Raw genomic sequence first — 57671 nt, 5'->3', positions numbered from 1 at the left:
GAAGTTCTCGTCGAACTCATATACCAACGGCACGCCAGTCGGGATATTCAGTTCCAGAATCTCGTCTTCGCCCATGTTGTCCAGATATTTCACCAGTGCACGCAGTGAGTTACCGTGAGCTGCGACGATAACGCGCTCACCGCTCTTGATACGTGGCAGGATGGTTTCGGTCCAGTAAGGCACAACACGTTCGATGGTCAGCGCCAGGCTTTCGGTCAGTGGCAGCTCTTTGTCGCTCAGAGCAGCGTAACGTGGGTCATGGCCCGGGAAACGTTCGTCATCACGTGTCAACTCTGGAGGCGTGATTGCGAAACCACGACGCCATTGTTTAACTTGCTCGTCACCGTATTTCTCAGCGGTTTCGGCTTTGTTCAGACCCTGCAGTGCACCGTAGTGGCGCTCATTCAGTTTCCAGGATTTCTCAACTGGCAACCAGGCTTGATCCAGCTCGTCCAGTACGTTCCACAGTGTGTGAATGGCACGTTTCAGCACGGAGGTATACGCGAAATCAAAGGCAAAACCTTCGTCTTTCAGCAACTGACCTGCGGCTTTGGCTTCTGAACGGCCCTTTTCGGACAGATCAACATCGTACCAGCCTGTGAAGCGGTTTTCGTTGTTCCACTGGCTCTCACCGTGTCTTACCAGTACTAGCTTAGTTACAGCCATAGCTAAACTCCTTCCTATCCTAAGATTTCTGTGATAACTGATTTCATTATAGGGGTGGAGAACGGTTATCGGCAATCGATAGTCGATGGCAAGCGTGATTTATCCGCAGGTTATTTGCGTAAAATCACGCTCTGGCTTTACCGTTTCAGCAAACCGGAATCTCCCTTGTGCAATAACAGATAAACCGCTGGAATCACCAGCATCGACAGCAGTGGGGCACTAACCATCCCGCCTATCATCGGTGCGGCGATTCGCTGCATGATTTCGGAGCCGCTACCGCCTCCCCACATGATGGGAAGCAGCCCTGCCATAATCGTTGCCACGGTCATCATTTTCGGCCGCACGCGCAGAACCGCCCCTTCGTGGATCGCATCCATTAGCTGTTGGCGCGAAAGCGCCTGACCTGCCACACGGTGCTTTTCTACCGCATGGTTGAGGTACAGCAGCATGATGACGCCAAATTCCGCCGATACCCCCGCCAGTGCAATAAAGCCCACCGCACCGGCTACAGAAAGATTATAGCCGAGGATATAAAGCAGCCAGACGCCGCCAATCAGCGCGAAAGGTAAGGTTGTCATAATCAGCAGTGCATCTTTGATGCGGTTGAAGGTGATATAGAGCAGCACAAAAATGATCAGCAGCGTAAAGGGCACGACGATTTTCATTTTCTCCGTGGCGCGCTCCAGATACTCAAACTGACCGGACCAGCTCAACGACACGCCTTCTGGCAGCGTGACCTGTTGGGCAACGGCCTGCTGCATATCTTCAACGGCGGATTTCAGGTCGCGGCCGCGCAGGTCGACATAAATCCAGTCTGACAGCCGACTGTTTTCGCTTTTCAGCATGGGCGGCCCTTCGCTGACACGAACATCGGCCAGTTCTGCCAGCGTGACTCTGCTGCCATTGGCTGTCACGATGGGCAGGTCGCGCAATTTTTGCAGTGAATCGCGTAATTCACGCGGATAGCGGATGTTGATGGGATAACGCTGGCGACCTTCAATGGTTTCGCCGATGTTTTGCCCACCGATAAGCGTAGCGACCACCGACTGAAGTTCCTCGACGGACACGCCGTAGCGTGCGGCACGCTGGCGATCGATATCAATATCGATATAGCGTCCGCCCGCCAGTCGTTCTGCCAGCGCAGACGTCACGCCCGGAACCTGTTTTACTACCTGTTCGATTTGCGCGGCGGTACGTTCGATATCCTCGAGATTGTTGCCGTTAACCTTAATGCCCACCGGACTTTTGATACCGGTTGCCAGCATGTCCAGACGGTTGCGAATCGGCGGCACCCATACGTTGGCGATGCCCGGCAGGTTGACGGTACGATCCAATTCGGCAACCAGCTTGTCCATGGTCATGCCTTCACGCCACTGGTCGCGTGGCTTCAGCCTAATCGTGCTTTCCAGCATGGTCAGCGGCGCAGGGTCGGTTGCCGTGTCGGCTCGGCCTGCTTTGCCGAAGACCGACTCGACTTCGGGCAGCGTTTTAATCAATCGGTCTGTTTGTTGCAGCAATCGGCCTGCTTCCCGTGCGGAGATACCGGGTAGAGTCGAGGGCATATACAGCAGGTCGCCCTCATCCAGCGGCGGCATAAATTCGCTTCCCAAACGGCTGAGCGGAAATAGCGTCAGTAGCAGTAGCAGGCCGGAAACCAGCAGTGTGGTTTTCGGGTAACTCAGCACTTTTTGCAGCACGGGATGATAGAGCGCGATCAGCCAATGGTTAATCGGATTCGCCTGCTCGTCCGGTATCTTTCCGCGTACGAAATACCCCATTAACACCGGCACCAGCGTAATCCCTAATCCGGCGGCGACGGCCATGGCGTAGGTTTTGGTAAAGGCCAGTGGTGAAAACATACGGCCTTCCTGTGCCTCCAGTGAGAACACGGGGACAAACGACAGCGTAATGATCAGCAGACTGCAAAATAGCGCGGGGCCAACTTCCACCGCTGCCCGTTCAGCCAACTGCCACCACTCGTTATTCTGCGGCTGTTTCCCAGGGTTTTCATGCCGCCACTGTTCAATGACTTTATGCATGTTCTCTATCATCACGATGGCGGCATCCACCATCGCACCGATGGCAATCGCGATACCGCCCAGCGACATGATGTTAGCGTTCACCCCCTGATAACGCATGATGATAAACGCCCCCAGAATCCCCAGCGGCAGACTGATGATCGCCACCAGCGCCGAGCGGAAGTGAAACAGGAACAGGGCGCAGATAGCGGCGACGACGACAAACTCCTCCAGCAGTTTGAAGCTAAGCGTGTCGATGGCGTGTTCAATCAGCTGCGAGCGATCGTAGGTTGGGACGATTTCCACGCCTGCGGGCAGGCTTTTTTGTATTTCCTGTAACCGTGCTTTGACGGCATGCAGCGTATTCAGCGCATTTTTTCCATAGCGCATAACGATGATGCCGCCAGCCACTTCGCCTTCGCCATTCAGTTCGGCGATGCCGCGCCGCATCTCCGGGCCTTCTCTGAGCGTAGCCACATCCTGCAATAGCACAGGAATGCCGCTGCGGGTGGTAATCACCACGTTATTAAAGTCTTGTGCCGTTTTCAGGTAGCCGGTGGTGCGTACCATGTACTCGGCTTCCCCTAACTCCAGCACAGAGCCGCCATTTTCCTGATTAGCCGCCTGAACGGCACTGACGATCTGCTGGTGGGTGATGCCCTGCGTCCGCATACGTTCTGGATCGACGACGATCTGATACTGTTTGACCATACCGCCAACGCTGGCGACTTCCGCTACATCGGGAACGGTTTTTAGCTCATATTTCAACAGCCAGTCCTGAAAGCCGCGCAGATCGGCCAGACTGTATTTGCCGCTGCGATCAACCAGAGCGTATTCGTAGATCCAACCGACGCCAGTGGCATCCGGGCCGAGTGAGGTTTTCGCATCAGCAGGCAGACTAGACTGCACCTGACTGAGGTACTCCAGCACGCGGGATCGCGCCCAGTAGGGATCGGTGCCATCTTCAAACAGCACATAGACATAGGCGTCACCGAACATGGAAAAGCCCCGTACCGTTTTGGCACCTGGTACAGAAAGCATGGTGGTCGTCAGCGGGTAGGTCACCTGATTTTCTACGACCTGTGGCGCTTTACCCGGATAGCTGACGCGAATGATGACCTGTACGTCAGACAAATCGGGCAGGGCATCCAGCGGCGTTTTTTGCAGAGAAAGCAGGCCCCACGTCGCCATGAACAGCGCCGCCAGTAGAACCAGCAGACGGTTTTTGAGCGACCAGCGAATCACGTAGGCAATCATGGGTGACCTCCATGTCCGGCATGCGGATCGTCAGCGGGTAAAAAATGCAGAACGTGAATTCCGCTATCGTCCATGTTGAACTGGAAATTGACGGTGCTGCCGATCCCCACACCTTGTGGTAACCCTGACGATGGCAGCGTTAAGTCCATCGTCATCGGCGACCAGTTGAGTGCCGGAACGGCTTCATGCTCAATGGTGACCTGATTGCCGTTTATCGCTTTGATCACTCCCTGAGTTTGGTAGCCAACGGGGGCGGAGTGCGTTGTCGATGTTGTTGGGGGTATCGATGTCTCAGCATCAAGTTGTGGCAGTGCGCTGCGCAGACTGGCTTCGGAGTCAATCAGGAACTGACCAGAGGTGACTACGCTGTCGCCTTCTTTCAGCCCATCAATGATTTCCACCCAGTCGCCCAACGATGCGCCCGCGGTGACGCGGCGCGGGGTGAAATGGCCGCTACCGTCGCTCAGTAAAACCCTATTCTGGCTGCCGCTGACCAACAAGGCTTCCTGTGGGATCGCCAGACGCGGCTGTGCCTGAGTGTGAGAGCGTTGGACAGTCAGATACATACCGGGTTTGAGCTGCTGCTGCGGGTTGTCCAGAACAACGCGCGCTTTTAACGTGCGCGTCGTGCTATCCAACACGGGTAGTAGTTCGCTGATTTTGCCGTGGAAGGTTTTACCCGGCCAAGCGTTACTGGTAGCGCTGATATCGCTGCCGATCGTTAGCTGTGCTGCCTGTGCCTCTGGGTAATCGACATCTACCCAAATCGGGTTCAAGCTGGCAAGCTCGAATAACGGCTGGGCAGGACTTAACTGCATACCTTGCCGCACTTCCAGTTTGTTAACATAGCCACTTTCAGGCGCGATAATCGCGATCCTGTCTTGCGGTTTACCGCTACGTTCTACCTGCCGAATAATGGCTTCCGGCATGAATAGCAGTGACAGCCGCTGGCGAGCCGATTGTGTCAGCACTTCGTCGCCCAGTTGCCGTACCGCTAGATATTCGCGCTGCGCTGCCGCCCAGGTTGGGTTCCACAACGTGGCTAGCGTCTCGCCTTTCTTCACTTGTTGTTGCAGTGCATTGACCGTGAGTTTCTCGACAATACCGCCGCTAGGTGCGACCAGCGTGTGTAATCCGCGTTCGTTGAGTGTGACCGTGCCATAACCTGTGGTGCGGTCGTCAAGTTCGCGCATTTCTGCACGGGCTGTGCGAACGCCAAGGTTTTGCTGCTGACGGGCGCTGACGGTGACTCCGCCGTCTTCCTGCACGCCATCGGCATAGCGGGGAACCAGTTCCATATCCATAAAGGGCGATTTTCCCGGTTTGTCGAAGCGCTTATCCGGCACCATCGGATCGTACCAATAGAGAACGGATCGTTCTGGCTCGGCGGTAGAAGGCGAGTGCGGTGTTTGCTGTTTGCCAACCAGATAGCCCACGCCACCTGCACTGAGAATAGCCAGCGCTATCAGGCTAAGCATCAGTGATTTTTTCGTTACGGTTTTGGTCATCGCGTAGGGCTTCCCTGTGGCGTTAGATAGCGGATAGCGGCCCAGTATTGAGCCATCTCCCGAGCGGTATCCTGAACGGCAATTCGGCTTTCGAGCAGAGACCGGCGTGCATCCAGTACGGCGGAAAGATTACTACTGCCGGATTGATACTGAGCCTGAATCAGTTTGATGCGCTGCTGTTGCAGCGGGAGAATCTCGTTGCTCTGACGCTGCCAACGTGACTGTGCTGCTTGATATTGAGCAATCAGTGTATCGAGTTGCGCCTGATGTTCTCGCTCGGTGAGCAATACTTTGTCGCGCGCCTCCATACTGCGCGATACGTCTGCGGCATAGTCCTTATCCTGACGTTTGGATTTGAACAGCGGTAGATCGACTGTCACCATCATGCCGGCCATGTCATCGTAATCATCCCCACGTTTCGCGTAATAGACTTCAACATCGACATTAGGGATGGCGGCAACGGCTGACTGTGCGGAACGCGCCTGAGCCAACTCGGCTTCACGCTGTGCCTGTTGCATTTCTGGATGCTGATGAATGGTGCCGCTCAACACATCCGGTGAAGCTGGTAGCCGTTCAAAGCGAGGAAGATCGCCGTTTACATTGATATCTGCAATGCCAGTAAGCTGCACCAGTCGGGCATGTGCAATGCGGGTGTCCCGCTCGGCATCAGCCTGTTTGTCCTGCATGGTTGCCAACGTCAGGCGGGCATCCAGCACGCTACTCGCTTCACTACCGGCCGCCACGCTCGCTTTTTGCGAGGCGAACTGCCGCTGGCTTTCGTTGACCAGCGCCGTGACCTCGCTCAGTGCTTTGCGTGAGAGCGCGAGATCCAGCCATGCCTGAGCAGTTTCTCGTTGCAGGCGAGCACGGATACTTTCGCTATTACTTTGCAGCACATTGGCTTCTACCCGAATGGCCTGTGCCTTGCTATCACGTTTACTGCTGCTGACGTAGGTTTGCATGACGCCGATACGTTGCATCGTCATGCCTTCCCGTGTGAGTCGGCTACCATTGTTGCCGCCCAATGGCAGGTTTTCGACGCCAAATTTCAGTTTAGGGTCGGGAAGCTGTGTGGCGGAGTCGGCCATGTTCTGTAGCGCGTTAATCTGGTGTTGATTAGCTGACAGATCGGCGGAGTAACGTTCCGCTGCCTGTAAGGCCTGTTCAAGACTCAGATCTGCCGCAAAAACGGCGGCAGGTAGCCACAGCAACATCGCCAGACACGCGCGCGCGGCGTCGTGTTTGGATAAGTTCATGATGTGCTCCGATTAAGGCTGTTGTGGCGTAATCGCGGTCAGGATGTAGCCGCTGTCATTCTGGACAAAGCTGAATGTGACTGGCGTGTTGACAGGGAGTGGTGTTATTTCGCCACTTGATGGCAACGTGAATGCCATTGTCATAGCGGGCCATTTTAGGTCGGCAATCGGAGCATGGGAGAGCGTGACGCTGTTGGTATCCCATTTCTTTATGGTGCCACTGCTTTGATAAACGGCGGCAGTGGCCGCAGGGGGATTGGTATGCATCATCGCGTGATGCTGGTGGTCGTTTGCCCACACGGGGAAGATGAAGGAAGAGACGAAAAAAATCAGGCTGCTGATAATGGCTGAGTAAGTGATACGCATAAAAATAATCCCAATGAAAATAATTGATAAACAAGGTGTTGCGCTCGATGGCGCAGGTGTTATCAATCGCTTGGGTTATTCTCTGAATCGGCAGAAGCGGATCTCAGCGGGAGGGCCAACCGCAGGAGGAGATAACCAGAGATCACATGCCTGATTAAGCGTGATTGGGTTATCCGCTAAAACGAGTTCATTACTGACTGGCAGCGCCAACAATGCCAGCGATCCATTATCCTGCTTCACACTATCCGGCACGCAGTGCTTTTCACACAGCGGCGTTTGCTGGTCTGCTGCGTAAGACGCTTTCGCTGCATGGTTAGCATGAGAGGATAGCGGCTGAACGTCAGCCTGTTGCAGATGTGCTTGATGCTGGATAGTGGGGGATGCCTGACTGAGCGTCATGTCGCATTGATGACCTGCGATAGCCAGTTGTGCATTCAGGAAAAGCCAACACAGTGCCAATAGCCATCCCCACCTGCCTTTATGGCGCAGATGATGAATGAGTAATGGAGACCGTGATGATGCAGACATGGCATTTCCTTTTTGGACGTCATGGAAGTGTAAGCGCCTGAGCTGGAAGGGGGCAAGCGGGGAATGGCATAGTTTTGTAAAGTAGTTTTGTAAATTGGCAGATACTCATCTGCCAATGTTATCAATGAGTTAATTATATTTAATCGTGCGGTTACTGGATGAGAAACTGGTACGTGGTATCCGAGCGATAGACTTTCCCCGGTTTTAGCCAGCAGTCGGGCTGTGGCCAGTCTGGATGATTCGGGCTGTCCGGCAGGAATTCGCTTTCCAGCGCGACACCGGCATAGTTTTCATACTGACCACCGTCTCGCGAAGGTGTTCCGGCCAGAAAGTTGCCGCTGTATAGCTGTAAGGCAGGAGCACTGGTGAAAACGCTCATCAGCACGCGACCATCGGATGACCACAAATTAGCAGCCGGACTTTCGCTGGATCCGCAGGTGCGATGTAATAAATAGGCGTGATCGTAGCCGCCGACGGCCATTTGATCGCTATCGCGTAAGAAATCTTCCTCCAGCGTTTTTGGCTGGCGGAAATCCATTCCGGTAACGTTAACCGGTGTCAGATCGGCGTTAGGAATGCCCGCGCTATTGACCGGCAAATAATAGTCGGCAAATAGCTGCAACTGGTGCTTACGTACATCAGTCAAATCGCCATCAAGGTTGAAATACGCGTGGTTGGTCAGGCAAACGGGGCAGGCTTTCTCCACGGTAGCCTGATACGAGATTTCTAACGAATTATGTTCGGTCAGCGCGTAAGTGACCTGCACGTTAAGGTGTCCTGGATAGCCTTGATCGCCATCCGGCGAGTGCAGCTGATAAGTCACCTGTGTTGCATCCTGACTCGCAATTCGCCAGCGGCGGGCATGAAAGCCTTTTGGGCCGCCGTGCAACTGGTGCTCGTTTTGGTTTGGTACCAGATGAAAGGTTTCTGTTTCTCGGCTGAATGTGGCTTTGGCTATGCGGTTGGCATAGCGGCCAATCGATGCTCCGAGGTAAGCGCTTTGCTGAGGATACTGTTCAGGCGATGCACAACCCAATAGGACTTCTCGCACTTCACCCTCTGGCAGCGGGAGCTCACAGGAAAGCCAGGTTGCACCCCAGTCCATCAGACGCACGCGCATGCCTGCCTGATTCTGCAAGGTCGTTAATTGAAACGGCTGACCATCTGGTGCCAGCGTGCTAAGACTTTCATTCAACATGACTTGCTCCTGTAGAGGCCCGACAAGATAGAGGGGCGATGCGTGTAATGCTGGGGGAGGCAGCAGAAATGAGTTTGCTGACAAAGTACGACGAGCGGTGATAATGGGTAGATCGTAAAGACGCTGCAAGTACATCCCTGTAAGCTCGAGCCGCGCAGATATGAATCTCATCCCTGAGATTCACCCTTTCAGGGTCGTCGCAAGCGACGTTCAAAAACGTTCCTGACGTTTTTGTCCCTGGCGCGGACGCTTTACTCTTCTATCCCATTATCATCGTTCTCGTTCCGCAAATGGGTTTGTCGACGGTCTGAATCCGCTCTGCTTCTCTTCCCTTAATCCGTCACTCGACGTGAAAAAACGTCGTTATGCGTCTTCGTACCCATTAGGGTGGTTGGACTGCCAGCGCCAGGTATCCTGCGCCATCTCTTGTAATGAGCGTGTGACTCGCCAATTAAGATCTTTCGCTGCACGTTCTGCATCCGCCCAATAAGCTGGCAGATCGCCTTGACGGCGCGGGGCAAAATGGTGAGCCAGCGGCCTACCACAGGCCTGACTAAAGGCTTCAACGACCTGCAATACACTGTAGCCCACGCCTGCACCCAGGTTATAGATATGTACGCCAGCACGATTTTGTAGGGTATTCATGGCGGCGATATGACCGTCAGCCAGATCGACAACGTGGATGTAATCGCGTACGCCAGTGCCGTCAACGGTAGGGTAGTCATTACCGAAGATCGCCAGCGACTCTCTCCGGCCAACAGCAACCTGAGCGATATAAGGCATCAGGTTATTGGGAACACCTTGCGGATCTTCGCCCATCTCGCCTGATGGATGCGCACCGACTGGGTTGAAATAACGCAACAGCGTAATACTCCATTCCGGTTCCGCATGTTGCAAATCTTGTAGGATCTGCTCAACCATCAGCTTGCTGCGGCCATAAGGGCTGGCTGGGTGTCCGGTTGGGAAACTTTCCTGATAAGGCGTGTGTGGTTGATCGCCATAAACGGTGGCGGAGGAGCTGAAAATCAGGTTTTTCACACCGGCTTTCTTCATCGCTTCAACCAGCACGAGCGTACCGTTGACGTTATTGTCATAGTAACTCAGCGGCTCACGCACGGATTCACCCACGGCTTTTAAGCCTGCAAAGTGGATGACGGCGTCAATGGTGTGCTTAGCGAAAATGTCGTCCAGCAGTGCGCTGTCGCGGATATCTCCCTGATAAAAAATAGGCGTCTTATCCGTTAAACGCGTAATGGTTTTAACGACGCTAGCCTTGCTGTTACACAAGTTATCGAGAATGACGGGAGTGTGCCCAGCAGCCAGCAATTGTACGCAAGTATGACTTCCTATGTAACCGCTACCACCTGTGACGAGAACGTTCATAATGACCTCTATTATCGCAATGCTGCAAAATAACATGGCTAGGTGCTGAAAAAGGTGATCTACAGCGAGAATTCGCCTCTGTTATTGATGATTTTTTTACGAATAAATGTAGTGAAGCGTAAGCTACAGTGTAATTGAGCCTGGCTTTCTACCCTATGTTTTATTTTGTGGTAGCGTTATCATCCCTGTTTTTAGGCGTTATCTCCATAGCTCATCAATTTGATAGTCATAGATACCATTTTGCGGGACGAAAGTGAGCCGATGCGTGATGCACTCAGGCGCGTCTTCCGCGTGATGGGAAACAAAGAGTAGCTGCGTTTCGCCCTCGCCAATCAGAATATCCAGCCAGCGGCGTATCAGTTGGCGATTGAGCGGATCAAGCCCCTGTAGAGGTTCATCAAGAATGAGCAAGGCAGGGTGTTTGACTAACGCTCGGGCAATCAGCGTCAGACGCTGCTGACCCCAGGAGAGCGACTGAAACGGGGTATCAGCGATAGCGCCATTGAGACCAAGCAAGGTGAGCCACTGTTCGGTCAGGTGACGTTGACGATCGGAAACTGCTTGATAAATACCGATAGAGTCAAAGAAACCAGACAGGATGACGTTACGCACGCTGGTGCTGACACGGTAATCCAAATGGAAGCTGCTACTGACATAACCGATGTGGCGCTTGATATCCCAGATGGTTTCACCGCTGCCGCGCTTACGGCCAAATAGGGTGAGATCATTGCTATAGCCTTGCGGGTGATCGCCGGTAATCAGGCTGAGCAGCGTCGATTTCCCTGCGCCATTTGGTCCGACGATCTGCCAATGCTGGCCGGGCAATACTTCCCATGTCAGCTTGTGCAGAATAGGGCGATCGTTGTACTGCACTACACCGTTGCGTAGCAAAATACGCGCTTCATCGGCGGGTAGTGTCATATACCGTTGTGGATCTTCGGGTTCTGGCAGTGAATTTCCCGACAGCTTTTCGCTAAATGCGAGCTGAGCCACCAGTGCTTCAGAGAGGATCGCCTCACGCTCACCGACGCGGGTCAGCGTACAGTCTGCCAGCACACCAACATGGTTGATGAAATCAGGGATATCATCAAACCGGTTCAGAATGAGTACCAGTGTGTAGCCAGCGTTTGCCAGTTTCCGCATTTCGTCAGCAAGCTGCTGGCGAGAGGCAATATCCAGCCCATCAAAAGGTTCATCAAGGATCAGCAGATCGGGCTGAGGCATCAGTGCCTGACAAAGCATTGCCTTGCGAGTTTCCCCCGTCGAGAGGTACTTGAAGCGACGATCCAGCAAATGCGCAATACCAAATTGGCGTGCCAGCTGTTCACAACGTGCGGGATCGTTGAGGCTATCCTGGATCACTTCTGCCGTAGTGCGGCCAGTGTCATCCTCACCTTCACTTAATAGATCGGTGTTATTGCGCTGCCACTCGTCGGAAACCAGCTTTTGTAATTGTTCAAACGACAGACGAACAGGATGTTGAAATCCGGTTATTCGTTCACCGCTCAATAACGGTAGCTCGCCAGAGATCGACCGTGCCAGTGCCGATTTACCACTTCCGTTGGCCCCGACAAAGGCCCAGCACTGGTTTTGTTCAAGCGTCAGTTCGTCCAAACGCAGCATGCGGGTATCGCTGAGACGAAACAACCCTTGCGTAATTTTCAACAATGACATCTTCTATCCTTCGTCAGTGGCCTGTAGCGCTAAAGTGGTATTAACAAAGCGTGGCGATGATGACTCGGTCGGCATGGAAACAGGCCTTCACATCCATTCCCTGTTGCAGCTTTTGCTGCTCAAGCAAGGTATTCGGCACCATGGCACACAGCGTTTCTCCCCCAGTTAGCGTAATCAGAATTTCGCTGTTTTCCGCACCGTGCTGAATGGCCTGAATTTGTCCTGGCAAGACGTTATCTACTGCAGGCGCGGCGGAGGTAGCGGCATACACATCGATCCACGGTGCTTTAATCAGCGCCAGCACCTCTTTCCCTTTCTGTAATTGCAGACGCTCGGCGCTTTGTTGCGTAATAAGCGCGCTGATCGTTGTTTTACCATCGGCGAGTAAAATATCCAGATGTTGTTGCACCTGTTCTTCACCGCGTGCGAGCACAGTTCCAAAGAATTGATTACGTGCGCTGGTTTGCAGCGAGAAACGCGCGATGGCTGCCAGCAGGCTATCCAATGGCAGTCCATCTTCCTGCAAGACATCAAAGGCTTTTTGCTGAATTTGTGCGAGTAAATCGTACAGCTGAAGAAGGCGTTCGCCATAGCGGGTGAGTTGTGCGCCGCCGCCGCCTTTGCCGCCCGTCATGCGCTCGACGATAGTTTGCTCGGCCAGTTGGTTCATCTCATTGATGGCATCCCATGCGCTTTTGTAGCTAATTCCCGCCAGTTTGGCTCCCTGACTGATTGAACCGGTATGACGAATTTGCTTGAGCAATTCAATACGCCGCGGGTCGGCGAATAAACGCTGTTGGAGTTTCAGGGTGAGAAGAATTTCAGCCTGCATAGTGGGAGCACCGTCGGTGAGTTTAATTCTCTGTATTGTCGCTATTTTCTTCATCAGGGGCAAATCGCACAAATAGACGCACTATTTTCTCTTACTGCGGTAGACTAGATCACAATTACGACGATTTCGGTTTACGGTGAAATAGCGTACCAAAAGGGCTAAAGTAGCGTTACCGTTGCAATAAGTGAGGTAAGCATGTTGGAGTTGTTGAAGAGCCTGCTGTTTGCAGTTGCCATGGTTCCTGTGATGATGGTGATTATCATGGGTGCGATTTATTGCCTGGGCGAAGTATTTAACGTGTTGTCACGCATCGGCCATTCTGACGGCCAGCGCGCAAAGAATCAGCACTGATTCACGATCCTTTTCTATTTTGATGTCCGGCTTCTTGCCGGACATTTCTTTTCTACCTCCTAACCTCCTAATATACCCCTAGATAATTCGAGTTTCAGGCAGGCGGCAAGAGAAGGAATCCCGATGAGCTTACTCAAGTAAGTGATTCGGGTGACTGAACGCAGCCAACGCACATGCAACTTGAAGTATGACGGGTGTATCTACCTCTTTAAAGCACATGACACTGCTTCATAATTCGTTATATTATTATTTACACAACGATAATTGTCAGGAGACAAGAATGAAGCAGCAATGGTTAAAATGGTTCGCCGCATTGACACTCAGTGCAGGAATGGCGTTGCCCGCGGTGGCAGAAGATAAAGTCACGGTGTTCGCCGCGGCATCATTGACGAATGCGTTGCAGGAGATCGCTACGCAATATCAGAAAGAGAAAAACGTCGCTGTCGTGGCGTCTTATGCCTCATCTTCAACGCTGGCTCGCCAGATTGAGCAAGGTGCACCTGCCGATCTGTTCATCTCCGCTGACCAACAGTGGATGGACTATGCGCAAGATAAAAACCTGATGGATATCGCTACGCGTCATACGTTGCTGGGCAATGAGCTGGTAGTTATTGCGCCGAAGGCGAGTGCGCAGAAAGAGATTAACATTGACGATAAAACGGACTGGAAAAGCCTGCTGAAAGACGGACGTCTGGCCGTTGGCGACCCAGATCATGTGCCTGCCGGGATCTATGCCAAGGAAGCGTTACAGAATCTGAAAGCCTGGGATGAACTTTCCCCGCTGATGGCGCGAGCCAACAACGTGCGCGCAGCCATGGCGCTGGTGGAACGTGAAGAAGCCCCGCTGGGTATTGTTTATGGTTCTGATGCGGTTGCTAGCGATAAAGTTAAGGTCATCGGTACGTTCCCAGCGGCGAGCCACAAGCCTGTCGAATATCCGATGGCGATAGTGAAAGAGCATAAAAACGCTGCGGTTACCGGCTTTTATGACTATCTGAAAACACCTGAAGCGGCCGCAGTGTTTAAACGTTACGGCTTCGCGCCGCGTTAATGATGCTGAGCGATTACGAATGGCAGGCGGTTGAGCTGAGCCTCAAAGTTTCCGTTGTGGCTGTGGCGTGCAGCTTGCCGTTTGGGATACTGATGGCGTGGGTTTTGGTGCGCTGTCGGTTTCCCGGCAAATCACTGCTGGATAGCATTATCCATTTACCATTGGTGTTGCCACCCGTGGTCATTGGTTATTTGTTGCTGGTGGCGATGGGAAGACGCGGCGTAATCGGTTCCTGGCTTTATGACTGGTTCGGCTTCAGCTTTAGTTTTAGCTGGCGCGGTGCTGCGTTAGCGTCGGCGATTGTCGCGTTTCCGTTGATGGTTCGGGCGATCCGGCTGTCGCTTGATGCCGTCGATACGCATCTGGAACAAGCCGCTCGGACATTGGGTGCCTCGCCTTGGCGCGTGTTTTTCACCATCACATTACCGCTCTCTTTTCCTGGGATCGTGGTTGGAACCGTATTGGCGTTTGCCCGTTCGCTTGGCGAGTTTGGCGCGACCATTACGTTTGTCTCCAATATTCCCGGCGAAACCCGAACCATTCCACTGGCGATGTATACCCTGATTGAAACACCCGGAGCAGAAGCTGATGCAGCAAGGCTGTGCATCATTGCCATCGTCTTGTCGCTGGCTGCGCTGATGGCATCGGAGTGGCTAACAAACTGGAGCCGCAAGCGGTTGGGGGGATAATGCTGCAACTCGATTTTCATCAACAGCTGGGTAGCCTTGAACTCCACGTTCAGTCTGAACTGCCCGCCAACGGTATTACCGCTATTTTCGGTGTGTCTGGGGCAGGAAAAACCTCACTGATCAACGCTGTTGTTGGCCTGACCCGACCTGATGGCGGCCGGATTGTGCTCAATGACCATGTGCTGGTGGATACGCAGCAGCGTGTTTTCCTGCCGCCAGAAAAACGACACATCGGTTATGTGTTTCAGGATGCTCGCCTGTTTCCGCATTATCGTGTACGCGGTAATTTGCGCTACGGCATGGCTGAAAAAATGGCATCGCAGTTCGATGACATCGTCAATTTACTGGGTATTGAGCATTTACTTAATCGCTACCCGCTGACGCTATCTGGCGGAGAAAAACAGCGCGTTGCGATTGGTCGGGCGTTGCTGACTGCGCCAGAATTGCTGCTCATGGATGAGCCGCTGGCATCGCTGGATCTGCCCAGAAAGCGTGAGCTGTTGCCCTATTTGGAACGGTTGGCGAAAGAGGTCAATATTCCCATTCTGTATGTCAGCCATAGTCTGGAAGAAATTGTCCGGTTAGCCGATCATGTTGTGGTGCTTGATAAAGGCAAGGTGAAAGCGCAGGGGCTGCTGGAAGAGGTGTGGGCCAGTAGCGCGTTACGCCCTTGGTTACCGAAAGATGAGCAGAGCAGCATTCTGAGTGTGCGCGTGTTAGCACAGCATGAGCATTACGCAATGACGGCATTGGCATTAGATGACCAGCAGGTATGGGTCGGAAAAGTCGAGCTGGCGCAGGATGCCGTATTGCGCATTCGCGTGAATGCCGCCGATGTCTCTCTGGTGCTACAGCCGCCGGAAAAAAGCAGTATCCGTAATGTGCTGCGTGCCAGCGTGGAGGAATGCATTGATGTCGACGGACAGGTTGAAGTGAAGCTGGCCGTCGGCCAGCAGACGCTGTGGTCCCGTATTACACCGTGGGCACGGGACGATCTCGCGCTTCATCCGGGGCAAATGCTCTATGCGCAGATTAAGAGTGTGTCGATTACGGCGTAAACACAGGCTGAGCGCTAAGGCAGTGTCCTGCATCGCTCGGTCTATTGTGTGGAACAGCCGATATTCTGTGACTAAGATAACAAATTGAGGATTGAGAGTGATTTTCAATTCGTTTTTTCTACCGTGTGAACAAGGTAGTCAGATAAGTTATCCCGGCTTCATTATTTTTTCATCATAAAAAGTAATCGATTACTTTTTGTTTTCACCTGTGCTACGGGATAAAAATAGGAGAAGGATATGCCTTGTATGACATTGTTACGCCGTGCGTTCGCGATACCGCTGTTGTTGATGGTTTCATCTGGTCTGGCGCTTGCTGAGCGTCCAGCAGAAAATCAGAAAATAGCGTTGCAGATGTATACGCTGCGTAGCGTGAGTACGCTTGATGAGCAATTCTCTATGGCGCACAACGCTGGATTTAAGGCCGTTGAGCTTGTGGGGACGCACGGTATCAGTGCGCCAGAAATGAAGGGGTTGCTGGGGAAATATCAGTTGAAAGCCATTGCTGCGCATGTCCAGTTTGGCGAACTGAAAGGTAATATGGCTGAGGTTGTGGCCTTTAACAAAGCCATCGGCAACCGCATGATTATTGTGCCGTGGCTCAATGTTGAAGACCGACCCAATAGCGCAGAAGGGTGGCAGCGCTTTGGTGCGGAAATGAACGATCTTGGGCGTGAACTGAAGAAGCAGGGCATGCAACTGGCTTATCACAACCACAATTTTGAGATGAAGAAGTATCGCGGTAAAACGGCGCTGGAAATCCTGTTAGATGGCGCAGAGCCAGAGAATCTGATGCTGGAAATGGATGTTGCCTGGGTATCCCGAGGTGGGCAGGATCCAGCGCGCCTTCTGCGCCAGTACAAAGGCCGCATTTACTCGATTCATGCGAAAGACAATACCTCTATCGGTATCCGCGATGATGAAATGAACTTTGCGCCACCGGGCGAGGGCATTTTGGCGTGGGAAGAGATTCTCCCTGCGGCGGCCAAAGCGGGCACCCAATGGTTTGTTGCTGAGCATGATTTGCCGAAAGATCCGCAGGCTATTATTTCCGCTGCTTACCAGTCGTTATATGAAAAACTGAGTAAGATAAAAAGTAAGTAAGAAATAGCGATACCAACCTGCGGTCAACGAGCCGCAGGTTGTCAGACGTGGGATTATGAACGGTGTATTCTGCGTGAGTTAGCTGGATGCCCGTTCGACAAACGTCCATTCCAGTAAACGCTTTTCTGTTTCGCTGGCAGGTTGGTCAATCTGTTGTAACAACAATTTCACGGCTTCTCTGCCGATATGCGCAGACGGTTGTTGAATTGTGCTGAGCTGCGGTGAAGTGATGAAGCCCAGTTCTGAACCGTCAAAACCGATCACGGCAATATCCTGCGGCGCACTCAGCCCCGCCTCACAGATTGCAGATAGTGCACCGGCTGCCAACGTGTCGGACACCACGAAGACGGCGTCCGGGCGCTCTGGGGCGTTAAGTAGCTCATTCATTGCCGCTTTTCCACCCTGATAGCTCAAGGCGCTGGCGTATTCTACCTTGCCATAATCAAACGCATTTTCCGCGATAACGTCACGATAGCCTTTCTCTCGCTGCTGGGCGTAGAGATAATTCATATCGTGGTTAATCATTGCGATACGGCGGCGGCCTTTGCCAATAAAGTGATTAATCACGAAACGGGATGCTTCTGCGTTATCAATACCGACGGATGAAATGGCAGACGTGTCGTCATGCTCGGCACACTGCACCCAAGGCGCGGTGCCAATCATGTCCTGAAGTGCAGAAAGCGTTGAAATAGCGTCCATGGTGATCACGCCGTCGACCATTTTACCGGACAGCAGTTGCAGGCTGGAGTGGGCGCGAACAATATCGGCACCTGAATTGCACAGAAGAATACGGTAGCCGTTTTCTTCTGCTTCTGCCTCGATGCCTTTTACCACATCAGCACAGAAGGGGTTCGCAATGTTGGAAACCATAACCAATAACATGTGGCTGCGTGCGGTACGTAGCTGTCGGGCCAGTAAATTTGGCTGATAATTACTGTTTTTTATCGCATTGAGAACACGTTCCCGGTTTTGCGGCTTCACGGTATCAATGTTGTTCAACACCCGTGAAACCGTTGCGACCGAGACACCCGCTATCCGTGCTATTTTTTGAATCGACATAATTCAGAAGGCACTCACGCTACTATGCTTGGCTGAGCAGATTACCATAAATATATCTGGCTGCATCCCGCAGGCGTCGCACCTGCGGGATGTATAACATAAGAGAATGAATCGCCTGATACCTTAGCTGGCGACCTTCACCCACGTTTGCTGCTGATGGCTTTGTACGATGGCGTCAATGATGAACATGATGTTTGCACCGTCGTAGAAGGTGGCAAAAGTGAACGGATCGACGCCTGGCTGTTTGCCGTCGCGTAGATAGGTGTAAAAATTCACCATCATATTTTTGAACGCATCCGGCCAGCCTTCGATATGACCGCCGGGGAAGTGGACTGCGGCGGCGGCTTCCGGGTTCAGCAACGATGGATCATCCGACAACAGCTGATTGGGTTTATCGCGATGGCCGATCCATAGCTGCTGCGGTGTTTCCTGATCCCAGGCCAGCGATCGTTCGCTACCATTCACTTCGAACGTTAGGCGGTTTTTCCGGCCCGCGCTGACCTGAGAAACGGTAAACGATCCGCGGCTACCATCATCAAAGCGCAGTAAAACGGTCGCGTAATCTTCGGTTTTAACTGGTTTGTCGTCGTACTCGGGCAGCGTATCGGATGAGGAGAACGTGGCTGCGCCATTCCGATTGGATTTGCGTATCGGATGGACGATAGCGAAATCTGCGAACACTTCGACAATTTTCCGACCAGAAATAAATTGCACCGTATCGCACCAGTGCGAGCCGATATCAGCCACTGCACGAGAAATACCGCCGTATTCCGGTTCAACGCGCCAGTTATAGTCGGTGTCGTGCAGCATCCAGTCTTGCAGATAGCCGCCGTGTACCGCAAAGAGTCGGCCTATTTCCTGATGCTTAATCATGCTGGCTGCCTGCTGCACCATGCTAAATTGGCGATAGACAAAGCTGACGCCGTGGACAACCCCTTTTTCTTCTGCCAGTGCGACCAGTTCACGCGCTTCTTCGCTGGTCATACACAGCGGCTTTTCCGAAAAAACGTGTTTACCGGCCTGAATAATCTGCTTATTGATCGCCGCATGGAGATGGTTTGGCGTGCAGTTGTGGATCGCGTCGATGCCTGGATGATTTAACAAATCAGCGACGCTGCCGTAGGCATGAGGAATGTTGAGCTGACGGGCTTTCTGTTGAGCGATATCCAGCGAGTTTTCTGCCAATGCGACTACTTCAACAAAGCCGAGGCGACGAATCGCCTCTATATGTGCTGGGCCAATAAAACCGGAACCAATAATGCCAACGCGGATCATTCTGCGTCCTCCTCTTTTAATCCCAACATTTTTCTTACTAACGGACGATCGTCGCTGGTGGCGGCAAAATCGTCAAAGGCGCGCTGAGCGACAGGGATAATGTGGCGATTGATGAATGCTGCACCTTCTTTCGCCCCGCAATTGCTGTCTTTCAGGCAGCATTCCCACTCAAGCACCGCCCAGCCGTCGTAATCGTATTGGGCAAGTTTGCTGAAGATAGCGCCAAAATCGATCTGCCCATCTCCCGGTGAACGGAAGCGCCCGGCGCGTTCAGCCCATGACTGATAGCCGCCGTAGACGCCGCTTTTGCTCGATGGGGTAAATTCTGCATCTTTCACATGGAACGCTTTGATTCGCGCATGGTAGCGATCGATAAAGCCCAGGTAGTCCATCTGCTGCAAATGCATATGGCTCGGATCGTAAAGAATATTGGCGCGTGGGTGATGATTGACGACATCAAGGAAGCGTTCAAAGGTCACGCCGTCGTGCAAATCTTCGCCAGGATGCAGCTCGTAACACACATCCACGTCGTGTTCGTCAAAACAGTCGAGGATTGGCGTCCACAGTCGGCCGAGTTCTTTAAAGGCCTCTTGAATCAGGGCTTCTTTACGCGGTGGCCACGGGTAAAAATAGGGCCAGGCCAGCGCGCCAGAGAATGTGGCGTGGGCGTTGAGCCCTAAGCGTGAAGAGGCTTTTGCTGCCTGCTTTATCGCTGAGATGGCCCACTGCTGGCGAGCCTGCGGATTGCGGCGGTAGGCTGGTGGGGCGAAATCGTCAAAGGCAGCGTCATACGCAGGGTGGACGGCGACAAGCTGTCCTTCCAAATGGGTCGACAGTTCGCTGATAGTCAGCCCGTGCTGTGCCAATAGACCTTTCACTTCATCACAATACGTTTGGCTGTCGGCGGCGGTGGCGAGATTGAATATATGTGGATGATTGCAGGGAATTTGCAGCGCTTTAAAGCCTAATCCGGCTGCCCATTGCGCCAGATTTTCCAGCGAGTTAAAGGGAGCCTGATCGCCAATATACTGGGCGAGAAAAATACCCGGTCCTTTTAACGTTTTCATTATTACCTCCTTTGGCAACGGGTTGTGGTCATGAATACCGTTGCACGATTGCGATAGCAGTAGTGGAGAATGCGTAAGGATGAGGTGCCATAGGCGGCCTCATCCCGTTTTCTCCTTAAGTAATCCGTATCAGACGGTTAGGCGCGCTCTTCTTTATATTTGAAGGAGAAGAGGAAAATAATGGCGATGATTGCTGCGGCAACCGCAGGAATCCACCAGAACGTTGCCCAGATTTCGGGAGCGTTTAGCGTACCGTTGTCGAAGAGGCGGTTGTAAATCGCACCGGAAACCTGCGATCCCAGTAGCATGCCGATCCCATAGGTGAACAGAACCACCAGACTCTGTGCCTGACCTTTGATTTTTTCTCCGGCGATACGGTCTGTGTAGATAAAGCCAATGACGAAGAAGAAGTCATAGCAGACGCCGTGCAGCAGAATGCCGATATAGAGCAGCCAGCGCGTTTCTTCATTCACGCCCATGGCGAAGAGGGCATAGCGCACGAACCACGCCACCATGCCGATGAACAGCATGTATTTCACACCCAGCTTTCTAAACAGCAGCGGGATGATCAGCATAAAGACGATTTCGGACATCTGACCAAATGACATGGCGGTGCTGACGTCGCTGATGCCCGTATTGCTCAGGAAGGACGCGGTGTAAGCATAATAGGTGCCTAGAGGGATGGAGATCAGCATGGCGCAGATGGCAAATACCAGAAAATGGCCTTTCTTCAGCAGCGCGAACGCATCGGCACAGAACAGATCGCGCAACGCCAGCGGTAAGCCTTTTGCCGGGGCTGGGGTATGCGGTAGCGTCAGACTATAGGCTGCCAGAATGGCAGAGCACGCGGCAGCGACGTAGAAAATATTGACACTTGCTGAGATGCCTGCTGTCCCGATGCAGACTCCGGCGACGATCCAACCGATGGTGCCGAAGACTCGCACAACAGGGAAACTTTTCTCACTGTTAGTCAGGTTATGGAACGCGATGTTGTTGGTTAATGCTAGCGTTGGCATAAAACACAGCGTGTAGGCGAACAGCAGGATCAATAGCTGTGAGCCGTCTTCATTGATCAACGCGGTAGGCACAAACCACAGGATGACTGCGCCGATGAGGTGCAGCAGTGCCATGACTTTCTGTGAGGGGAAGAAGCGGTCAACCACCATGCCCAGTACAAATGGAGAAAGGATCGAGGCGATCGGTCCAGCAGAGAAGGCGTCGCCAATCATGGCAGCCAAATTATACTGTGTCATAACCAGGCCAAGGGTGACTGACCATGAACCCCAGATGAAGAACTCTAAGAACATCATGAGCGACAGTCTGGGAACCACGAAGGCCGGCTGTAACGATTTGGTAGTGGTGTTTTCAGATGAAGAAACCATACGGTATCCCTCTTAAAAGTAATCGATTACAATTTGTGTTTTCAGAATGTAATCGATTACTTTTAACTTAACCGCAGCTTCTAGCCATAAATGAGATCCTTATCACTAGAAAGTTATATAGCCATAGCGTATCGGGCTGTTTTCGCGCAATGATCGGGTATCTGCTTTGCTTGAGGGGAAAAGAAAAATGACGCACTTTGTTTTAGTGGGCGATGTCGGCGGCACCAATACGCGTTTGGTGCTGTGTGACGCCATGACGGGCGAATTGTCGCAAATCGAGACGTATTCCGGGCTGGATTTCCCTTCTCTGGAAGGGGCGATTCGTGATTACCTCGATTCGCGGCAGGTCACGGTGCAAGATGCCTGTATCGCGATTGCCTGCCCGATTACTGGTGACTGGGTGGCGATGACGAACCACACCTGGGCATTTTCCATCGCTGAAATGAAAGCGAGTCTGGGTTTACGCCATTTTGAGGTTATCAACGATTTTACTGCTGTTTCCATGGCGGTTCCGGTGATGGGGAGTGACAGTTTGCTTCAGTTCGGTGGCGGGGAACCCGTGCCGGGTAAGCCCGTTGCTGTGTATGGCGCAGGCACTGGGTTGGGTGTCGCTCATTTGGTTCATGTTGCCAACCAATGGATCAGCCTACCGGGTGAAGGGGGACATGTGGATTTTGCGCCCAATAGCGATGAAGAAGACAACATTCTGGCTATTTTGCGTCAATCTTTAGGGCATGTTTCTGCTGAGCGTTTGCTGTCTGGGCAGGGGCTGATGAACATTTATCGTGCCATCGTGCTGTCTGACGATCGCACACCGGAAGCGTTGGAACCGAAAGATATTACCGAACGTGCCGTCAACAATACGGACGTGGATTGTCGTCGCGCGCTGTCGCTATTCTGCGTCATCATGGGACGCTTCGGTGGCAATCTGGCGTTGAATTTAGGCACGTTTGGCGGCGTTTATATTGCTGGCGGCATCGTACCGCGCTTTCTGGAATTTTTTAAAGCCTCTGGCTTTCGCGCGGCTTTTGAAGATAAAGGGCGGTTTAAAGGCTATATGCAGGATATCCCCGTGTACCTGATTACCCATGAACAGCCAGGATTAATGGGGGCGGGGGCTTACCTGCGACAGGTGCTGGGCCGCGCGCTGTAAGTCTGTTCAATAGTCGAACGCAATCAGGAAAAGCGACGTGACCGCCTACTATCACACGTTGCCTGATTGCGTAATCGCGGGTTATGCCAGAATGCGGGTGCGGATAAGATCTGCGATGCTAGGTTCTTCATTGCTGCCAATCACCAGATCGGCACGCGCTTTGATCTCGTCGGCGCTGTTGCCCATTGCAATACCCAGCCCTACGCCTTCTAGCATGCTGATATCATTGAAGTTATCGCCAAATGCTACGACGTCTTTCATGCTGATACCCTGCTCACCAAGCCATTGCTGAAGCAGTTTACCTTTGCTGTTGCCAGTTTGGGCGATATCAACCTGATCCTGCCATGACCATTCGCAAGCCAATCCGAGCTGCTTTTCCACTTCTGCGGCGAAATTGTTCAGCGTGGGGACATCGGCGTGTGTGGTCGCGAATTTCCAGATGTCGTGAGATGCCTCTGTCTGACGCACCAGATTTTCCACCTGCGCGAAACGTGGGCGCTGCTGTTCCGGCAGGCTAGAAGCCCATGCCAGCGTGCGAACCACGTGTCCGGTAGGATACTGGTAATACATGTCGTCATCGGCATACATCAACCCATGAATATCAAACTCTTCCAGCAGCGTGATGACATTTTTTGCCTGATCGACAGTGAGCGGATTGGTGTGTGACGCTTGACCCTGCTGGTAATCATAGACATAGGTGCCGTTGCAGCAGATTGCGGGCGTATCCAACTGCAATCCCTGATAAAAAGGGTGGATTGCTGAGTGGTGACGCCCCGTGACGATCATCACTTTTATGCCTTGCTGACGAGCCAGCGCGAGGGCGCTAAGAGATTCAGGGAGGATTTTTTTCTGTTGATTCAGTAGCGTACCATCAAGATCAAGTGCAATTACTCGGTAGGTCATAGTTGTCTCGCAAATAAAAATGTGGGTATCAAATTACCCTTACGATAAAGGACACGGCGAAAAATAGACAGACAACAGCGAGATAAAAGTGTTTAAGGTTGGCTTGGTGACGAAGTATTCGGTGTTGTGGGATGAAATGGGCTTCTAGAGGATGTTATTGTCTATTTTCTATGCTTTCAACGGTTTATCATCTATTTTTTAATCAATCAATCACAACGTAGCTTTACAATACGCGGCGTACTGTTTATAGTGCGCGTCATTGCGGAGGAGTGGCCGAGTGGTTGAAGGCACCGGTCTTGAAAACCGGCGACGCGAAAGTGTTCTAGAGTTCGAATCTCTACTCCTCCGCCACTTTCAATGTATTTTCTGTATTCCTTCTTGTTGTCCTTTTATCTTCCCTTAATATTCTGTGCCATCACTTTTCATCACCCATTCATCATTGCTCCATCATCTGCGCCCGTTAGCTAAATCAATCATTACTTAAATCAGCCATTGCTTAAATCAATAGTAGCCTTGCGATGTCTCTGTAGAATAGAGTGATTGGTCATTTATGGTCTACGTGCGTCAGGGCAAGCCAGTTCGTTATCCTTTCAATGAACCTCTTCTGAGCTTTCCTGTGCCGCCACATTCGCGTGAAATAAGGAGAATACGATGCAGCAAGTGGTTTATGTCGCCAGCCCGGAAAGCCAGCAGATTCATGTTTGGCAGCTCGGTGCTCAGGGAAATCTGACATTATTGCAAACCGTTGAAGTCCCAGGGCAGGTTCAGCCGATGACGATCGCGCCAAATAAGCGCCACCTGTATGTCGGTGTTCGTCCTGACTTCAGGGTTCTAAGCTATCGTATTGATGAACTGGGTAAATTGACGGAAGCGGGCGTTGCCTCTTTGCCGGGTAGCCCGACACACCTGTCTACCGATAATGATGGACGTTTCCTGTTCAGCGCGTCTTACAGTGGCGCTTGCGTCAGCGTTAGCCCGATTGATGCTGATGGCATTGTTGGCGAGCCCATTCAGCAACTAGACGGATTGGAAGGGTGCCACTCTACTAATATCGATCCAACCAATACCGTTGTGTGGGCACCTTGCCTGAAAGAAGACCGTATCCGCTTGTACGATCTGGGTACGGCGGGCGAATTGAGTGCACATCAGCAGGCCGAAATGACGACGGTATCGGGTGCCGGTCCGCGCCATATGGCTTTCCACCCGAATCAGCGCTTTGCCTATTGCGTGAATGAACTGGACAGTTCAGTCGATGTGTATCAATTAGATGCAGCCAGCGGCGACGTGCAGAAAGTGCAGACATTGGATGCTATGCCTGCTGGCTTCAGTGATACGCGCTGGGCGGCAGATATTCACATCACGCCGAATGGCAGTTTCCTGTACATCAGCGATCGAACTGCCAGCTTGTTGAGCGTTTTCCAGGTATCTGAAGACGGCAGCACGTTAACGCTGACCGGACATCAGCCGACCGAAACGCAGCCGCGCGGTTTCAATATCGATCACACCGGTGAGTTCCTGATTTCAGCAGGGCAGAAGTCCCAGCATATTGAGGTCTATCACATCGATCAGCACACGGGCGATCTGCAACCGTTGGCGCGTTACGCCGTCGGCCAAGGGCCAATGTGGGTGTCGGTGCTGGCGTTGGGCTAACTACGCGAAGCACAACATTAAGATTAAGCCCTGCGTTTATCCGCAGGGCTTTTTTTGTCGCTAATGTTGTGAAGTGTTGATGCTGTGAAGTGTTGATTATGCAGAGGGGCGACAATTAGCCTCGGTATTCGATAATCGACAAACCTGCGTTGTAATCCGTGCTGTAGATAATGCCATCGGCATCAACAAACACATCGCAAGACTGAATAATCTGCGGCCTGCCGGGGCGTTTATCGACCATTGTGGCTGGCGCAGCAGGTACCAGTGCACCAGTTTCTTTCGGCTGATACGGATTACTGATGTCATAAGCCCGTACTCCCGCATTTTGATACGTGGCGAAAATCAGGGATGAACTGATGAAGCTGCCGGGTCGATTTTCATGCAGGTTATGTGGGCCAAAGTGCGCACCTTTCTTCACATAATCCGTCTCTTTCGGCTGTGGAAAGGTAGCGATGCTGACCGGATTACTCGGTTCACGAATGTCGAACACCCAAATCAATTTCTCGCCATCTTCCTGATTATCCAATACCGCTTCATCCAATACGATCAACAGATCGCGATCCGGTAGCGGTAGCGCCGTGTGTGTGCCACCGCCAAATGGTGGGCTCCAGTTACGGTGGCTGATGAGCTGTGGATTGGTGCGATCGCTCACGTCCAGCAGCGTCAAGCCGCCATCGCGCCAGCTTCCGTAGGCGGTGTCGCCGCTGATGATGGCATGGTGAAGTGCGTAACGCTTACCTTCCGGCCAGCTTGCGGTTTCTCCGCCAGCGATATGCATGCCGGGTAACCAATAACGCCCTGCAACTTCAGGGCGCTGCGGATCGGCCAGATCGATAGTCAGAAAGATATAGTCGCTATAGCCGTCGAGCAAAGCAGAGACATAGGCCCAACGCCCGCCCACGTACCAGATGCGATGAATACCGATACCGTCTAACTGCAGGAAGCTGATTTCGCGCGGTTTATCCGGCGTTGAAATATCGAAAATCCGTAATCCGGCACTCCAGCTTTTGCCTTGCTGTTTGGTACTGACGGTATCGGCGACGGAGCGGGTGTAATAGACCTTTTCCTCGGCGAAGCTGGCATCGGCAAACAAATCGCGCGCATTGACGACGAGCAGGAGGTCATCATGCGTTTGTAGATGGATGTTCCAAGTGCCGGGCGGGGCCGAAATAAACCCCGCTGGCTTGGGATTCTTGGCATCGCGCACATCCACAATCGACACGCCTTGTGAAACCATGTGCCCGATGTAAGCGTAGCCGCGATGAACCATCACCTGCACGCCATCGGGTCTGCCGCCCTGATCGCTGTGTCCAATCAGCCGCATATTGCGGCTGTAATCGGGTGTTGGCAGAGGAGTCGATGCCATGAGTTATCTCCGTATTATTTCGCCTGTTTGGCTTCCAGTGTAGCAAACCACGGTGCGATAAAATCATCCGTATGGCCCCAGTCTGGGATGATTTTCGCCAATCCGGCGACGTTAACCGCGCCCGGCTGGCTGGCTAACAGTGCTTGTGGAATTGCGGCAGCACGGAACTCGTAGGTTGCTGGCGTCGGTTCGCCGGCAATCTTGTTGGCAACCAGACGCAGGTTCACTTTACCGATCAGCTTAGGATCGACGGCCACGCTGACTTTCCACGGGCTGCTCGCTTCGCGCATCAGTTGTAAATCCTGATTAGAGATGTCGATGCTATATAGCTTGATTTCAGTCCGGCCATTTTCTTTCAATGCCTTATAAGCGCCTTGGCTAAAGGCATCCCACGATCCCCAGATCGCATCGATTTTGCCTTTCGGGTACTTCGCCAGTACCGCGCCGACTTTGTTGGCGGTATCACCCTGCACGTCAGAGGACACGGCACCAATCGATTCCAGCTCCTTGATGCCGGGGTTAGCTTTCAGGATCTGTTGATAAGCGAGCTGGCGGCGTTCCATTGGCGGGAAGCCTGCAACCCACAGTTTGATGATATTGGCTTTGCCGTTGAAGTCCTTCACCAGTTGGCCGAATGATTCGTTAGTGAGTGAGGCATCATCCTGTTGGGTGACGGTCACGCCCGGAATCTCGCCGTTCACGGCGGTATCAAATACGGAAACAGCAATACCGCTGTCGACGATGCGCTTAATCAAATCGGTAGAGTAGGGATCGCGTCCCTGTGACAGGATGATGCCATCATATTTCTGGCTAATGGCCTGATTCACGAAATCCTGAAAACGGGCGTCATCGCCGTTGCTCAGGAACGTGCTGACCTTGAAGCCTAACTTTTTGCCTTCTTCGAGCACGCCGGAAACAAACTGCGTGGTGTTGTCGTCCGATCCCAGATTGCGGATAACGGCGATACGAACCGGACCATTATGATTGGCGATAGCGGCCGGAACAGGGGCAATGGTGGCGTTCTGATTAGCCAGTGCCGGTAATGCTGTCAGTAAGCTCAGTGCAAGCAGGGCAGGCGTAAATTTCTTCATTATCAGCTCCGTGGCGTTTTATAAATTGATGTTGTGTCGATGACAGTATTGTTATGTAGTTTGCGTCACTACTTTATAGCTGTCTTTATGTCTGGATGTCTATTTAAAAATAATACTGCATCATAGCCGTTGAGTGATAGCCGAGAAAGAGGGGAGGATTATGACTTTTGGATTTAAGTTATAACGATTAGTGCTGACTGCGGATGAAAAGAAAAATGCCCGCAAGGCGGGCATTTGAGGGGGAGCGATTAGACGAAAAGAGAGTGAATTATTTCTTCGTCTCTTTCTCTTCCATTTCACGTGCCCAGCGCGGGTGGTGCTTACTCGCCCAACGTTTGGAGACCTTGCCTTCAATCATGCCCTTAATCGAGCCTTTAACCCAGAATGCCATGTACATGTGGATCAGGATGGCATGGATCAGCACGATAGCCGCCGCCGCGTGAATCAGAATGGCATAGCGCACGACATCAATCGGGAACAGGTGGGCAAAATAAGGACGCCACATGATAACCCCGGTAATCAGCAGGACCAGTGTCAGCCCCATGATGCTCCAGAACATCATCTTCTGGCCTGGGTTGTATTTACCCACCTGAGCCACTTCATGTTCATTACCTTTCAACACTTCAATAATGTTGAGGAACCACGGCAGATCGCGCTTCTTCGGAATGTTATGGCTAACAAAGCGGAAGAACATCGGGATCAGACAGATAACGATCAGCACGCCAAAGAACGGGTGCAGAATACGCCCCATTTGCGGCGTACCAAACGTCTGCGTCAGCCATTGCAGGGTTGGGAAAAACAGAGCAATCCCTGAGAGCGCGACCAGGAAAAAGCTAATCACCACAATCCAGTGACAGATGCGATCGATAAACTTGGTGCGCAAAATCATTTTTGGTTTACTCATGTTTGTCTCCCCCTTCTTTGTCTTCTCCCTCGTGCTCATGCTCCATTTCCTCTGTGTTCGGACCCACACCGATGTAGTGGAACATTAACCCCGCAAAGGTGGCGACAAACCCTAGCGCAGAGAGCGGCTTCAGAATGCCTTTCCACAAATTGACTGGTGTCGAAATCTGCGGATCATCCGGCAGGTTGTGATAGAGCGATGGTCTGTCCGCGTGATGCAAAACATACATTACGTGCGTACCGCCCACGCCCTGTGGATCGTAGAGACCGGCGTGTTCATAACCACGGCTTTTCAGATCGGCGATGCGCTCTTCTGCCAGATGTTTCATCTCTTCTTTCGTACCGAAGCGAATGGCACCGGTCGGACAGGTTTTCACACAGGCAGGCTCTTGCCCAACGCTAACCCTGTCGACGCACAGCGTACATTTGTAGACGCGGTTATCTTCTTTATTCAGACGTGGAATATTGAACGGGCAACCAGCGATGCAATAGCCGCAGCCGATACAGTTTTCGGACTGAAAATCGACGATACCGTTGGCGTACTGGATGACAGCACCCGCAGAAGGACAGGCTTTCAGACAGCCTGGGTCGCTACAGTGCATACAGCCATCTTTACGGATCAGCCATTCCAGACGATCGTTCTCTTCCACTTCGGAAAAGCGCATCAGCGTCCAGGATTTAGCGCTCAGATCCGCAGGGTTATCATAAACCCCGAGGTTATGGCCGACTTCGTCACGAATGTCGTTCCACTCTGAACAGGCCACCTGACAGCCTTTACAGCCGATACAGGTGGTGACGTCGATCAGTTTTGCCACTTCGCTTTTGTCATTACGCACATGCGGAGGCGGTGTAAAACCGTTGGTGGCCGAACGTTTAATAATATCTTGTGATTGCATTGACATAGTTGGCTACCCTTACACCTTCTCTACATTAACCAAAAACGCTTTGTATTCAGGCGTTTGTGAATTAGCGTCGCCGACGCTCGGGGTGAGTGTATTAGCCAGGAACCCTTTACGTGTGGTTCCTTCAAAGCCCCAGTGGCAGGGAATACCAATGGTTTCCACGCTGTGTCCGGCAATTTCCAGCGTTTTGATACGCTTGGTAACGACCGCTTTGGCTTTGATGTAGCCACGTTTGCTGGAGACTTTGACTTCATCGCCCGCTTTGATGCCTTTGCTTTTCGCCAGATTTTCACCGATCTCAACAAACTGTTCTGGCTGCACAATCGCGTTCAAACGCGCATGTTTTGTCCAGTGGCGGAACAATTCGGTAATCGAATACGTGGTCGCCACGTAAGGGAAGTCCTTCGCTGTACCCATTGTTTTCGCATCACGTGCAAATAAACGAGCTACCGGGCTGGAAATCACCGATGGATGCAATGGGTTAGTGCCGATAGGTGATTCGATCGGTTCGTAGTGCTCAGGGAACGGCCCGTCTACTAGTTTGTCCACAGAGAACAGACGTGCCAGACCTTCAGGCAGCATGATGAACGGCCCGGTGTCTTTGCCCGGCGGTACGGTGGCGGCGAAATCTGGCACATCAATGCCTTGCCATCTCTGGCCGTTCCATTCCAGCAATTTGCGCTTGCTGTCCCACGGTTTACCTTGCAGGTCGGCGGAGGCGCGGTTGTAGAGAATGCGGCGGTTTTGCGGCCAGCACCATGACCAGTTTGGCGTGCAGCCCAAGCCAGCATCAGCATTGTCGCGCTTATCCATCTGGTTACCGGCTTCCGTCCAGCTACCGGCATAGATCCAGCAGAAGCTTGACGTCGTACCGTCATCACGTAGCTGTGAGAAATCAGCAAGCTGTTGGCCTTTTTTCAGGATCAGTTTGCCGCTGTCGTCGTAGATGTCGGCCAGCGCCATACCGTTGGCTTCGCGGGCGATCTCTTCCGGCGTTGGATCTTCTGGGTCTTTATAGTTCCAGTTGATATTCATCAACGGATCGGAATAAGCCCCGCCTTCTTCGGTATACAGTTCACGCAGGCGCATCAGCAGCTTGCCGAGGATTTTACCGTCGTGATGAGCTTCTCCTGGTGGCTCGGCCGCCGCCCAGTGCCATTGCAACCAGCGACCAGAGTTGGCGATAGAGCCATTCTCTTCGGCAAAGCAGGAAGAAGGTAGACGGAAGACTTCAGTCTCAATGGACTTCGTATCCACATCATTGAATTCGCCGTAGTTCTGCCAGAACGTGGACGTCTCAGTGACCAACGGATCGATGATGACCATATATTTGAGTTTGGAGAGTGCTTCGGTCGCTTTGTTCTTGTTGGAGAATGCGGCAACGGGGTTAAAGCCCTGAACGATGTAGCCGTTCATTTTGCCTTCTACCATCAGCTCAGTTTGCACCATGACGTCGTAGCTGCGATCCCACTTCGGTAACCAGTCATAACCCCAGTTATTCGCAGCCTGAGCGTGATCGCCGTAGAAGCTCTTCATCATACTGATAAAGAATTTTGGCGTATTTTTCCAATAGTTAACCTGATCGGGCAACAGCGCTGTTGGCGTAATTTGCGTGAGATAGGTTTTCAGGTCCGGTTGTTTTTCTGACGGGAGTGGCATATAGCCCGGCAGGTTTGTCGTTAGCAGACCGAGGTCGGTATAGCCCTGAATATTGGAGTGACCGCGTAGGGCGTTGATGCCGCCACCTGCCATGCCGATATTGCCCAGCAGAAGCTGGATCATGGCTGCTGAGCGGATAATCTGCGCACCGTTAGTGTGGTGCGTCCAGCCCAGTGCATACATGAAGGTCGCGGTTTTATTTGGCACACAGGTTTCGGCCAGCGTGCGGCAAATGGTTTCATAATCTTTGGCTGACGTACCGCACAGAGAGGTCACCATTTCCGGCGTATAGCGGGAAACGTGCTTTTTCAGCAGGTTCCAGACGCAGCGTGGGTGAGACAGCGTGTTATCACGCTTGGCAAAACCAGATTCATCCAACTCATACTGCCAACTGGATTTATCATATTGGCGAGTTTGCTCATCGTAGCCGCTGAACAAGCCTTCGTCGAAGCTGAAATCTTCACGTACGATCAGGCTGGCACTGGTGTAGGACACCACGTATTCGCGATGAATTTTCTCATGTGTGATGAGGTAGTTAACAATGCCTAGCAGGAAAGCAGCATCGGAACCCGCGCGAATTGGCGCATACAGATCGGCAACGGCAGCGGAACGGTTAAAACGTGGATCGACAACAATCAATTTTGCATTATTGTGCGTTTTCGCTTCAACGGCCCATTTGAAACCAACCGGGTGCGCTTCTGCTGGGTTACCGCCCATCACGATGATGACGTTGGCGTTTTTGATATCAACCCAGTTGTTGGTCATCGCGCCACGGCCGAATGTCGGTGCCAGCGCGGCGACGGTAGGTCCGTGACACAAGCGAGCCTGACAGTCGATTGCAACCATGCCAAGTGCGCGGGCAAATTTCTGGTCGAGAACACCAGTTTCATTGCTGGCAGCAGAAGAGCACAGCATGCCAGTTGTCAGCCAGCGGTTGACGGTTTCGCCTTTCGCGTTGGTGCGTTGGAAGTTGGCGTCGCGGTCAGCTTTCATCAGGCGCGCGATGCGTTCAATCGCGTCGTCCCAGCTGATTCGTTGCCATTTGTCTGAGCCCGGCGCGCGGTATTCAGGGTAGAGCAGGCGGTTTTCGCTGTGGATGTAGTCGACCAGGCCCGCACCTTTCGGGCAAAGGGAGCCGCGGCTGACTGGGTGATCCGCATCACCTTCGATATGAAAAATGGAGGGTTTTGCATTCTTGGCGCCATCGCCCAAGCTATACATGAGCACACCACAACCGACCGAACAGTATGTGCAGTTGTTACGCGTCTCTTTCGCTCGTAACAGTTTGTATTGACGTACTGATGCCATTGCTTCCGTGGGTGTAAAGCCTAATACCGCGAGAGTGGTTCCAGCCATCCCCCCCGCGCAAACTTTAAAGAAACCTCTTCTATTCAGTTGCATTAGTTTCCCTGTGTAATTATGTGTCATTTTTGTTGCGAGCAATTTAACAACACACAAGTTGTGGGCTTTGCGCAAAATCAAAATTTAAGTATTTAAATCCCCATTACACCTACAAAGAGGTATTTTTTTTATTCGCTGTATATTGTAATACATAGCGTTTTTGTTATTTCATGGTTACAAATTATGCGGAGCGACGAATCGGTCGGAGGGGAATAAGCGGATATTTGTGGCGGAATTGTTGCAAAAAAAAAGCCGGATAAGAATCCGGCTTGATGTGGTTTTTATTTGACCTGCATACCAGGTTGAGCACCGCTGTCCGGACTCAGCAGGAAGATATCTTTCCCGCCCGGACCCGCCGCCATCACCATACCTTCTGATATGCCGAAGCGCATTTTACGCGGAGCCAGATTGGCGACCATCACGGTTAAACGGCCTTCCAGTTTCGCTGGATCGGGATAAGCCTCACGAATGCCGGAGAAGACCTGGCGAGTTTCGCCGCCCAGATCCAACGTCAGACGCAATAGCTTGTCAGAGCCGTCAACAAGCTCGGCTTGCTTAATGAGTGCAATACGCATATCGACTTTGGCAAAATCGTCAAAGTTAATGGTGTCTTGCACTGGGTTGTCAGCCAACGGACCCGATACGACGTTTTGCGCTGTGACCATGTCTTCTTTAGAGGCGTCAACCATTGCGCTGACTTTATCCAGATCGATGCGGTTGAACAGCGCTTTGAATGGATTAACCTGATGGCTCAGCAGCGGGGTAGTGATAGCATCCCAGCTCAGTTCCGTGTTCAAAAAGGCTTCTGTACGTTGCGTCAGCGCAGGCAGAACTGGCTTCAGGTACGTCATCAATACGCGGAACAGGTTAATGCCCATTGAGCAAATAGCTTGCAGATCGGCATCCCGACCTTCTGCTTTCGCCACCACCCAAGGAGCTTGTTCGTCAACATAGCGGTTGGCGATATCCGCCAGTGCCATGATCTCACGAATGGCACGCCCGGATTCACGGCTGCTGTAGGCTTCCGCAATGCTGGCGCCAGCGTCGGTGAAGGTCTTGTACAGCTCAGGATCGGCCAGTTTGTCTGCCAGTTTGCCGTTAAAGCGTTTGCTGATGAAACCCGCATTACGCGATGCCAAATTCACAACCTTGTTCACGATGTCCGCATTCACGCGCTGGACGAAATCTTCCAGATTGAGGTCGATATCATCAATGCGAGAAGACAGTTTTGCTGCGTAGTAATAGCGCAGGCAGTCGGCATCCAAATGTTGCAGGTAGGTGCCTGCTTTAATGAAGGTGCCGCGTGATTTAGACATCTTGGCGCCGTTGACCGTAACATAGCCATGCACGAACAGATTGGTTGGTTTACGGAAACCGCTGCCTTCCAACATGGCTGGCCAGAACAGGCTGTGGAAATAAACGATGTCTTTACCAATGAAGTGATACAAATCCGTGTCTGAGTCTTTCTTCCAGAAATCATCGAAATTCAGATCGCCACGTTTGTCACACAGGTTCTTGAACGAGCCCATGTAGCCGATTGGTGCATCTAGCCAGACGTAAAAATACTTGCCCGGCGCATCAGGGATTTCAAAGCCGAAATATGGCGCATCGCGGGTAATGTCCCACTGTTGCAGACCAGAATCGAACCACTCCTGCATCTTGTTGGCGACTTGCTCCTGCAATGCACCAGAACGTGTCCAGGCTTGCAGCATGTCGCTGAAAGCGGGCAGATCGAAGAAGAAGTGTTCTGATTCACGCATCTCCGGCGTCGCACCAGACACGGCGGACTTCGGTTCGATCAGCTCCGTTGTGCTGTAGGTTGCGCCACACACTTCACAGTTATCGCCATATTGATCGGCAGCCTTACATTTCGGGCAGGTGCCTTTAACGAAACGATCCGGCAGGAACATACCTTTCTCTGGATCGTACAACTGAGAAATCGTGCGGTTTTTAATAAAACCGTTCTCTTTCAAACGACCATAAATCAGGCCTGACAGCTCACGGTTCTCTTCGCTATGTGTAGAGTGGTAGTTGTCATAACTGATATTGAAGCCGGCAAAGTCCTGTTGATGCTCCTGACTCATTGCTGCAATCATCTGTTCTGGCGCAATCCCCATCTGCTGTGCTTTCAGCATGATCGGCGTGCCGTGAGCGTCGTCCGCACAGATAAAGTGAACCTGGTTGCCGCGCATTCGCTGGTAACGAACCCAGATATCGGCCTGAACGTGTTCAAGCATATGACCGAGGTGAATCGAACCATTAGCGTAAGGCAGCGCGCACGTTACCAAGATTTTCTTTGCGACTTGAGTCATGAGGAACTTGCTTTCTTTTGTGAATAGAGGGAGATCGATGTTAACCGATAGCGCCTTGCTGCGTAAACCGCTGGCGTGAGTAAAAACGGCAGGAAACACCCTGGCAGATTCTATTTTGCGTAGCGTTTCCACGTTTTTGATGCCGAAGGGCGTCAGGTGACTATGGCTCTGATATGCTATACACGATCTCAACGGTAAAATATGAGAATTTCAAGGAGCCGGAATGAACGCTACAGTCCCCGAACAACGTCCTGAAGCATTGCGTGCGATGGTCACCGGGGTTTTATCTACTTTTCAGCACCCGACACTGAAAAACAATCTGACGACACTGAATGCGCTACGCCATTGTGCGTTGCTGGATAATGTCTTGCACATCGAACTGACGATGCCGTTTGTCTGGCTCAGTGGTTTGGCAGTATTAAAAGAAACGGTTAGCGATGAGTTATTACGTTTATCAGGTGCGAAGGCAGTCGAATGGCGCTTAACGTACGATATCGCTACGCTGCGCCGGGTTAACGATCAGGCTGGCGTGAAGGGCGTGAAAAACATCATTGCCGTCAGTTCTGGTAAAGGTGGGGTCGGCAAATCGAGTACGGCGGTCAACATGGCGCTGGCATTGGCTGCAGAAGGTGCGAATGTGGGCATTCTGGATGCCGATATCTACGGCCCTTCTATTCCGACCATGCTGGGTTCTGCCAGTGAGCGTCCAACGTCGCCTGATGGTCAACACATGGCGCCGATTATCGCGCATGGCCTGGCAACCAACTCGATTGGTTATCTGGTGACGGACGATAATGCGATGGTGTGGCGTGGGCCGATGGCCAGTAAAGCGTTATTGCAACTGCTGCAGGATACGCTCTGGCCGGATCTGGATTATCTGGTATTAGATATGCCGCCGGGCACGGGTGATATCCAACTGACGCTGGCGCAGAGTATTCCTGTCACTGGTGCGGTTGTCGTGACGACGCCACAGGATATCGCGCTGATGGATGCCATGAAGGGCATCGCGATGTTTGAAAAAGTCAGCGTGCCGGTGCTGGGTATCGTTGAGAACATGAGCGTACATATTTGCAGCAACTGTGGTCATCTGGAGCCGATCTTCGGCACGGGCGGCGCGCAGAAACTGGCTGAAAAATATCACTGTTCTCTGTTAGGTCAGCTTCCGCTACATATCTCCCTGCGTGAAGACCTTGACCGCGGCGAGCCTACCGTGGTCAGCCAGCCGCACAGTGAGTTCACTTCTCTGTACCGTGAACTGGCAGGGCAGGTTGCCGCTCAGCTCTACTGGCAGGGTAACGTTATCCCCAGTGAGATTTCTTTCCGAGCGCTGTAATGCTTCTATCAATGCCGGGTATCGTCCCGGCTTGTTGAATGTGTCAGTGCCTTGTTTCCCCTGACGCAATACGCGGAAAGGGTGGCGTGAAGGGGGCTAACTCCCTATAATTGCCGCGTCAAAGCGCCTGTTGGCGCATTCCCCTCTCTTTTATTTATGTTAATCAGGTCGTTAATACCATGACTGATCAGTCTCACCAGTGCGTCATCATCGGGATCTCAGGAGCGTCCGCTTCGGGTAAAAGTCTTATTTCCAGTACCTTGTATCGTGAATTGCGCGATCAGGTTGGTGATCAGCATATCGGGGTGATATCTGAGGACAGTTATTATAAAGACCAAAGCAACCTGACCATGGAAGAGCGGGTAAAAACGAACTATGACCACCCAAGCTCGATGGATCACAGCCTGCTAATCAAGCATTTACAGATGCTGAAATCGGGTCAGGCCATCGAAGTCCCGCAGTACAGCTACGTCGAGCACACCCGTAAACAGGAAACAGTGCATATTGAACTGAAAAAGGTCATTATCCTGGAAGGTATCCTGCTGCTGACGGATGCGCGCCTGCGCAATGAGATGAATTTCTCTATTTTTGTCGATACGCCACTGGATATTTGCCTGCTGCGCCGTATGCGTCGTGATGTTAATGAGCGTGGTCGTTCAATGGATTCCGTGATGGAACAGTATCAAAAGACCGTGCGCCCAATGTTCCTGCAATTCATCGAACCCTCTAAGCAGTATGCCGATATTATCGTGCCGCGTGGCGGGAAAAACCGCATTGCGATTGATATTTTGAAAGCGAAGATAAGCCAGTTTTTTGAGTAGTGGATACCCGTCATACCTCACGTTACACCGCTAATGCGGATGCAACGTGAAGCGTAGCAGTATCTGATAGATACCACTGTCGAATGGAGAATAAGATGAGACTGTGTGACCGTGACATTGAAACCTGGCTGGATGATGGCCGACTGGTGATTACACCCCGTCCGCCGACTGAGAGGATCAGTGGCGCGACCGTTGATGTTCGTTTGGGAAATCAGTTTCGCGTATTCCGTGGGCACACAGCGGCTTTCATTGACTTAAGCGGCCCGAAGGATGAAGTCAGCGCTGCTCTCGAACGCGTCATGAGTGATGAGATTAATTTGCCGGAAGGTGAGGCGTTCTTCCTGCATCCGGGAGAATTAGCCCTCGCAGTAACGCTTGAGTCCGTCACGTTGCCGGATAATTTGGTTGGCTGGCTGGATGGTCGTTCTTCGTTAGCCCGTCTGGGATTGATGGTTCACGTCACCGCACACCGTATTGATCCAGGGTGGCAAGGAAGAATTGTGCTGGAGTTCTATAATTCAGGTAAGTTGCCGTTGGCGTTACGCCCCGGCATGATGATTGGCGCACTGAGTTTTGAACCGCTTTCCGGGCCGGCTGCTCGTCCGTACAACCGCCGTCAGGATGCCAAATATAAAGATCAACAGGGTGCGGTAGCGAGCCGGATCGATAAAGACTGAGCGTTTGGCGACAGGCCTGTAACGTAAAAAGCAGGTAGCTGTGCGTTTCGCAATGAGGATGGCATGAGAAGATTTCTGACGACGCTGGCAATTCTGCTTGTGGTGCTGGTGGCAGGAATGACGGCTTTGGTCGTACTGGTTAATCCCAATGACTTCCGCGCTTATATGATGAAGCAGGTTGAGGAACGTAGCGGCTACCGTCTGCAACTGGACGGCGATCTGCGCTGGCACGTATGGCCGCAACTGAGTATTTTATCTGGCGGTATGTCATTAAGTGCGCCCGGTTCTAGTGCGCCAATTGTTAGTGCTGAGAATATGCGCCTTGATGTGCAACTGTGGCCGCTGCTGTCGCACAAGTTGGCAGTCAAACAGGTGATGCTAAAAGGGGCCATTATTCGCCTGACGCCGGAAAGTGAAGCCAAACAGTCTAACACTGCGCCAATTGCCCCTATGGGGTCGCAGGCCCCATCTGAAGAACGACGCTGGCGGCTGGATATCGATAAGATAAAAGTTGCCGATAGCCTGTTGATTCTGCAACGTAGTAATAATGAACAGATTAATGTTCGCGATATTAATCTTGCGATGGAGCAGAGCAGCGATCGCCAGATCAGCATCGAATTATCTAGCCGTATCAATCGCGATCAGCGCGATATTGCCTTCTCTCTTGCCGCAGATGTCGATTTGCTACATTTCCCTCAGCAGGTAAATGCCAATATCACCAAACTGGATTATCAACTTCAGGGGGCGGGGATACCGGCAAACGGTATCAGCGGAACGGGAAGTGTACAGGCGAGTTATCAACAGCAGCCTGAAAAAATCACGTTTAGTCAGCTTTCACTCAATACCAATAATAGCCAGTTGTCTGGGGCGGGTAGTGTGACGCTGGGTGATATCCCGCATTATGAATTGGATCTGTTGTCTGAAAAACTGGATTTGGATTCTCTACTGGGGATTGCGTCGGTAAAAGAGAACAACGCCCCTACGGTCGCGGTTAAACCGTCAGCTCCTGTTATTTCAAATGAAAGTGGCACGGCTAAGCCAGAAGATAGCCTACAGCAATTCACCGCTCGTCTGTCGTTACAGGCCGCATCACTGGTTTACCGTGGGCTTGATGTCCGACAATTTACGCTACGGGCAGACAATCAGCCGGGGTTGTTAGACATCACTACCTTAAGTGGTGAACTGGGGGATGGACATTTCTCATTACCCGCTAAAGTCGTGACAAAATCATCAACCAACATCACGCTACAGCCTGACCTCAAGGATATTGAGCTTGCTCAGTTGATGTCCGCATTGGCGCTGTCTTCCGAGACGGTCAGCGGGAAATTGTCGATGGTGGGACAATTTAACGGAAACAGTATTGCGCTGCCTGCATTGCTCCAGCAATGGCAAGGAACGGCGACGCTGCAAGCCAAGAATGTCCGTCTACAGGGCTTAAACATTCAGCAAATGGTGCAGATGGCGGTGGCGCGTAGCAACGGAAATGTGCGAGGACAAGAGCGCTACGAGCGTTATACCGAACTGCAACAGCTGACAGGGAAAGTGCAGTTGAACGCAGGTAAGTTGCGCCTTACCGATCTCAATGGTCACTCAGAGCTGCTGTCGCTAAGCGGTGTAGGACAATTCGATTTGCCAGCTCAGACGTGTGACGTCAACGTGAATGTCTCTATCACGCAGGGGTGGCAGGGCGATGAGCAACTGGTCAGCGTGTTGAAAAACACAGCGATCCCGTTACGCGTCTATGGCGAGTGGGATAAATTGAACTACCAGTTACAGGTGGATCAATTGCTGCGTAAACGTCTACAGGACGAGCTGAAGAAACGCCTAAATGACTGGGCCAGCCAAAATCAGCAAGACCAGAAGGGCAAAGACCTGAAGCAACTGCTCGACCGCCTTTAAGTTTCAGAAGTGCTGCGTTCTTGGCCGATTTGCTGATTTCCGTCAGCAAATCGGCAGCGTCTCCCTAATGTTTTCCCTTACTCTGTCATCCTTCCCCAGCCCGCCTTTGTGCTCGATGTCTCTTTTTTAACGCTGCATATTAATATTTTTCTCTTTTTTTATTTTCTAAAGCAGTAAACTCCGCTCCCTGTTTTCGGTGCGGTGATATTCCGCTGCCGGGGAATTTCTGTCAGATAATTTATTACTCAGGTATCGAAACTCACTATGCTCGAACTTTTGATTGGTGTTGCTGTAACGATTCTGGTTGGTCGTTACATTATAAAAGGGTACTCCGCGACGGGCGTGTTGCTGGTGGGAGGCCTCTTACTCTTGGCAATCAGTGCCATGCTGGGGAAAAACATATTGCCAGCCAGTGCGAAGGCGACGGGCTGGAGCGCTACGGATATTTTTGAATACGTAAAAATTTTGCTGATGAGCCGTGGTGGCGATCTCGGCATGATGATTATGGTGCTGTGTGGGTTTGCGGCTTACATGACGCACATCGGGGCGAATGATGTCGTCGTTAAGCTGGTTTCACGCCCGCTTAAAATGATCAACTCGCCTTATTTGCTGATGATTGCGGCCTATTTTGTCGCCTGTTTGATGTCGCTGGCGGTGTCATCGGCCACTGGGCTGGGTGTGTTATTGATGGCAACGCTGTTCCCTGTCATGGTGAATGTCGGGATTAGCCGCGGTGCCGCTGCGGCAATCTGCGCATCCCCTGTGGCGTTGATCCTGTCGCCAACGTCGGGCGACGTAGTGCTTGCTGCGCAGGCATCGCAGATGAAATTAGTGGATTTCGCCTTTAAGGCTACGCTGCCCATATCCATCATTGCTATCGTGTGCATGGCCGTCGCGCATTTCTTCTGGCAGCGCTATTTGGACAACAAAGAGAATGCTAGCCATGAGATTCTGGATGTCAGCGAGATCACGACGAATGCTCCGCGTTTTTACGCCATTCTGCCGTTTACGCCTATCATGGGCGTACTGGTATTTGATGGCAAATGGGGGCCGGAGCTTCACATTATCACCGTACTGGTTATCTGTATGGTGTTGACCGCGGTGCTGGAGTTTGTCCGTTCATTCAATGCGCAAAAAGTATTTGATGGGCTAGATGTAGCTTATCGCGGCATGGCCGATGCTTTCTCTAGCGTCGTAATCCTGCTGGTTGCTGCTGGTGTTTTTGCTCAGGGACTTGGCACAATTGGCTTTATCAGCGGACTGATTGGCCTCGCGCAGTCATTTGGCAGCGGTGGGTTGGTGATTATGCTGGTGCTGGTGGTAATCACGATGCTGGCGGCGATGACGACGGGTTCGGGCAATGCGCCGTTTTATGCGTTTGTTGAGCTGATTCCAAAGCTGTCGTCACAAATGGGTATCAACCCTGCCTATCTGGCCATTCCGATGCTTCAGGCTTCCAATTTAGGTCGTACCATTTCTCCGGTATCCGGCGTGGTGGTTGCGGTGGCGGGGATGGCGAAGATATCGCCGTTTGAGGTGGTGAAGCGCACATCTGTTCCTGTTCTGGTTGGGCTGATTGTGGTGGTGGTTGCCACAGAAATTATGATACCCGCCTGATAACACATAGCAAACAGCCCCTACCGATCTGGAAGGGGCTGTGAGTGATCATGGTGTCGGCTGTGTTACATCGCTGTCATCACACTTCAAAATCAGTCTGTGGTTCGTCGTTCGGTGTGATGCGGACTTCCACGATGCGATGGCTTTCCACCGCCAGAATAGTGAACTGATAGTTATCGATTGATAATGTATCGCCCACTTGCGGAACCCGCTGCGTGTGCTCCATCAGCAGCCCTGCCAGCGTGTAGTATTCACGCTTTTCATCCAACGTCAGCGGAACATACATCGTCAGATCTTCCAGCGGAATATAGCCGTTTACGGTCCAACTGCCGTCGTCATTTTGCTGAATGCTGTGGCGCGCATCGCGATCTTCACCTTCGCGCGGTAGGTTACCTGCGATGGTTTCCATCACGTCACTTAATGTGACAATCCCTTCCATCGAGCCAAACTCATCAACGACAAACGCAAAATGTGTCCTTCCTTCTCTAAACTGTTCTAACGCCTGCAAAAGCGAGAGTTGTTCAGGAAAGACCAGCGGCTGCCGGATCAGAATGCGTGGGTTAAATGGTTCGCGGTTTAACTGCTGCTGTAGTAAATCGGCAACATTTATGATGCCCAGCGGCTCGTCGGAGGTATTGCTGTCAGTGACCACGAGCCGAGAGTGCTGGTTGGTCGTTAACAGCTTAGCAAGCGCATCCTGCGTAATATCCAACTCAACTGACTCAATATCATGCCGCGACGTCATAATGCTGCTAATGGTTCGCTGTGCCAGCCCCAATACCCGCTTTATCATCCGGCGTTCCTGGATGTTGAAAACTTCCCGGCCTGCCCGAGTGTTGTCTGCAATCATCGACGAGGTTTGGTTGTCCAGCTCTGCTTCTTCATGATTGCCGCGTAAAATACGCAAAACAACCTCCGCGGTACGCTGGCGTAGCGGAACCGTAGAAGAAAGAAAGCGTCGGCGGTTAAACAGGGAAACCTGATTTAACATCTCGATCAGTACCGAGAAACCTATCGCAGCGTAGAGATAGCCTTTGGGGATGTGGTAACCAAATGCGTCTGCCACCAGGCTGAAACCAATCATCAGCAGGAAGCTGAGACATAGGATAACGATGGTCGGGTGTTCCGCGACAAAACGGGTCAGTGGCTTGCTGGCCAGCAGCATCAGGAAGATGGCGATAGTCACGGCGGACATCATGACCAGCAGATGATCGGTCATGCCAACGGCGGTGATCACGGAATCCAGCGAGAATATGGCATCCAATACCACAATCTGGGCGACGACAGGCCAGAAACGCGCACCTTTGCGCTGGGATTGCTGCTCCTCATCTTTCCCTTCGAGGCGTTCGTTGAGTTCCATGGTGGCTTTGAAGAGTAGAAATAGCCCGCCCACCAACATGATGACATCGCGAGCGCTGAATGTGTGCTCAAGGAACGTAAAGAGAGGGGTCGTCAGCGACACCAGCCAGGAGATAGACGCTAGCAACCCTAGTCGCATAATCAGGGCAAGCAGCAGGCCGACGACTCTGGCTTTATCGCGTTGTTCTTTTGGTAATTTCTCAGCCAGAATGGCAATGAAGATAAGATTATCAATGCCCAGAACCAGTTCCAGGACAACCAGCGTGGCCAACCCGGCCCATATCGTTGGATCAGCGATCCACTCCATATCTATTTTTTCACCTTTAAATGAACATAACCCCGCTAGCGTATCAGGGCGTGCACAGATGGACCAGAATTTGCAGGGATATTCTTTATTTTGACGGGGCTAGCAAGCCAGTAGCTAGCGTATTTTTTGTTTTTATGCGGCAGTTAGCCATTTCTGAATGTCGTTTGGCGAATTACGGAAAACAGCGTGAAAAAGCATCGCTAGGCAAGATTTTCAGGATTATGAGCGGTATGGGACGCGTTAGTGTTTGATAGTGTCGGCAGACAACGCATAGAATAGCGTGCCGATTTAACAGGATTTTTACGACAGGGAGGATCCGGTTTTTGCTATGATTCTTTGTTCGCACCCGATAGCTTCCTCCAAAAATGCCTTTTAGACTGACGATGCGTTAGGGAAAGTGTGTGCGTAGTCTTATTCTGAAAAGCTCGCCCTTGAACATCTTACTCTTGTACTCTTCACTTCGTCGTCAATACTATTGGGGTGAAAAATGAGTTTCTGCAGCGATAGTGTGGTTTTATAAAGAAAAATAGTGAATTTTAATAACTGGTTAGCTGCATTCATGTCTTTACGAACAAAAAAAGGTTGATACACAGCGGACGGCTTACGGGCTGAATGTTTAATTCAGTAAATGGGTTTCACACGCGATTTAACAGTGCATTGGTAGCTATGAGCCAAGGGCGGTAGCGTGCCTGATGCAGAACATTTAACGGTTGATGATGGTGCAAAAATGCAAGATTTCATCGTTGTATTTTTAAGCGCATTCGCCGCGCTGTTTCTGGCTAGAAAAGTAGCAACCACCATCGGATTGGTGGATAAGCCGTGCGCGCGGAAAAAACACCGTGGAAATATTCCCCTTGTTGGGGGCGTGTCGATTTATTGCGCCCTCTGCATTTTATTTATGCTGCATTCTGATTGGCTTCCTGATTTCTCTCTATACATGGTTTGCGCCACGTTGCTCTTGGTCGTTGGTGTCATTGATGACCGTTTTGACCTTCCTGTTTTGCCCCGATTTGCTGTTCAAACGATGGTGGGCGGTTTGATGATGTATTCAGGTTTATCCCTTTCATCATTGGGAAATGTGTTATTTGGTCATGAGCTTCTTTTAGGGGGATTCGGATATGTCATTACGCTGTTTGCTGTATGTGGTGCTATCAACGCCTTTAATATGATCGATGGGATTGATGGTTTACTGGGCACGCTTTCCTGTATCGCTTTTTGTTCGCTGTTTTTCTTATTCTATTCTGGAGGCGAACGTCAGCTAGGGCTCTGGAGCCTATGCATGATGGCGGCTACGCTACCTTATCTTTTTCTTAATCTTGGTATTCCGTTGGGGAAAAAATTTAAGGTTTTTATGGGGGATGCGGGTAGCACCGTTATAGGATTTACCGTACTTTGGTTACTGGTTCTTGCTTCTCAGGGAGAAAGCGCGGTAATGAACCCAGTGACGGCACTTTGGTTAATTGCGCTCCCTTTGATGGACATGATTGCCATCATGCTGCGGCGGTTTTTGAGAGGTGATAGTCCGTTTAAAGCCGATAGAGGCCATCTTCACCACATATTGATGTCTTCAGGACTGACCTCGCGGCAGTCGTTGATGGTCATTACGTTTGTTGCATTGCTGCTGGCTGCCGTGGGTATCATCAGCGATCATAATAACGTGAGCCAGTTCATGATGTTGAGCCTGTTTTTTGTAACGTTTGTCGGTTATTTCTATTTTATACCGCGTATAGGAAAAGTACTGCAGTTGGGGCGGCGAACGCATTCAGGCAGGCTGGTGACTAAGCTGTCAAACCGCACCGCTCAGCGTCGCTAAGCGACAAATTACAGACTTTTTATGCGCTAGACTGCGGGTTCAGTTGAATAAATATTCTCTATAATCATTTGATATTTTGTAGGGATTTGTGCAATTTTGAATTAAGAGTGATGGAATAACAGGATGATAAAGCACAAGTTAAAATTGGCACCGCTAGTCGTGTCTATAGCATTTCTTAGCGGCTGTACCATAATTCCCGGAAGTCATCTTTCGACGAGTGGCAAAGAGGTTATCGAGCAGCAAGACGCTGATTTCAATATTGATAAACTGGTGAATGTTTATCCTCTTACGCCTTATTTAGTCGATAAAATGCGCGTCAAACCATTAATTGCACAGACTAATCCTGCATTGGAACGCGAACTACAACAGTATGAATATCGCATTGGCATTGGCGATGTCATCATGGTCACTGTGTGGGATCATCCTGAATTGACCACGCCTGCTGGTACATACCGCACCGCTGCTGATACCGGCAACTGGGTACATTCCGACGGTACAATTTTCTATCCGTACATTGGTAAGGTCAAAGTTTCAGGTAAAACGGTGACGGAAGTCCGTGATGAAGTCATGGGGCGTTTGGCAACGTATATTGAATCTCCACAGGTTGATGTCAGCATTGCCGCGTTTCGTTCGCAAAAAGCATACGTAACAGGCGAAGTTGATAAATCAGGACAGCAACCTATCACTAATGTGCCTCTCACTGTTTTGGATGCCATCAATAGTGCTGGCGGGCTGACGGAAAATGCTGACTGGCGCAACATAGTTCTCACTCATAATGGTCAAGAGAAACGAATTTCTCTTCAGGCGCTAATGCAAAATGGTGACCTGTCTCAAAACCATCTCCTTTATCCTGGCGATATCCTCTATATACCGCGTAATGACGACCTGAAAGTGTTCGTAATGGGCGAAGTCAAAAAGCAAAGCACACTTAAAATGGACCGCAGCGGCATGACGTTGACGGAAGCTTTAGGTAATGCCGAAGGTATGGATCAAACGTTGGCTGATGCGACGGGTGTCTTTGTCATTCGCCCACTAAGAGGAACACAGGGGCCGAAGCTGGCAGATATCTATCAGCTCAATGCTGCGGATGCGACGTCTCTTGTTATGGGGGCTGAATTCCAACTGCAACCTTATGACGTGGTTTATGTAACTTCTGCACCAATCGCTCGTTGGAACCGTTTGATTTCACAACTTGCACCGACGATCTCTGCGTTTAACGATTTAAGTGAGGGTAGCCTGCGAGTTCGCACCTGGCCATAGAGATAACTATGTTTGATTCTATATTGGTTGTTTGTGTAGGTAATATCTGCCGTTCTCCTACGGGAGAAAGACTATTAAAACAGGCATTTCCTACTAAAAAAATTTCATCCGCCGGATTAGGCGCGTTAGTCGGAAAACCCGCAGACTCGACCGCAGCAGATGTGGCGAACCAGCATAATCTTTCTCTTGATGGTCATGAAGCGCAGCAACTGACTTCAGCGCTATGTCGGCAATATGATCTTATTTTGGTTATGGAGAAAGGGCATATTGAGGCTGTGTGCCGCATTGCGCCAGAAGTCCGAGGCAAAACGATGCTGTTTGGCCGTTGGCTTAATCAGCAAGAGATTGCTGATCCATACCGCAAAAGTCGTGAAGCGTTTGAATTCGTCTACTTGCAACTTGAGCAGTCCGCCCATAAATGGGTGCAGGTATTAAGTCGTTAACAAGTCAGGGAAACCCATGGCAGAGAAAATTTCAGTAAAAACATCTGAAACGAATTCGGATGAGATTGATTTAGGTCGTTTATTAGGAACATTGCTGGATCATCGTTGGTTGATTATTGGTGTTACTGCAATTTTTACTATTATTGGTATCCTTTATGCTACGTTTGCAACGCCAATTTATAGGTCTGATGCCTTAATTCAAGTTGAGCAGAATACGGGTAATTCACTATTAAAGGATATATCTAGTGTTTTACCCGATGCTAAACCAGAATCTGCGGCTGAGATTGAGTTAATCAAGTCTCGGATGGTATTGGGTAAGACAATTAGTGATTTGTCTCTAGATATAGTTGTTCAGAAAAAATATTTCCCCATTTTTGGCAAAGGATTTTCTCGCTTAATGGAATATGTGCCAGAGAAAGTTGCTGTGTCTAGATTAGAGGTTCCTGCATCATGGCAGGATGAATGGTTTGAATTACGTATCATTGATAATAGCACGTATGAAGTTAATGTAGGTGATACTGTAAAATTTGAAGGTAAAGTTGGTCAGATAGAAAAACAAAGTGGGTTATCTATACTAGTGAGTGATGTCCAGGCTGAAAAAAACACTGTGTTTAGAATTAAGAAATTAAATTCAATTACTGCAATTAATGATGTTCTGGAAGATTTAACTGTTGCTGATAAAGGAAAGGATACGGGAGTTCTCTCATTAAGTTATGAAGGTGAAAAGGCTGATTTAATTAATAAAATACTAAATAGTATCAGCCAAAATTACCTGCAGCAAAATGTTGAACGTAAATCTGAGGAAGCGGGAAAGAGTTTAGAATTTCTCAAAGAGCAACTCCCGTCGGTGCGTACAGGTTTAGACGAAGCGGATAATAAATTAAACAGTTATCGGCAGAAGAATGAGTCTGTTGACCTTACTCTCGAAGCAAAAGCGGTATTGGAAACGATGGTCGCAGTTGAGTCTCAGCTCAATGAATTGACGTTTAAAGAAGCTGAAATATCAAAATTGTACACCAAAGAGCACCCAGCTTACCGCGCGCTAATGGAAAAACGCAAAACACTCGAAGAAGAACGTGAAAAAATCAACAAGCGTGTAGGCGCTATGCCTAAAACCCAGCAGGAAATATTGCGATTAACGCGTGATGTCAATGTAGGGCAAGAAGTTTATATGCAACTGCTGAATAAGCAGCAGGAGCTAAGCATTAATAAAGCAAGTACGGTTGGTAATGTCCGTATTATCGATGCAGCAGCAGTTAAAATAAAACCTGTAAAACCTAAAAAAGTTATTGTTGTTCTACTATCTATGTTTGCTGGTGCAGTTGTATCAATAGCATTTGTAGTGCTTAAGAATTTTTTACATAAAGGACTTGAAAGCCCTGAGCAACTCGAGGAGCTAGGTATTAATGTCTATGCCAGCGTACCTCTATCTGAATGGCAACAGAAGAAAGACAGAGCATTGTTAAGTAGGAATAAGAAAGGTAATACCCGTTCTACGGAATTGCTAGCTGTAGGTAACCCAGCCGATCTTGCCATTGAGGCTATCAGAAGTCTGCGTACTAGTCTGCATTTTGCTATGATGGAAGCAAAAAATAATGTGCTGATGATATCTGGTGCCAGCCCTGCAATTGGTAAGACATTCGTCAGTGCAAACCTAGGGGCAGTAATCGCTCAGTCAGGGCAGCGAGTACTTATCGTCGACTGTGATATGCGCAAAGGTTACGCACATGAGTTGATGGGAGTGCAAGGAACAAATGGCCTCTCTGATATTTTGTCTGGGCAAATACCGACAGAGAAAAGTATTCGTAAAACGGCTGTAGAAAATATGGACTTTATCCCCCGTGGACAAATTCCGCCTAATCCTTCCGAATTGCTGATGCATAGTCGGTTTTCACAATTTATTGATTGGGCAATCAAGAATTATGACATTGTGTTATTGGATACACCTCCTATCCTTGCTGTAACCGATGCTGCTGTTATTAGCAGACATGCTGGAACTTCGCTTCTGGTTGCTCGTTTTGAAGTGAATACATTAAAAGAAATTGAAGTGAGTATTCGTCGTTTTGAGCAAAATGGTACGGAAATTAAAGGCGTGATTTTGAATGCGATTGTAAAACGTGCAGCTAGTTATTACGGCTACGGAAACTATAATTATTATTCTTACGAATATAAGTCTGACAAATAATCCTGTAGATATGCCATTTTATTTTATTAAACAAACACACTCTTAAATAGGGTGTGTTTTATATGAAGTGATTTTCTATCCATTTTATATGTTATTAATTAATCATGTATATAAATTTTATTTCATGCAATGAAAAGGAAATTAAATGAAGTGTCTTTTGGCTATTCCTACATTCAATGGTGGTGAGGTTTGGAAGGATGTTGCTGATAAGATAAGGCGTTATAGTCAAGTTGACTTATATGTTCATGTCATCGATTCTGGTAGTAAAGATAATACATTGGATGTTGCATCTGATTATGGCTTTAAAGTGACAGAAATTGAGTCTAAAGATTTTAATCATGGTAGTACTCGAAACTTAGCTGTTAATCATAATAGCAAAGATTTTGATGTTATTATTTTTTTAACACAGGACGCAATTCCTGAACCAAATTTTATTGATACTATTATTTCTGCGTTTGATGATGAAGATGTTGTCTGTGCATATGGGCGTCAGCTACCACATATTGATGCCACACCGATTGCTGAACATGCCAGATACTTTAACTATCCTGAAAAAAGTCATACTTGCTCATTTTCTGATATACCGATTATGGGGATAAAAACTGCCTTCATGTCTAACTCTTTTTCTGCTTATAGGGTTTCTGTATTTGAAAAATTATCAGGCTTTCCTACAAATACGATCCTTGGTGAAGATATGCATTTTGCAGCTAGAGCAATCCTTTCTGGGTATAAGATAGCTTACGTCTCTGATGCAACAGTTAGGCATTCACATAATTATAGTTTATTTCAAGAATTTAAACGTTATTTTGATATTGGAGTGTTCCACGCTGATGAACCATGGATTAGAGATAAATTTGGAGGTGCTGGAGGGGAGGGGAAGAGATTTATTTTTTCGGAGCTTTCTTTTATTTTAAGAAAAAAAAGATATGTAGATATCCCTCTTGCAATAATGAATAATGGTATGAAGTTAATTGGGTATAAATTGGGTCAAAAGTATAAATTCCTGCCAAAGAGTTTTGTTAAGTATTGTAGTATGCATAGAGGATATTGGTGTTAAAATATGAAGATGAAAAATAGATCTATTCTTTATTGAATGAGTACTCAAAATTTTTTTCGTCGAGTTTTTTATTGAAATATATCAAAGTGTGTCTTATGGAAAAAAAAATCGTTTTTATATCTATGCACCTTCCCTCTCCAAATGTGCCAGAGGCAGGACAAAAGCTTGCGTATAAACGGCTAATGAATTTTCTGAATAAAAATAGCGAAGTTCATCTTATATCTTTTGTCAACGAACGAGAAAAAATCCATGTTGACTATTCATTATATGAGAAGTGCAGTTCGATTAAACTCATTTATTTGAATAATAAAAATAGGTTTTTAAATATTTTAAATAAGCCATGGCTTCCGTTCCCTATGGCAATCCGGAATGATCGTAGAGTTAAGGAATATCTTGCCAGTATTATTAATGACAATATGGATATTCATATCGAATACGAGCAAGGTGCTATTTTTATTCCAATCGATCTTTTATCAAAAACAACTGTAGTCTTTCATGATGTCATTTCTCAATCTTTTGAACGATATTCAAAAGGTAGTTCAAATCTTATAAAGAGATGTTTTTTTAAGTGCCAGCATTTACTCTTGGTTAAATGGGAACGTTTGTTATTACCTAGATTGGCACGAGTGATTGTTTTAAATGAAAAAGATTTAAATATAGTAAAGTCTTTAACTCCAAATGTTAACAACGTAATTGTTGACTACCCTGAAATCTCTGAGGTTTTTTACAGTGTAAGACGAGAATCTATAATAAAAGGGACGATTATTTTTTGGGGGGCAATGAACCGAAGTGAGAATATTGATGCTGTACTCTGGTTTGTTCATTCTATTTTTCCAAAAATTTTGGAAAAAGTTCCTGATGCTAAATTTTTTGTAGTAGGAGCTAATCCTCCCAAGTTAATTAAAAATTTAGAATGTAATAATATTACCGTTACAGGATTTGTTGAAAGTCCGAAAGAATATTTTGAGAGTATGCATATATCTGTTGTTCCATTACGTTATGGTGCAGGAGTTAAATTAAAAGTATTAGAAGCATTAGCTACAAAAATTCCTGTGGTGACGACAAATGTTGGCGCTGAGGGAATTATAGATAATGATGGCTTGCTCATTATCTCCGATGTGGAAGATGAATTTGCAAATAATGTTGTGAGATTAATTGGATGATTTTTCTGATTGGTTATTTTTAAACAATATATACTACGTAGAGTGTTGATTTTTAGTAGATGTTTCTTTATGAATTATAGTTTTATTTTTACTCCTAAGTAATGGAATGTCGCCACATATTAAATATTGCGGTGATGTAATAATTAGTTATTTCAATGATTTTAACATGAGTTTCAGATTATAGGTGTAATATATCTTTAGGACTTAATTAAATGCTTTCATTGTTTAAGATAAGAAGACTAAACATAATAAAATTTTCATTGGCTTTTTCGGATTTTTTCTTTTTTAATATTTCATTAATACTTACTTGTATTCTGATTGATTTTTTTGGTTTTAATATTTATTCTTTCATTCCAAAAAATGAATTTTTTGCCAGATTTATTTCACATATTGTTCTTTCGGTTATTTGTGTCAGTTGGTTTTGGGTCAGATTAAGACATTACTCTTATCGTAAGCCATTCTGGTTCGAGTTAAAGGAAATTTTAAGAACGTTAGTCATTTTTTCCATATTAGATTTGGCATTTGTTGCGTTTTCGAAGTGGGATTTCTCCCGATATGTTTGGGTGCTAACGTGGTTTTTCGCGCTTATGCTTGTCCCTCTGGGGCGCTCGTTAACTAAACGTGTTTTAGACAAACTGAATCTTTGGAAGAAGCAAACGGTCATTATTGGAAACGGTAAAAATGCCAGAGATGCCTATGCTGCCTTACAAAGTGAAGAAATTCTCGGTTTTAGCATAGTTGCGTTTTTTTCAACTAAGAAAAATGACGATAGGCAGATTTTTAATATTCCTGTTCTCTCTTCAGAAGATGAACTTTGGGAACAGTGCTGTTCTGAAGAAACGCAATTCATTGTCGCTGTTGATGCTGAAGATTATGAACTGAGAGATTACTGGTTAAAATCACTAGCTAAAAAGAAATGTCGTTCTGTCTCTGTTATTCCAACGTTGCGTGGCGTTCCATTATATGGAACTGAAATGTCTTTCATTTTTAGCCATGAAGTTATGATTCTGCGAGTCAGTAACAATCTGGCTAAAAGAACGTCACGAATAGTAAAAAGAACATTTGATATTGTGGGTTCTATCTCTATTATTTTTGTTGCATCACCCTTATTGCTATTCTTGGCTTTCTTGATTTCTAAAGATGGTGGTCCTGCCATATATGGACATGAACGTGTTGGGCGTAATGCAAAAAAATTTAAATGCTTAAAGTTCCGTTCAATGATCGTCAACTCTCAGGAAGTGTTGCAGGAGTTACTCGACAAAGATCCCGAAGCAAGAGTCGAGTGGGAAAAAGATTTTAAGTTAAAAAACGATCCCAGAATCACCAAAGTAGGTAATTTCATTAGGAAGAGCAGCTTAGATGAGCTGCCTCAGTTGTTCAATGTGTTGAAAGGGGAGATGAGCTTGGTTGGCCCTCGCCCTATTGTTGAGCAAGAACTGGAACGTTATGCCGGTGATGTCGACTATTATCTCATGGCAAAACCAGGAATGACTGGGCTATGGCAGGTCAGTGGCAGAAATGATGTTGATTATGACACCCGAGTGTACTTTGATGCGTGGTATGTAAAAAACTGGTCACTATGGAATGATATCGCCATTTTATTTAAGACGATTAATGTTGTTTTAAAAAGAGATGGTGCGTATTAGTGATTTCTCAAATGAAATAGACATTGAAAAGATAATATCAATGGGCATGTTTCAGATTTGTAATTAGTGCTAAATCGACTAACTTAATTTAGCCGAAAGTATAAATAATAGTTGGCTTCCATTATGACGAATAAAATCACATTAATGCCTTCTGGTGTTGTTTTTGAATGTGGATCAGAAAAAACAATTTTAGATTCAGCAATAGATCAAGGGATTGTTCTGGAGCACAGCTGTAAAAATGGTTCGTGTAACGCTTGTGAAGCCCATATTCTTAGTCCTCAAGGTGAAATCCTTACTACCATTTTGACTTGTCAGGTAAAGCCTGACTGCGATATGACACTAGAGGCTGAGTACTATCCTGAGTTAGCGAATATTAAAAGTAAAACCGCACCGTGCAAGGTTGATTCTATCGACTATCCTCATGAGGATATTGTAATTATTACGCTGCGTTTACCACCTACAGCTAACCTGACATTCTTGCCTGGGCAATATCTTGATCTAAAGTATCAAGGAATAACCAGAAGTTACTCCATTGCCTCTATTCCGCAAAATAATAGTAAAATTGAGCTTCATTTAAAGCGTGTAGAAAATGGTGCCATGAGTAGCAAGGTATTTGGTAATTTATCTGCTAATCAACTAATGCAGCTCGAAGGGCCAAAAGGTACCTTTTTTTATCGAAATAATGAAAACTCTGGGCCAATAATATTTCTGGCAACGGGTACTGGATTTGCACCGATAAAGTCGATTGTTACTGATCTGCTTAATAAGGGTACTCAACGAGATATTTATATTTATTGGGGAAATAGAAAAAGCAGTTTGTTCTATGATCCCTCTGTTGAGCTATGGGTAAGCCAACACGCTAATGTAAAGTGCAGTCTGGTTTTGTCTCAGCCTGAAGAGGGGTGGGATGGAAGATACGGTTATGTTCAGGAGTTTGTTGTCGCTGATATTGGTGATTTGAACACAGCCAGTGTCTATGCCTGTGGAAGCCAATCAATGATTGAGTCGGCAAAAGCATTATTGATTGAAAAGGGGCTTCCTACTGCTAATTTTTATTCAGATGCCTTTGTGGTATCTGGTTGAATCATAAAGTGATTAAGAAATATATATCGAATGTATTATTTGCCATCAGTATATGGCAAAAAATTAAAGAGTAGAGACCAACTAGGAGCGTTCCATGAAAGCGGTGATACTTGCAGGTGGGTTAGGTACCAGATTGAGTGAAGAAACGGTTACTAAACCTAAGCCCATGGTTGAAATTGGTGGGAAACCTATTTTATGGCATATCATGAAGATGTATTCTTATCATGGCATAAATGAATTTATTATATGCTGTGGGTATAAGGGATACGTTATTAAAGAGTATTTTGCGAATTATTTCCTACACATGTCTGATATTACCTTCAATATGAAGGATAATGAAATGACGGTGCTTCAAAAACGCGCAGAACCTTGGAAAGTCACACTTGTAGATACAGGCGAACACTCCATGACCGGAGGTCGTCTAGGCCGCGTTGCTGAATATGTGAAAGATGATGAGTGTTTTTGCTTTACCTACGGTGATGGTGTCTGTGGGATCGATATTCAAGATACGATTGCCTTCCATAAGCGTCATGGCAAACTTGCCACATTAACTGCGACGTTACCACCTGGTCGTTTCGGAGCCCTAGAATTATCTCAGGGACAGGTGAAAAGTTTTAAAGAAAAGCCAAAAGGCGATGGCGCCTTGATTAATGGCGGTTTCTTTGTTCTGTCACCTAAGGTGTTAGATTTGATTGATGGTGACAGCAGTGTTTGGGAACAATCACCGCTGATGACCCTGGCCGCGCAGGGGGAATTGATGGCTTATGAGTACACGGGTTTCTGGCAGCCAATGGATACGTTAAGAGACAAATTGCTTCTTGATGAACTTTGGCAAAATGGTGAAGCTCCTTGGAAAAAATGGGAGTAAGCAGCGTGGTAAATTCAGCATTTTGGCAAGGAAAAAAAGTCTTCGTAACAGGGCATACTGGCTTCAAAGGTAGTTGGTTATGCCTGTGGCTACAGAGCATGGGGGCAGAGGTAAAAGGGTATGCGTTGCAACCGCCTACCGAGCCGTCTATTTACCAAGCCGCATGTGTTGAAGAAGGGATGTCCAGTGAAATTGGGGATATCCGTGATTACCAGAAAATGGAAGAAAGTATCAGAGCATTCGGTCCTGAAATTGTTTTCCATATGGCGGCTCAACCGCTTGTCAGGCTTTCATACGATATTCCTGTCGATACTTACGCTACGAATGTCATGGGTACCGTTTATTTGCTGGAAGCGGTGCGTAAAATCGGTGGCGTTAAAGCAGTAGTCAATATTACCAGTGATAAATGCTACGAAAATAAAGAGTGGGTCTGGGGATATCGTGAGAACGAGCCCATGGGCGGTTATGATCCTTACAGCAACAGCAAAGGTTGTGCTGAGCTAGTCGCCGCTGCATATCGACAGTCATACTTTAATGCTGATAAATATCAGGAACATGGTTGTGCGCTGGCTTCTGTCAGAGCAGGTAATGTGATCGGCGGTGGTGACTGGGCCCTCGATCGCCTTATTCCCGATATCCTTAAGGCGTTTGAAGATCAACGCCCTGTGTTGATTCGCAATCCGCACGCGATCCGCCCTTGGCAGCATGTACTTGAGCCCCTATCTGGGTATCTCTGTGCCGCGCAGGCGCTTTATCTAAACGGTACGGAGTATGCGGAGGGCTGGAACTTTGGGCCGCTAGATGAAGATGCTCAACCGGTTCAATGGATTGTTGAGAAGATGGTTGGTGCGTGGGGCAAAGAGGCATCATGGATTCTGGATGATGGTGAACACCCCCACGAGGCTCACTATCTGAAGCTAGATTGTTCCAAGGCTAAAATGCGTTTGAATTGGGCACCAGTATGGCGGCTTGAAGAGACGCTGAGCCGCATTGTCACGTGGCACAAAGCCTGGTTAGCCGGTGCGGATATGCGTCAGATTACGCTAAATGAAATACATGATTATATGAAAACTCAAAATGATAAAGGTCACTATTGATGAGCACCCAAAACCTAAGAGAAGACATCGCTAAACTGGTCGAGCAATATGCTAACCAGGCTTTTGCCTCCAAAGTATTTTTGGCCGGTGAAAGTGTCATCCCTCCTGCGGGCAAAGTGATCGGTGCTCCAGAAATAAAAATGATGGTCGATGCTTGTCTGGATGGCTGGCTGACAACAGGGCGTTTTAACCGTGAATTTGAACGCCGTTTGGGTGAATTCCTTGGTGTAAAACATGTCCTGACGACAGTATCAGGTTCTGCCGCTAACCTTCTGGCTCTGGCTACGCTGACATCTCCGAAACTGGGCGATCGTGCGTTAAAGGCAGGTGACGAAGTGATTACTGTTGCTGCAGGGTTTCCAACTACGGTTAACCCATCAATTCAGTATGGCCTGATTCCTGTTTTTGTTGACGTTCATATTCCAACTTACAATATCGACCCCAGCAAAATTGAAGCGGCAATTAGCGACAAAACCCGTGCAATTATGATCGCGCATACTCTGGGTAATGTATTTGATTTATCTGAAGTTAAGAGAATTGCTGATAAATACAACCTCTGGCTGATCGAAGACTGCTGCGATGCGTTGGGCGCTAAATACAACGGCCAGATCGTTGGCACATTTGGCGACATTGCCACCGTGAGTTTCTACCCTGCGCACCATATTACGATGGGTGAAGGTGGTGCAGTCTTTACTAATTCATCTGAATTGAGAACGATCACCGAATCTTTCCGCGACTGGGGACGTGATTGCTACTGTGAACCGGGCTGTGATAACACCTGTAATAATCGATTCGGCCAGAAATTAGGTTCCCTGCCTTTTGGCTATGACCATAAATATACTTATTCACATGTTGGGTACAACCTTAAAATCTCTGATATGCAAGCTGCATGCGGTCTGGCACAAATGGATCGCTTGCCGGATTTCGTGGCGAAGCGTAATGCTAATTTTGAATACCTGAAAGCAGGTCTTGCATCATGTGAAGAGTTTATTGAGCTACCTGAAGCTACGCCAAATTCTGAGCCATCATGGTTCGGCTTCCCGATTACCCTTAAAGAAGAAAGCGGTATTAATCGTGTCGATCTGGTTAAATTCCTGGACGATGCCAAGATTGGCACACGCTTGTTGTTTGCGGGCAACCTGACTCGTCAGCCTTACTTTGAAGGCGTGAAATACCGTGTTGTCGGTGAATTAACCAATACTGACCGTATCATGAACCAGACTTTCTGGATCGGCATTTATCCGGGATTAGATACTGAGCATCTGGATTTTGTGATCGGAAAATTTGAAGAATTCTTTGGGTTGAATTTTTAATAAATAAGAGAGATGCGATGTCTAAGGGTAGTCATGTTATTGTCACTGGTGCGTCTGGGTTCATTGGTGGTTTTTTAGTGGACAAACTTGTATCTAAGGGGTACTCGGTCATCGCAATCTCTCGATCTCCTAAGCAGATAAAGGGACAGGATAATAAGTTACGGTGGTGCAATTGGGAAAACATAAACAAACTGTTGGAAGATGGTGATTTTGACGTAGAAGCAATTTTTCACTTGGCAACAGATTATGGAAGGAATACTTCAGGTAATTATTCAGAAATAGAAAATGCAAATGTTGTTAATCCGCTAAAATTATTAGATTTGGCTGTAAGATATAAAATAAGTAAGTTTATATCTACAGATAGTTTTTTTTCAAAGCCTGAGTTTAATTATCAACATATGAGACCTTACATTCTGACTAAATCATCATTTAATGAGTGGGGACGGTATCTATCGTATGTTCATGATTTATTTTTCTTAAATGTAAGATTAGAGCATGTATATGGCCCGAATGATAATAAAGATAAGTTTATTCCATATCTCATAAGTAGTTTAAAAAAAGGAGAACGGATAAAATGCACCGACTGTAAACAAAAAAGAGATTTTGTATATATACATGATGTTACTGATGCATATATGACTATTTTAGATTCAGATTTTTCTAATAAATAT

General features: G+C 49.1%; 46 protein-coding genes and 1 tRNA gene (1 of these 47 running past the window's edge). 25 read left to right on the top strand and 22 right to left on the bottom strand.

All coding sequences use genetic code 11. The annotated features are described in order from the left end of the window. From gpmA to modE, 10 genes are all read right to left on the bottom strand, one after another. Positions 1-666: the 5' portion of a 2,3-diphosphoglycerate-dependent phosphoglycerate mutase gene (gpmA, locus tag A0G03_RS07260; RefSeq protein ID WP_048259340.1), read on the bottom strand. The gene continues 87 nt to the left of window position 1, outside the view; 666 of the gene's 753 nt are visible here — the first part of the coding sequence; the start codon lies at positions 664-666; its stop codon lies off the left edge, out of view. 137 nt (positions 667-803) lie between these two features. Continuing rightward, positions 804-3941, bottom strand: coding sequence for an efflux RND transporter permease subunit (locus A0G03_RS07255; protein WP_048259341.1), 3138 nt, complete (start codon positions 3939-3941; stop codon positions 804-806). Then, positions 3938-5449 carry an efflux RND transporter periplasmic adaptor subunit gene (locus A0G03_RS07250; RefSeq protein WP_048259342.1) on the bottom strand — a complete coding sequence of 504 codons (1512 nt, stop codon included), beginning with the start codon at positions 5447-5449 and terminating at the stop codon, positions 3938-3940. The genes A0G03_RS07255 and A0G03_RS07250 overlap by 4 nt, the downstream gene beginning before the upstream one ends. Continuing rightward, complete coding sequence (locus tag A0G03_RS07245; protein ID WP_048259343.1) at positions 5446-6705, bottom strand: TolC family protein; 1260 nt, start codon at positions 6703-6705, stop codon at positions 5446-5448. Before A0G03_RS07245 ends, A0G03_RS07250 begins: the two co-directional genes overlap by 4 nt. 12 nt (positions 6706-6717) lie before the next feature. Continuing rightward, positions 6718-7071 carry a copper-binding protein gene (locus A0G03_RS07240; RefSeq protein ID WP_048259344.1) on the bottom strand — a complete coding sequence of 118 codons (354 nt, stop codon included), beginning with the start codon at positions 7069-7071 and terminating at the stop codon, positions 6718-6720. 75 nt (positions 7072-7146) lie between these two features. Continuing rightward, entirely contained in the window at positions 7147-7599 is a 453-nt protein-coding gene (locus A0G03_RS07235) for a hypothetical protein (protein ID WP_048259345.1), read from the bottom strand. A gap of 151 nt (positions 7600-7750) precedes the next feature. Beyond that, on the bottom strand, positions 7751-8797 hold the full coding sequence (gene galM, locus A0G03_RS21860; RefSeq protein ID WP_048259346.1) for a galactose-1-epimerase: 1047 nt from the start codon (positions 8795-8797) through the stop codon (positions 7751-7753). 363 nt (positions 8798-9160) lie between these two features. Next, on the bottom strand, positions 9161-10180 hold the full coding sequence (gene galE, locus A0G03_RS07230; RefSeq protein WP_048259347.1) for a UDP-glucose 4-epimerase GalE: 1020 nt from the start codon (positions 10178-10180) through the stop codon (positions 9161-9163). A 198-nt stretch (positions 10181-10378) separates the two neighbouring features. After that, a complete protein-coding gene (gene modF, locus A0G03_RS07225; RefSeq protein WP_048259348.1) occupies positions 10379-11854 on the bottom strand; it encodes a molybdate ABC transporter ATP-binding protein ModF in 1476 nt (491 codons plus the stop codon). Positions 11855-11894: 40 nt separating this feature from the next. Beyond that, entirely contained in the window at positions 11895-12686 is a 792-nt protein-coding gene (gene modE / locus A0G03_RS07220; RefSeq protein WP_048259349.1) for a molybdenum-dependent transcriptional regulator, read from the bottom strand. Between the two features lie 195 nt (positions 12687-12881). On the opposite strand from modE, the gene A0G03_RS07215 reads away from it, so the two are divergent. From A0G03_RS07215 to A0G03_RS07195, 5 genes are all read left to right on the top strand, one after another. Beyond that, a complete protein-coding gene (locus A0G03_RS07215; RefSeq protein ID WP_039275566.1) occupies positions 12882-13037 on the top strand; it encodes an AcrZ family multidrug efflux pump-associated protein in 156 nt (51 codons plus the stop codon). A 280-nt stretch (positions 13038-13317) separates the two neighbouring features. Next, positions 13318-14088, top strand: coding sequence for a molybdate ABC transporter substrate-binding protein (gene modA, locus A0G03_RS07210; protein ID WP_039290825.1), 771 nt, complete (start codon positions 13318-13320; stop codon positions 14086-14088). Then, positions 14088-14777, top strand: coding sequence for a molybdate ABC transporter permease subunit (modB, locus tag A0G03_RS07205; RefSeq protein ID WP_011092979.1), 690 nt, complete (start codon positions 14088-14090; stop codon positions 14775-14777). The genes modA and modB overlap by 1 nt, the downstream gene beginning before the upstream one ends. After that, positions 14777-15835 carry a molybdenum ABC transporter ATP-binding protein ModC gene (modC, locus tag A0G03_RS07200; protein ID WP_011092980.1) on the top strand — a complete coding sequence of 353 codons (1059 nt, stop codon included), beginning with the start codon at positions 14777-14779 and terminating at the stop codon, positions 15833-15835. Before modB ends, modC begins: the two co-directional genes overlap by 1 nt. A 237-nt stretch (positions 15836-16072) precedes the next feature. Continuing rightward, positions 16073-16936, top strand: a complete 864-nt coding sequence (locus A0G03_RS07195) for a sugar phosphate isomerase/epimerase family protein (protein ID WP_189315249.1) — start codon at positions 16073-16075, stop codon at positions 16934-16936. A gap of 78 nt (positions 16937-17014) precedes the next feature. Here A0G03_RS07195 and A0G03_RS07190 read toward each other — a convergent pair whose 3' ends face one another. The 4 genes from A0G03_RS07190 to A0G03_RS07175 all read right to left on the bottom strand — a co-directional run bounded on the left by A0G03_RS07190 (position 17015) and on the right by A0G03_RS07175 (position 21719). Then, positions 17015-17995, bottom strand: coding sequence for a LacI family DNA-binding transcriptional regulator (locus A0G03_RS07190; protein ID WP_048259350.1), 981 nt, complete (start codon positions 17993-17995; stop codon positions 17015-17017). Positions 17996-18118: 123 nt separating this feature from the next. Next, positions 18119-19270 carry a Gfo/Idh/MocA family protein gene (locus A0G03_RS07185; protein WP_048259351.1) on the bottom strand — a complete coding sequence of 384 codons (1152 nt, stop codon included), beginning with the start codon at positions 19268-19270 and terminating at the stop codon, positions 18119-18121. Then, the gene (locus tag A0G03_RS07180) at positions 19267-20337 is read right to left on the bottom strand and encodes a sugar phosphate isomerase/epimerase family protein (RefSeq protein ID WP_048259352.1); all 1071 of its coding nucleotides are present in this window, start codon (positions 20335-20337) and stop codon (positions 19267-19269) included. Before A0G03_RS07180 ends, A0G03_RS07185 begins: the two co-directional genes overlap by 4 nt. Positions 20338-20474: 137 nt before the next feature. Next, positions 20475-21719 carry an MFS transporter gene (locus A0G03_RS07175; protein ID WP_048259353.1) on the bottom strand — a complete coding sequence of 415 codons (1245 nt, stop codon included), beginning with the start codon at positions 21717-21719 and terminating at the stop codon, positions 20475-20477. A 187-nt stretch (positions 21720-21906) separates the two neighbouring features. On the opposite strand from A0G03_RS07175, the gene glk reads away from it, so the two are divergent. Then, positions 21907-22872: a glucokinase gene (glk, locus tag A0G03_RS07170; protein ID WP_048259354.1), complete on the top strand. Its 966-nt coding sequence runs from the start codon at positions 21907-21909 to the stop codon at positions 22870-22872. 81 nt (positions 22873-22953) lie between these two features. Here glk and A0G03_RS07165 read toward each other — a convergent pair whose 3' ends face one another. Continuing rightward, positions 22954-23775, bottom strand: a complete 822-nt coding sequence (locus tag A0G03_RS07165) for a pyridoxal phosphatase (RefSeq protein ID WP_048259355.1) — start codon at positions 23773-23775, stop codon at positions 22954-22956. Positions 23776-24038: 263 nt separating this feature from the next. Here A0G03_RS07165 and A0G03_RS07160 point away from each other — a divergent pair. Both A0G03_RS07160 and pgl read left to right on the top strand, forming a co-directional pair. Beyond that, positions 24039-24126 (top strand) — tRNA-Ser (locus A0G03_RS07160). 300 nt (positions 24127-24426) lie between these two features. Beyond that, a complete protein-coding gene (gene pgl / locus A0G03_RS07155) occupies positions 24427-25425 on the top strand; it encodes a 6-phosphogluconolactonase (RefSeq protein WP_048259356.1) in 999 nt (332 codons plus the stop codon). 115 nt (positions 25426-25540) lie between these two features. Here the strand turns inward: pgl and A0G03_RS07150 are convergent, their stop codons facing one another. From A0G03_RS07150 to metG, 6 genes are all read right to left on the bottom strand, one after another. Then, on the bottom strand, positions 25541-26791 hold the full coding sequence (locus A0G03_RS07150) for an LVIVD repeat-containing protein (RefSeq protein ID WP_048259357.1): 1251 nt from the start codon (positions 26789-26791) through the stop codon (positions 25541-25543). Positions 26792-26805: 14 nt separating this feature from the next. Further along, positions 26806-27882 (bottom strand): sugar ABC transporter substrate-binding protein, encoded by a 1077-nt coding sequence (locus tag A0G03_RS07145; RefSeq protein ID WP_048259358.1) that lies wholly within the window; start codon positions 27880-27882, stop codon positions 26806-26808. Positions 27883-28150: 268 nt separating this feature from the next. Then, a complete protein-coding gene (gene fdnI, locus A0G03_RS07140) occupies positions 28151-28786 on the bottom strand; it encodes a formate dehydrogenase-N subunit gamma (RefSeq protein WP_014700653.1) in 636 nt (211 codons plus the stop codon). Then, on the bottom strand, positions 28779-29687 hold the full coding sequence (fdxH, locus tag A0G03_RS07135; RefSeq protein WP_014700652.1) for a formate dehydrogenase subunit beta: 909 nt from the start codon (positions 29685-29687) through the stop codon (positions 28779-28781). The genes fdnI and fdxH overlap by 8 nt, the downstream gene beginning before the upstream one ends. Before the next feature lie 12 nt (positions 29688-29699). Next, the gene (gene fdnG, locus A0G03_RS07130) at positions 29700-32747 is read right to left on the bottom strand and encodes a formate dehydrogenase-N subunit alpha (RefSeq protein WP_072062008.1); all 3048 of its coding nucleotides are present in this window, start codon (positions 32745-32747) and stop codon (positions 29700-29702) included. A 281-nt stretch (positions 32748-33028) separates the two neighbouring features. Continuing rightward, positions 33029-35059 (bottom strand): methionine--tRNA ligase, encoded by a 2031-nt coding sequence (gene metG / locus A0G03_RS07125; protein ID WP_048259359.1) that lies wholly within the window; start codon positions 35057-35059, stop codon positions 33029-33031. A gap of 223 nt (positions 35060-35282) precedes the next feature. Between metG and apbC the strand changes: the two genes are divergently transcribed. The 5 genes from apbC (at position 35283) to dcuC (ending at position 41406) form a co-directional block, all read left to right on the top strand. Beyond that, positions 35283-36392: an iron-sulfur cluster carrier protein ApbC gene (apbC, locus tag A0G03_RS07120; protein WP_048259360.1), complete on the top strand. Its 1110-nt coding sequence runs from the start codon at positions 35283-35285 to the stop codon at positions 36390-36392. A 179-nt stretch (positions 36393-36571) separates the two neighbouring features. Further along, positions 36572-37213 (top strand): uridine kinase, encoded by a 642-nt coding sequence (gene udk / locus A0G03_RS07115; RefSeq protein WP_048259459.1) that lies wholly within the window; start codon positions 36572-36574, stop codon positions 37211-37213. A gap of 95 nt (positions 37214-37308) precedes the next feature. Further along, entirely contained in the window at positions 37309-37890 is a 582-nt protein-coding gene (dcd, locus tag A0G03_RS07110) for a dCTP deaminase (RefSeq protein ID WP_048259362.1), read from the top strand. A gap of 63 nt (positions 37891-37953) precedes the next feature. Then, on the top strand, positions 37954-39789 hold the full coding sequence (asmA, locus tag A0G03_RS07105; protein WP_048259364.1) for an outer membrane assembly protein AsmA: 1836 nt from the start codon (positions 37954-37956) through the stop codon (positions 39787-39789). Between the two features lie 264 nt (positions 39790-40053). Beyond that, positions 40054-41406, top strand: a complete 1353-nt coding sequence (gene dcuC, locus A0G03_RS07100) for an anaerobic C4-dicarboxylate transporter DcuC (protein WP_048259366.1) — start codon at positions 40054-40056, stop codon at positions 41404-41406. Positions 41407-41485: 79 nt separating this feature from the next. On the opposite strand, the gene A0G03_RS07095 is transcribed toward dcuC, so the two are convergent. Next, complete coding sequence (locus A0G03_RS07095; protein WP_048259367.1) at positions 41486-43072, bottom strand: TerC family protein; 1587 nt, start codon at positions 43070-43072, stop codon at positions 41486-41488. Between the two features lie 727 nt (positions 43073-43799). On the opposite strand from A0G03_RS07095, the gene wecA reads away from it, so the two are divergent. From wecA to A0G03_RS07035, 12 genes are all read left to right on the top strand, one after another. After that, the gene (wecA, locus tag A0G03_RS07090) at positions 43800-44885 is read left to right on the top strand and encodes a UDP-N-acetylglucosamine--undecaprenyl-phosphate N-acetylglucosaminephosphotransferase (RefSeq protein ID WP_048259460.1); all 1086 of its coding nucleotides are present in this window, start codon (positions 43800-43802) and stop codon (positions 44883-44885) included. 123 nt (positions 44886-45008) lie between these two features. Next, positions 45009-46145 (top strand): polysaccharide export protein, encoded by a 1137-nt coding sequence (locus A0G03_RS07085; RefSeq protein WP_048259368.1) that lies wholly within the window; start codon positions 45009-45011, stop codon positions 46143-46145. Between the two features lie 8 nt (positions 46146-46153). Continuing rightward, entirely contained in the window at positions 46154-46588 is a 435-nt protein-coding gene (locus A0G03_RS07080; protein ID WP_048259369.1) for an arsenate reductase/protein-tyrosine-phosphatase family protein, read from the top strand. A gap of 16 nt (positions 46589-46604) precedes the next feature. Then, positions 46605-48773: a tyrosine-protein kinase Wzc gene (gene wzc, locus A0G03_RS07075; protein WP_048259370.1), complete on the top strand. Its 2169-nt coding sequence runs from the start codon at positions 46605-46607 to the stop codon at positions 48771-48773. Positions 48774-48918: 145 nt separating this feature from the next. Next, positions 48919-49830 carry a glycosyltransferase family 2 protein gene (locus tag A0G03_RS07070; RefSeq protein ID WP_048259371.1) on the top strand — a complete coding sequence of 304 codons (912 nt, stop codon included), beginning with the start codon at positions 48919-48921 and terminating at the stop codon, positions 49828-49830. Positions 49831-49925: 95 nt separating this feature from the next. Beyond that, positions 49926-50993 carry a glycosyltransferase gene (locus A0G03_RS07065; RefSeq protein ID WP_053075300.1) on the top strand — a complete coding sequence of 356 codons (1068 nt, stop codon included), beginning with the start codon at positions 49926-49928 and terminating at the stop codon, positions 50991-50993. Positions 50994-51205: 212 nt separating this feature from the next. Continuing rightward, positions 51206-52639 carry an undecaprenyl-phosphate galactose phosphotransferase WbaP gene (wbaP, locus tag A0G03_RS07060; RefSeq protein ID WP_048259372.1) on the top strand — a complete coding sequence of 478 codons (1434 nt, stop codon included), beginning with the start codon at positions 51206-51208 and terminating at the stop codon, positions 52637-52639. 123 nt (positions 52640-52762) lie between these two features. After that, positions 52763-53722 (top strand): CDP-6-deoxy-delta-3,4-glucoseen reductase, encoded by a 960-nt coding sequence (locus A0G03_RS07055; protein WP_048259373.1) that lies wholly within the window; start codon positions 52763-52765, stop codon positions 53720-53722. A gap of 94 nt (positions 53723-53816) precedes the next feature. Beyond that, positions 53817-54590 carry a glucose-1-phosphate cytidylyltransferase gene (gene rfbF, locus A0G03_RS07050; RefSeq protein WP_048259374.1) on the top strand — a complete coding sequence of 258 codons (774 nt, stop codon included), beginning with the start codon at positions 53817-53819 and terminating at the stop codon, positions 54588-54590. Between the two features lie 5 nt (positions 54591-54595). Further along, positions 54596-55687: a CDP-glucose 4,6-dehydratase gene (gene rfbG, locus A0G03_RS07045; RefSeq protein WP_048259462.1), complete on the top strand. Its 1092-nt coding sequence runs from the start codon at positions 54596-54598 to the stop codon at positions 55685-55687. After that, positions 55687-57000: a lipopolysaccharide biosynthesis protein RfbH gene (gene rfbH, locus A0G03_RS07040; protein ID WP_048259375.1), complete on the top strand. Its 1314-nt coding sequence runs from the start codon at positions 55687-55689 to the stop codon at positions 56998-57000. Before rfbG ends, rfbH begins: the two co-directional genes overlap by 1 nt. Positions 57001-57017: 17 nt before the next feature. Beyond that, positions 57018-57671, top strand: a 654-nt coding sequence (locus A0G03_RS07035) for an SDR family oxidoreductase (protein WP_101749495.1), incomplete at its 3' end; no start/stop codon positions are given.

Origin of the sequence: Pectobacterium peruviense (genome assembly GCF_002847345.1) — a bacterium.
Taxonomy (GTDB): domain Bacteria; phylum Pseudomonadota; class Gammaproteobacteria; order Enterobacterales; family Enterobacteriaceae; genus Pectobacterium; species Pectobacterium peruviense.
Note: the sequence above shows the minus strand (reverse complement) of the source record. Positions and strands in the feature narration are given on the sequence as shown.

Excerpts from the sequence above, each read along its gene's own strand:
- A0G03_RS07175 (WP_048259353.1), bottom strand. The coding sequence starts at position 21,719 with ATGGTTTCTTCATCTGAAAACACCACTACCAAATCGTTACAGCCGGCC.
- modF (WP_048259348.1), bottom strand. The coding sequence starts at position 11,854 with ATGTCATTGTTGAAAATTACGCAAGGGTTGTTTCGTCTCAGCGATACC.
- metG (WP_048259359.1), bottom strand. The coding sequence starts at position 35,059 with ATGACTCAAGTCGCAAAGAAAATCTTGGTAACGTGCGCGCTGCCTTAC.
- A0G03_RS07235 (WP_048259345.1), bottom strand. The coding sequence starts at position 7,599 with ATGTCTGCATCATCACGGTCTCCATTACTCATTCATCATCTGCGCCAT.
- A0G03_RS07165 (WP_048259355.1), bottom strand. The coding sequence starts at position 23,775 with ATGACCTACCGAGTAATTGCACTTGATCTTGATGGTACGCTACTGAAT.
- asmA (WP_048259364.1), top strand. The coding sequence starts at position 37,954 with ATGAGAAGATTTCTGACGACGCTGGCAATTCTGCTTGTGGTGCTGGTG.
- A0G03_RS07145 (WP_048259358.1), bottom strand. The coding sequence starts at position 27,882 with ATGAAGAAATTTACGCCTGCCCTGCTTGCACTGAGCTTACTGACAGCA.
- A0G03_RS07185 (WP_048259351.1), bottom strand. The coding sequence starts at position 19,270 with ATGATCCGCGTTGGCATTATTGGTTCCGGTTTTATTGGCCCAGCACAT.
- A0G03_RS07065 (WP_053075300.1), top strand. The coding sequence starts at position 49,926 with ATGGAAAAAAAAATCGTTTTTATATCTATGCACCTTCCCTCTCCAAAT.
- A0G03_RS07070 (WP_048259371.1), top strand. The coding sequence starts at position 48,919 with ATGAAGTGTCTTTTGGCTATTCCTACATTCAATGGTGGTGAGGTTTGG.
- fdxH (WP_014700652.1), bottom strand. The coding sequence starts at position 29,687 with ATGTCAATGCAATCACAAGATATTATTAAACGTTCGGCCACCAACGGT.
- rfbF (WP_048259374.1), top strand. The coding sequence starts at position 53,817 with ATGAAAGCGGTGATACTTGCAGGTGGGTTAGGTACCAGATTGAGTGAA.
- A0G03_RS07180 (WP_048259352.1), bottom strand. The coding sequence starts at position 20,337 with ATGAAAACGTTAAAAGGACCGGGTATTTTTCTCGCCCAGTATATTGGC.
- A0G03_RS07255 (WP_048259341.1), bottom strand. The coding sequence starts at position 3,941 with ATGATTGCCTACGTGATTCGCTGGTCGCTCAAAAACCGTCTGCTGGTT.
- udk (WP_048259459.1), top strand. The coding sequence starts at position 36,572 with ATGACTGATCAGTCTCACCAGTGCGTCATCATCGGGATCTCAGGAGCG.
- A0G03_RS07095 (WP_048259367.1), bottom strand. The coding sequence starts at position 43,072 with ATGGAGTGGATCGCTGATCCAACGATATGGGCCGGGTTGGCCACGCTG.
- wzc (WP_048259370.1), top strand. The coding sequence starts at position 46,605 with ATGGCAGAGAAAATTTCAGTAAAAACATCTGAAACGAATTCGGATGAG.
- modA (WP_039290825.1), top strand. The coding sequence starts at position 13,318 with ATGAAGCAGCAATGGTTAAAATGGTTCGCCGCATTGACACTCAGTGCA.
- modC (WP_011092980.1), top strand. The coding sequence starts at position 14,777 with ATGCTGCAACTCGATTTTCATCAACAGCTGGGTAGCCTTGAACTCCAC.
- A0G03_RS07245 (WP_048259343.1), bottom strand. The coding sequence starts at position 6,705 with ATGAACTTATCCAAACACGACGCCGCGCGCGCGTGTCTGGCGATGTTG.
- fdnI (WP_014700653.1), bottom strand. The coding sequence starts at position 28,786 with ATGAGTAAACCAAAAATGATTTTGCGCACCAAGTTTATCGATCGCATC.
- A0G03_RS07055 (WP_048259373.1), top strand. The coding sequence starts at position 52,763 with ATGACGAATAAAATCACATTAATGCCTTCTGGTGTTGTTTTTGAATGT.
- dcuC (WP_048259366.1), top strand. The coding sequence starts at position 40,054 with ATGCTCGAACTTTTGATTGGTGTTGCTGTAACGATTCTGGTTGGTCGT.
- galM (WP_048259346.1), bottom strand. The coding sequence starts at position 8,797 with ATGTTGAATGAAAGTCTTAGCACGCTGGCACCAGATGGTCAGCCGTTT.
- A0G03_RS07240 (WP_048259344.1), bottom strand. The coding sequence starts at position 7,071 with ATGCGTATCACTTACTCAGCCATTATCAGCAGCCTGATTTTTTTCGTC.
- A0G03_RS07085 (WP_048259368.1), top strand. The coding sequence starts at position 45,009 with ATGATAAAGCACAAGTTAAAATTGGCACCGCTAGTCGTGTCTATAGCA.
- modB (WP_011092979.1), top strand. The coding sequence starts at position 14,088 with ATGATGCTGAGCGATTACGAATGGCAGGCGGTTGAGCTGAGCCTCAAA.
- A0G03_RS07080 (WP_048259369.1), top strand. The coding sequence starts at position 46,154 with ATGTTTGATTCTATATTGGTTGTTTGTGTAGGTAATATCTGCCGTTCT.
- glk (WP_048259354.1), top strand. The coding sequence starts at position 21,907 with ATGACGCACTTTGTTTTAGTGGGCGATGTCGGCGGCACCAATACGCGT.
- modE (WP_048259349.1), bottom strand. The coding sequence starts at position 12,686 with ATGCAGGCTGAAATTCTTCTCACCCTGAAACTCCAACAGCGTTTATTC.
- fdnG (WP_072062008.1), bottom strand. The coding sequence starts at position 32,747 with ATGCAACTGAATAGAAGAGGTTTCTTTAAAGTTTGCGCGGGGGGGATG.
- A0G03_RS07250 (WP_048259342.1), bottom strand. The coding sequence starts at position 5,449 with ATGACCAAAACCGTAACGAAAAAATCACTGATGCTTAGCCTGATAGCG.
- galE (WP_048259347.1), bottom strand. The coding sequence starts at position 10,180 with ATGAACGTTCTCGTCACAGGTGGTAGCGGTTACATAGGAAGTCATACT.
- A0G03_RS07195 (WP_189315249.1), top strand. The coding sequence starts at position 16,073 with ATGCCTTGTATGACATTGTTACGCCGTGCGTTCGCGATACCGCTGTTG.
- A0G03_RS07215 (WP_039275566.1), top strand. The coding sequence starts at position 12,882 with ATGTTGGAGTTGTTGAAGAGCCTGCTGTTTGCAGTTGCCATGGTTCCT.
- pgl (WP_048259356.1), top strand. The coding sequence starts at position 24,427 with ATGCAGCAAGTGGTTTATGTCGCCAGCCCGGAAAGCCAGCAGATTCAT.
- wecA (WP_048259460.1), top strand. The coding sequence starts at position 43,800 with ATGCAAGATTTCATCGTTGTATTTTTAAGCGCATTCGCCGCGCTGTTT.
- rfbH (WP_048259375.1), top strand. The coding sequence starts at position 55,687 with ATGAGCACCCAAAACCTAAGAGAAGACATCGCTAAACTGGTCGAGCAA.
- wbaP (WP_048259372.1), top strand. The coding sequence starts at position 51,206 with ATGCTTTCATTGTTTAAGATAAGAAGACTAAACATAATAAAATTTTCA.
- apbC (WP_048259360.1), top strand. The coding sequence starts at position 35,283 with ATGAACGCTACAGTCCCCGAACAACGTCCTGAAGCATTGCGTGCGATG.
- A0G03_RS07150 (WP_048259357.1), bottom strand. The coding sequence starts at position 26,791 with ATGGCATCGACTCCTCTGCCAACACCCGATTACAGCCGCAATATGCGG.
- A0G03_RS07190 (WP_048259350.1), bottom strand. The coding sequence starts at position 17,995 with ATGTCGATTCAAAAAATAGCACGGATAGCGGGTGTCTCGGTCGCAACG.
- dcd (WP_048259362.1), top strand. The coding sequence starts at position 37,309 with ATGAGACTGTGTGACCGTGACATTGAAACCTGGCTGGATGATGGCCGA.